48 protein-coding genes and 3 tRNA genes (2 of these 51 running past the window's edge) are annotated in these 57,671 nt (G+C 33.7%); 21 read left to right on the top strand and 30 right to left on the bottom strand.

Going from position 1 to position 57,671, the window contains the following annotated elements; all coding sequences use genetic code 11:
- Positions 1 to 368 carry the 5' end (the start) of a YifB family Mg chelatase-like AAA ATPase gene (locus tag EMN46_RS01735; RefSeq protein WP_154198941.1) on the bottom strand. The gene continues 502 nt to the left of window position 1, outside the view, so 368 of the gene's 870 nt are visible here — the first part of the coding sequence; it begins with the start codon at positions 366 to 368; its stop codon lies off the left edge, out of view.
- Between the two features lie 254 nt (positions 369 to 622).
- Between EMN46_RS01735 and EMN46_RS01740 the strand changes: the two genes are divergently transcribed.
- Both EMN46_RS01740 and EMN46_RS01745 read left to right on the top strand, forming a co-directional pair.
- Positions 623 to 1,417 carry a thymidylate synthase gene (locus EMN46_RS01740; protein WP_154198942.1) on the top strand — a complete coding sequence of 265 codons (795 nt, stop codon included), beginning with the start codon at positions 623 to 625 and terminating at the stop codon, positions 1,415 to 1,417.
- A 45-nt stretch (positions 1,418 to 1,462) separates the two neighbouring features.
- The gene (locus EMN46_RS01745) at positions 1,463 to 1,948 is read left to right on the top strand and encodes a dihydrofolate reductase (RefSeq protein WP_154198943.1); all 486 of its coding nucleotides are present in this window, start codon (positions 1,463 to 1,465) and stop codon (positions 1,946 to 1,948) included.
- Between the two features lie 70 nt (positions 1,949 to 2,018).
- On the opposite strand, the gene clpX is transcribed toward EMN46_RS01745, so the two are convergent.
- From clpX to EMN46_RS01785, 8 genes are all read right to left on the bottom strand, one after another.
- Positions 2,019 to 3,233 (bottom strand): ATP-dependent Clp protease ATP-binding subunit ClpX, encoded by a 1,215-nt coding sequence (clpX, locus tag EMN46_RS01750; protein WP_154198944.1) that lies wholly within the window; start codon positions 3,231 to 3,233, stop codon positions 2,019 to 2,021.
- Between the two features lie 177 nt (positions 3,234 to 3,410).
- Positions 3,411 to 4,091, bottom strand: a complete 681-nt coding sequence (gene clpP, locus EMN46_RS01755) for an ATP-dependent Clp endopeptidase proteolytic subunit ClpP (RefSeq protein ID WP_154198945.1) — start codon at positions 4,089 to 4,091, stop codon at positions 3,411 to 3,413.
- A gap of 202 nt (positions 4,092 to 4,293) precedes the next feature.
- Complete coding sequence (tig, locus tag EMN46_RS01760; RefSeq protein WP_154198946.1) at positions 4,294 to 5,643, bottom strand: trigger factor; 1,350 nt, start codon at positions 5,641 to 5,643, stop codon at positions 4,294 to 4,296.
- A 103-nt stretch (positions 5,644 to 5,746) separates the two neighbouring features.
- Positions 5,747 to 5,828: transfer RNA gene (locus EMN46_RS01765), tRNA-Leu, on the bottom strand.
- 210 nt (positions 5,829 to 6,038) lie between these two features.
- A complete protein-coding gene (lptB, locus tag EMN46_RS01770) occupies positions 6,039 to 6,770 on the bottom strand; it encodes an LPS export ABC transporter ATP-binding protein (RefSeq protein WP_154198947.1) in 732 nt (243 codons plus the stop codon).
- 105 nt (positions 6,771 to 6,875) lie between these two features.
- Positions 6,876 to 9,383 carry a DUF5686 and carboxypeptidase-like regulatory domain-containing protein gene (locus EMN46_RS01775; protein WP_154198948.1) on the bottom strand — a complete coding sequence of 836 codons (2,508 nt, stop codon included), beginning with the start codon at positions 9,381 to 9,383 and terminating at the stop codon, positions 6,876 to 6,878.
- Between the two features lie 101 nt (positions 9,384 to 9,484).
- On the bottom strand, positions 9,485 to 10,294 hold the full coding sequence (tatC, locus tag EMN46_RS01780) for a twin-arginine translocase subunit TatC (protein WP_154198949.1): 810 nt from the start codon (positions 10,292 to 10,294) through the stop codon (positions 9,485 to 9,487).
- A gap of 54 nt (positions 10,295 to 10,348) precedes the next feature.
- Positions 10,349 to 11,317 carry an SIS domain-containing protein gene (locus EMN46_RS01785; protein WP_154198950.1) on the bottom strand — a complete coding sequence of 323 codons (969 nt, stop codon included), beginning with the start codon at positions 11,315 to 11,317 and terminating at the stop codon, positions 10,349 to 10,351.
- A gap of 353 nt (positions 11,318 to 11,670) precedes the next feature.
- Between EMN46_RS01785 and recQ the strand changes: the two genes are divergently transcribed.
- Positions 11,671 to 13,848 carry a DNA helicase RecQ gene (gene recQ, locus EMN46_RS01790; RefSeq protein ID WP_154198951.1) on the top strand — a complete coding sequence of 726 codons (2,178 nt, stop codon included), beginning with the start codon at positions 11,671 to 11,673 and terminating at the stop codon, positions 13,846 to 13,848.
- A 66-nt stretch (positions 13,849 to 13,914) separates the two neighbouring features.
- On the opposite strand, the gene EMN46_RS01795 is transcribed toward recQ, so the two are convergent.
- Both EMN46_RS01795 and EMN46_RS01800 read right to left on the bottom strand, forming a co-directional pair.
- Complete coding sequence (locus tag EMN46_RS01795) at positions 13,915 to 15,096, bottom strand: hypothetical protein (protein WP_154198952.1); 1,182 nt, start codon at positions 15,094 to 15,096, stop codon at positions 13,915 to 13,917.
- Positions 15,097 to 15,114: 18 nt separating this feature from the next.
- Positions 15,115 to 16,119 carry a lysylphosphatidylglycerol synthase transmembrane domain-containing protein gene (locus EMN46_RS01800; RefSeq protein ID WP_154198953.1) on the bottom strand — a complete coding sequence of 335 codons (1,005 nt, stop codon included), beginning with the start codon at positions 16,117 to 16,119 and terminating at the stop codon, positions 15,115 to 15,117.
- Positions 16,120 to 16,442: 323 nt separating this feature from the next.
- On the opposite strand from EMN46_RS01800, the gene rsmA reads away from it, so the two are divergent.
- The 8 genes from rsmA (at position 16,443) to rodA (ending at position 26,622) form a co-directional block, all read left to right on the top strand.
- Entirely contained in the window at positions 16,443 to 17,222 is a 780-nt protein-coding gene (gene rsmA, locus EMN46_RS01805; RefSeq protein WP_154198954.1) for a 16S rRNA (adenine(1518)-N(6)/adenine(1519)-N(6))-dimethyltransferase RsmA, read from the top strand.
- A 238-nt stretch (positions 17,223 to 17,460) separates the two neighbouring features.
- A complete protein-coding gene (gene mgtE / locus EMN46_RS01810) occupies positions 17,461 to 18,819 on the top strand; it encodes a magnesium transporter (protein WP_154198955.1) in 1,359 nt (452 codons plus the stop codon).
- A gap of 370 nt (positions 18,820 to 19,189) precedes the next feature.
- The gene (gene purH, locus EMN46_RS01815; protein WP_154198956.1) at positions 19,190 to 20,722 is read left to right on the top strand and encodes a bifunctional phosphoribosylaminoimidazolecarboxamide formyltransferase/IMP cyclohydrolase; all 1,533 of its coding nucleotides are present in this window, start codon (positions 19,190 to 19,192) and stop codon (positions 20,720 to 20,722) included.
- Positions 20,723 to 20,851: 129 nt separating this feature from the next.
- Entirely contained in the window at positions 20,852 to 21,874 is a 1,023-nt protein-coding gene (locus tag EMN46_RS01820; RefSeq protein WP_154198957.1) for a rod shape-determining protein, read from the top strand.
- 111 nt (positions 21,875 to 21,985) lie between these two features.
- Positions 21,986 to 22,813, top strand: a complete 828-nt coding sequence (gene mreC / locus EMN46_RS01825; protein ID WP_154198958.1) for a rod shape-determining protein MreC — start codon at positions 21,986 to 21,988, stop codon at positions 22,811 to 22,813.
- Positions 22,810 to 23,313, top strand: a complete 504-nt coding sequence (gene mreD, locus EMN46_RS01830) for a rod shape-determining protein MreD (RefSeq protein ID WP_154198959.1) — start codon at positions 22,810 to 22,812, stop codon at positions 23,311 to 23,313. Before mreC ends, mreD begins: the two co-directional genes overlap by 4 nt.
- A 16-nt stretch (positions 23,314 to 23,329) precedes the next feature.
- Positions 23,330 to 25,180: a penicillin-binding protein 2 gene (gene mrdA / locus EMN46_RS01835; protein ID WP_154198960.1), complete on the top strand. Its 1,851-nt coding sequence runs from the start codon at positions 23,330 to 23,332 to the stop codon at positions 25,178 to 25,180.
- A 17-nt stretch (positions 25,181 to 25,197) separates the two neighbouring features.
- On the top strand, positions 25,198 to 26,622 hold the full coding sequence (gene rodA, locus EMN46_RS01840; protein ID WP_154198961.1) for a rod shape-determining protein RodA: 1,425 nt from the start codon (positions 25,198 to 25,200) through the stop codon (positions 26,620 to 26,622).
- A gap of 714 nt (positions 26,623 to 27,336) precedes the next feature.
- Here the strand turns inward: rodA and rpsT are convergent.
- The 4 genes from rpsT to EMN46_RS01860 form a co-directional block, all read right to left on the bottom strand.
- A complete protein-coding gene (gene rpsT / locus EMN46_RS01845) occupies positions 27,337 to 27,588 on the bottom strand; it encodes a 30S ribosomal protein S20 (protein ID WP_154198962.1) in 252 nt (83 codons plus the stop codon).
- 32 nt (positions 27,589 to 27,620) lie between these two features.
- Positions 27,621 to 27,692: transfer RNA gene (locus tag EMN46_RS01850), tRNA-Glu, on the bottom strand.
- Positions 27,693 to 27,735: 43 nt separating this feature from the next.
- Positions 27,736 to 27,807, bottom strand: a tRNA-Glu gene (locus EMN46_RS01855).
- Positions 27,808 to 28,028: 221 nt separating this feature from the next.
- Positions 28,029 to 28,970, bottom strand: a complete 942-nt coding sequence (locus tag EMN46_RS01860) for a hydrogen peroxide-inducible genes activator (protein ID WP_154198963.1) — start codon at positions 28,968 to 28,970, stop codon at positions 28,029 to 28,031.
- A 502-nt stretch (positions 28,971 to 29,472) separates the two neighbouring features.
- Here EMN46_RS01860 and EMN46_RS01865 point away from each other — a divergent pair.
- Complete coding sequence (locus EMN46_RS01865; protein ID WP_154198964.1) at positions 29,473 to 30,789, top strand: acetyl-CoA hydrolase/transferase family protein; 1,317 nt, start codon at positions 29,473 to 29,475, stop codon at positions 30,787 to 30,789.
- Between the two features lie 74 nt (positions 30,790 to 30,863).
- Here EMN46_RS01865 and EMN46_RS01870 read toward each other — a convergent pair whose 3' ends face one another.
- The gene (locus tag EMN46_RS01870; protein ID WP_154198965.1) at positions 30,864 to 31,661 is read right to left on the bottom strand and encodes a BtpA/SgcQ family protein; all 798 of its coding nucleotides are present in this window, start codon (positions 31,659 to 31,661) and stop codon (positions 30,864 to 30,866) included.
- Between the two features lie 20 nt (positions 31,662 to 31,681).
- Positions 31,682 to 32,686 (bottom strand): OmpA family protein, encoded by a 1,005-nt coding sequence (locus EMN46_RS01875; protein WP_154198966.1) that lies wholly within the window; start codon positions 32,684 to 32,686, stop codon positions 31,682 to 31,684.
- 289 nt (positions 32,687 to 32,975) lie between these two features.
- Between EMN46_RS01875 and dxs the strand changes: the two genes are divergently transcribed.
- On the top strand, positions 32,976 to 34,877 hold the full coding sequence (dxs, locus tag EMN46_RS01880) for a 1-deoxy-D-xylulose-5-phosphate synthase (RefSeq protein ID WP_154198967.1): 1,902 nt from the start codon (positions 32,976 to 32,978) through the stop codon (positions 34,875 to 34,877).
- A gap of 76 nt (positions 34,878 to 34,953) precedes the next feature.
- Here dxs and EMN46_RS01885 read toward each other — a convergent pair whose 3' ends face one another.
- Complete coding sequence (locus EMN46_RS01885; protein ID WP_154198968.1) at positions 34,954 to 35,421, bottom strand: Dps family protein; 468 nt, start codon at positions 35,419 to 35,421, stop codon at positions 34,954 to 34,956.
- Between the two features lie 371 nt (positions 35,422 to 35,792).
- Between EMN46_RS01885 and EMN46_RS01890 the strand changes: the two genes are divergently transcribed.
- A complete protein-coding gene (locus tag EMN46_RS01890; protein WP_154198969.1) occupies positions 35,793 to 37,403 on the top strand; it encodes a SulP family inorganic anion transporter in 1,611 nt (536 codons plus the stop codon).
- Positions 37,404 to 37,485: 82 nt separating this feature from the next.
- Here EMN46_RS01890 and EMN46_RS01895 read toward each other — a convergent pair whose 3' ends face one another.
- The 3 genes from EMN46_RS01895 to EMN46_RS01905 form a co-directional block, all read right to left on the bottom strand.
- Positions 37,486 to 38,124, bottom strand: coding sequence for a MarC family protein (locus tag EMN46_RS01895; protein ID WP_154198970.1), 639 nt, complete (start codon positions 38,122 to 38,124; stop codon positions 37,486 to 37,488).
- Between the two features lie 18 nt (positions 38,125 to 38,142).
- Positions 38,143 to 39,333, bottom strand: coding sequence for an aminopeptidase C (locus tag EMN46_RS01900; protein WP_154198971.1), 1,191 nt, complete (start codon positions 39,331 to 39,333; stop codon positions 38,143 to 38,145).
- A gap of 247 nt (positions 39,334 to 39,580) precedes the next feature.
- Positions 39,581 to 40,015, bottom strand: coding sequence for a globin (locus EMN46_RS01905; RefSeq protein ID WP_154198972.1), 435 nt, complete (start codon positions 40,013 to 40,015; stop codon positions 39,581 to 39,583).
- Positions 40,016 to 40,233: 218 nt separating this feature from the next.
- On the opposite strand from EMN46_RS01905, the gene EMN46_RS01910 reads away from it, so the two are divergent.
- Together EMN46_RS01910 and EMN46_RS20345 are read left to right on the top strand one after the other, a co-directional pair.
- Positions 40,234 to 40,587: a TM2 domain-containing protein gene (locus EMN46_RS01910; RefSeq protein WP_154198973.1), complete on the top strand. Its 354-nt coding sequence runs from the start codon at positions 40,234 to 40,236 to the stop codon at positions 40,585 to 40,587.
- The gene (locus EMN46_RS20345; RefSeq protein ID WP_154198974.1) at positions 40,580 to 40,996 is read left to right on the top strand and encodes a DUF2752 domain-containing protein; all 417 of its coding nucleotides are present in this window, start codon (positions 40,580 to 40,582) and stop codon (positions 40,994 to 40,996) included. The genes EMN46_RS01910 and EMN46_RS20345 overlap by 8 nt, the downstream gene beginning before the upstream one ends.
- Here EMN46_RS20345 and EMN46_RS01920 read toward each other — a convergent pair.
- Complete coding sequence (locus EMN46_RS01920) at positions 40,986 to 41,930, bottom strand: NAD(P)-dependent oxidoreductase (RefSeq protein WP_154198975.1); 945 nt, start codon at positions 41,928 to 41,930, stop codon at positions 40,986 to 40,988. The two genes, EMN46_RS20345 and EMN46_RS01920, sit on opposite strands and share 11 nt — an antisense overlap.
- A gap of 107 nt (positions 41,931 to 42,037) precedes the next feature.
- Here EMN46_RS01920 and EMN46_RS01925 point away from each other — a divergent pair, with 107 nt between their 5' ends.
- From EMN46_RS01925 to EMN46_RS01935, 3 genes are all read left to right on the top strand, one after another.
- Positions 42,038 to 42,895 (top strand): DUF6398 domain-containing protein, encoded by an 858-nt coding sequence (locus EMN46_RS01925; RefSeq protein WP_154198976.1) that lies wholly within the window; start codon positions 42,038 to 42,040, stop codon positions 42,893 to 42,895.
- A 129-nt stretch (positions 42,896 to 43,024) separates the two neighbouring features.
- The gene (locus EMN46_RS01930) at positions 43,025 to 44,299 is read left to right on the top strand and encodes a double-cubane-cluster-containing anaerobic reductase (RefSeq protein ID WP_154198977.1); all 1,275 of its coding nucleotides are present in this window, start codon (positions 43,025 to 43,027) and stop codon (positions 44,297 to 44,299) included.
- Between the two features lie 89 nt (positions 44,300 to 44,388).
- Positions 44,389 to 45,135 (top strand): acyl-CoA dehydratase activase, encoded by a 747-nt coding sequence (locus tag EMN46_RS01935; protein WP_154198978.1) that lies wholly within the window; start codon positions 44,389 to 44,391, stop codon positions 45,133 to 45,135.
- A gap of 90 nt (positions 45,136 to 45,225) precedes the next feature.
- On the opposite strand, the gene EMN46_RS01940 is transcribed toward EMN46_RS01935, so the two are convergent.
- The 3 genes from EMN46_RS01940 to EMN46_RS01950 form a co-directional block, all read right to left on the bottom strand.
- Positions 45,226 to 45,987, bottom strand: a complete 762-nt coding sequence (locus EMN46_RS01940; protein WP_154198979.1) for an NYN domain-containing protein — start codon at positions 45,985 to 45,987, stop codon at positions 45,226 to 45,228.
- Positions 45,988 to 46,083: 96 nt separating this feature from the next.
- Positions 46,084 to 47,790, bottom strand: a complete 1,707-nt coding sequence (locus EMN46_RS01945) for a patatin-like phospholipase family protein (RefSeq protein ID WP_154198980.1) — start codon at positions 47,788 to 47,790, stop codon at positions 46,084 to 46,086.
- Positions 47,791 to 47,941: 151 nt separating this feature from the next.
- A complete protein-coding gene (locus EMN46_RS01950; protein WP_154198981.1) occupies positions 47,942 to 48,832 on the bottom strand; it encodes a DMT family transporter in 891 nt (296 codons plus the stop codon).
- A 159-nt stretch (positions 48,833 to 48,991) separates the two neighbouring features.
- On the opposite strand from EMN46_RS01950, the gene EMN46_RS01955 reads away from it, so the two are divergent.
- The gene (locus tag EMN46_RS01955) at positions 48,992 to 49,624 is read left to right on the top strand and encodes a MarC family protein (protein WP_154198982.1); all 633 of its coding nucleotides are present in this window, start codon (positions 48,992 to 48,994) and stop codon (positions 49,622 to 49,624) included.
- A gap of 113 nt (positions 49,625 to 49,737) precedes the next feature.
- On the opposite strand, the gene EMN46_RS20350 is transcribed toward EMN46_RS01955, so the two are convergent.
- From EMN46_RS20350 to EMN46_RS01980, 5 genes are all read right to left on the bottom strand, one after another.
- Positions 49,738 to 51,927 (bottom strand): radical SAM protein, encoded by a 2,190-nt coding sequence (locus EMN46_RS20350; protein WP_368667481.1) that lies wholly within the window; start codon positions 51,925 to 51,927, stop codon positions 49,738 to 49,740.
- Positions 51,928 to 52,116: 189 nt separating this feature from the next.
- A complete protein-coding gene (locus tag EMN46_RS01965) occupies positions 52,117 to 52,740 on the bottom strand; it encodes a hypothetical protein (protein ID WP_154198983.1) in 624 nt (207 codons plus the stop codon).
- Between the two features lie 661 nt (positions 52,741 to 53,401).
- The gene (locus tag EMN46_RS01970) at positions 53,402 to 55,231 is read right to left on the bottom strand and encodes a sensor histidine kinase (RefSeq protein WP_195715158.1); all 1,830 of its coding nucleotides are present in this window, start codon (positions 55,229 to 55,231) and stop codon (positions 53,402 to 53,404) included.
- A 202-nt stretch (positions 55,232 to 55,433) separates the two neighbouring features.
- On the bottom strand, positions 55,434 to 56,363 hold the full coding sequence (locus EMN46_RS01975) for a magnesium transporter CorA family protein (RefSeq protein ID WP_154198985.1): 930 nt from the start codon (positions 56,361 to 56,363) through the stop codon (positions 55,434 to 55,436).
- Between the two features lie 377 nt (positions 56,364 to 56,740).
- The gene (locus EMN46_RS01980) at positions 56,741 to 57,199 is read right to left on the bottom strand and encodes an Lrp/AsnC family transcriptional regulator (RefSeq protein WP_154198986.1); all 459 of its coding nucleotides are present in this window, start codon (positions 57,197 to 57,199) and stop codon (positions 56,741 to 56,743) included.
- A gap of 198 nt (positions 57,200 to 57,397) precedes the next feature.
- On the opposite strand from EMN46_RS01980, the gene EMN46_RS01985 reads away from it, so the two are divergent.
- Positions 57,398 to 57,671: the beginning of a 2-oxoacid:acceptor oxidoreductase family protein gene (locus tag EMN46_RS01985; protein ID WP_154198987.1), read on the top strand. Its footprint extends 281 nt past the window's final position; only the first 274 of its 555 coding nucleotides appear in the window; it begins with the start codon at positions 57,398 to 57,400; the stop codon falls past the right edge of the window.

The raw sequence follows: 57,671 nt of genomic DNA on the forward strand, positions 1-57,671 counted from the left end.
ATTGGCAACACACCTTTTATGGGTACTAAACTCCCATCGAGCGAAAGCTCGCCCATAATCACATAGTTTTGTAAATCAGGACATTTAATTTGTTCGGTAGCCGTTAAAATTCCAACTGCCAATGGTAAATCATACGCCGATCCTTCCTTTCGAATATCAGCAGGAGCCATATTGATGATGATCTTTTTGCCAGGAATTTTGTATCCAACTTCTCGCAATGCAGAATCAATCCTTTGCTGACTTTCCTTAACTGCATTATCTGGCAATCCAACCAAGCTGAAACGAACTCCATTAAAGACATTAACCTCGATAGTAATTGTTGTTGCATGTATGCCATACACAGCACTTCCGTATGTTTTGATAAGCATTAGCCTTATTTTTAGTGTATTAAACTTTACAACTGCATACTAAAGTTATGCGATTTATGTTGAATTTAATAAGTAATTTACGAAAAATTCACCTTCTTTAAAAAAACTAATTGTGTACTCCAGTTAATTTTCAAGGAGTTTTCAACAAGCATGTTAACAAGTTCTACCCCGAAATACTTCTATTTGTGAATCATTATTTGATTGAAAAGTGTATCTTCAAGCTAATTTTATCTTAAAATTAATTTGAACTATATATGCGCCAATATCTCGAATTACTAAAAAAAGTAAGCCAAGAAGGCATGCAAAAAGGAGACCGCACCGGAACTGGGACTATCAGTATTTTTGGACATCAAATGCGATTCGACTTATCAGAAGGATTTCCTGCTCTAACAACTAAAAAATTGCACTTAAAGTCCATTATTCATGAACTTTTATGGTTTTTGAATGGTGATACCAATGTAAAGTATCTTCAAGATAATGGCGTGAGAATTTGGAATGAATGGGCCGACGAAAAGGGCGACTTAGGTCACGTTTACGGTTACCAATGGCGTTCATGGCCTAAGGCTAATGGAGAACATATTGATCAGATATCTAAATTAATAAATGATATTAAAACCAATCCTAACTCTCGTCGCTTAATCGTGAGTGCTTGGAATGTAGCCGATATTGAAAATATGGCTTTACCTCCTTGTCATGCTTTATTCCAATTTTATGTGGCCAATGGCAAATTATCTTGCCAGCTATACCAACGAAGTGCCGATATCTTTTTAGGTGTTCCTTTTAATATTGCCTCATACGCTTTACTTACAATGATGATTGCTCAAGTTTGTGATCTAGAACCAGGTGATTTTATTCACACATTGGGCGATGCACATATCTACAACAATCATATTGAACAAGTTGAATTACAATTGACTCGTGAGCTTAAAAAACTTCCTCAAATGAAAATTAATCCTGAGGTAAAAAGCATTTTTGATTTTAAATATGAAGATTTCAGCCTAGAAAATTACGACGCTGCTCCTAATATTAAAGGTGCTATATCAGTTTAAGAAAACACGACTCAAGCCATATATATTCACTAAAATATATTTATCATGCCTATATCAATTATCGTAGCCGCTTCTCAGAACAATGTTATTGGAAAAGACAATCAACTGATTTGGCGTTTATCTGACGACCTAAAAAGATTCAAGGCTCTAACAACAGGTCACCATATTATTATGGGCCGTAAAACATTCGATTCAATTGGGAAACCATTACCTAATCGCACGTCTATCATTATAACCCGTCAAGCGGATTATAAAGCAGAAGGTTGCATAGTTGTTAACTCATTGGATGAAGCACTTGAAAAAGTACCCGCAGACCAAGAATCATTTATCGTTGGTGGTGGCACAATCTATAAAGAAGTTATGGATAAAGCTGATAAGCTATATCTAACACTTGTTCACAATAAATTTGATGGCGATACATTCTTCCCTAAAATTGATGACAAAATATGGAAAAGTGTAAAACGCGAAGACCATATGCCAAATGAAAAGAATAAATATGCTTATTCTTTTATCGACTATGTGAGAAAATAAGGTGAGAATACTCTAAAACAAAAAAGGCAGGTTAATAACCAGCCTTTTTTGTTTTGATATGAAATATGACTTAAGCTATTCTCAAATGCTTAATATTTGCTTTCTCTAGTTTACTTGCTGCATATTTAGCGTCAATCAATACTGATTTTTCACCAGATGTTGGCAATTCAAACATGGCATCCATCATTATAGCCTCACAAATTGAACGCAATCCACGTGCACCTAATTTGTATTCCAAAGCCTTATCAACGATATATTCTAAAGCAGTTTCTTCAAAAGTCAATTCGATATCATCAATACTAAACAATTTATTGTATTGCTTAATAATAGAGTTTTTAGGCTCTGTAAGAATACTTCTAAGAGCTGCTCTATCAAGAGGCTCTAAATATGTTAAGACTGGTAAACGACCAATAATCTCAGGGATTAAACCAAATGATTTTAAATCCTGTGGAGCTATATATTGCAAGAAGTTTTCTTGATCAACTTTCTCAGCAACTTTACTCGCATTAAAACCAACAACAGCAGTATTTAAACGCTGAGCGATTTTACGTTGAATTCCATCAAAAGCACCTCCACAAATGAAAAGTACATTCTTAGTATTTACTGGAATCATTTTTTGATCAGGATGCTTACGTCCGCCTTGTGGTGGTACGTTAATAATAGATCCTTCAAGTAATTTCAACAAACCTTGTTGAACTCCTTCACCAGAAACATCACGTGTTATTGATGGGTTATCACTCTTGCGAGCAATTTTATCAATTTCATCGATAAAGACAATTCCTTTTTCTGCAGCCTCAACATCGTAATCCGAAGCTTGCAATAATCTTGTAAGAATCGACTCAATATCTTCACCAACGTAACCTGCTTCCGTTAGTACTGTTGCATCAACAATAGTAAATGGTACATGTAACATTTTAGCAATTGTTTTTGCCAAAAGTGTCTTACCTGTTCCTGTTTCTCCAACTAAGATGATATTCGATTTTTCAATTTCAATCTCTTCTTCATCGTCTTCTTGAAGCAATCTTTTATAGTGGTTATAAACGGCAACCGAAAGGTATTTCTTAGCAGCATCTTGCCCAATTACATATTGATCCAAAAATGCTTTAATCTCCATTGGCTTCAACAAAGTAAGCTCATGAAGATCAAGATTTGAATTAATCTTAGATTCTTCTTGAACAATAGCATAAGCCTGTTCAATACAACTATCACAGATATGACCACTAATTCCTGCAATTAAAAGATTGGTATCTTTTTTATCTCGCCCACAAAATGAACACTTATCCATAATAAAATATAGTCTTTTGGTTTGCCGACGTCAGTTCATAACATCATTAAACCATTTGTTTTACAATTAAATCAGTCTTTGTATTTTCAAATACAAAACCTCTTATATTAAGAATGCAAAGTTAAGAATTTTCGACATAACTTTGCATTACTCAACTCTTTATAATTTTTTCAGCTTTTATTTTTTTGGTTCTCGAAGTAAAACCTCATCGATCATACCATATTCTTTGGCCTCTTGAGCAGTCATCCAATAATCACGATCAGAATTTTTCTCTACCGTTTTGTAAGGCATACCTGAGTGATCCGAAATAATAGTATAAAGTTCTTTCTTTAACTTCATAATCTCACGAGCTGTAATTTCAATATCAGAAGCCTGCCCTTGTGCACCACCCATTGGTTGGTGAATCATCACACGAGAGTGTTTTAATGCTGATCGCTTACCTTTTGCACCAGCTGTTAATAAAACAGCACCCATTGAAGCAGCCATACCTGTACAAATTGTAGCAATGTCACAATTAATGTATTGCATGGTATCGTAAATACCTAAACCGGCATAAACAGATCCGCCTGGGGTATTAAAATAAATTTGAATATCCTTTGAAGCGTCAGTTGACTCAAGAAATAAAAGTTGAGCCATAATAATATTAGCTACATAATCATCGATAGGTACACCTAAAAAGATGATTCTATCCATCATCAAACGAGAAAACACGTCCATAGAAGCAACGTTTAATTGACGTTCCTCAATAATTGTAGGAGAAATATATGCGTTACTAGCAGCTGCATATTTATCGAATGATAAACTACTTATTCCTCTATGCTGAGTTGCAAACTTCTTAAATTCGTCTTGTGGTATCATAGGATGAAAATATTTTATTTAAGAATTGGAAGGGTAAAGCCCACCAAAACAAAAGACTGTTATTTAATATTCTAGTTTAATATTTACGTTTAGCTAAAATAACTAAAATATTGCTGTTATTATCATCAGTAAACAAAATGCTGAAAAAAAAACAACCACGCCCTTTAGAACGTGGTTGCAAATGTATTTATTAAATAAATGTTTATTCAAACATTTTATTAAAATCTTCAGTAGAAACCTCTTTCTCTTCGATCTTGATTGTATTTTTAAGGTATTCAACAACTTTGTCGTCTAATTTACGATCCCAAATCTTTCTAGCTTCGTCCTTGTTTTCTAACATTTGCTTAGCATAGTTAGTCAAGTACTCTTCTGGAACGTCCATCATACCGTACTGTTGGAATTGCATTAAAGCTTGTTTTTTAGCAAATTCAACAACCTCTTCTTCGTTAACTTTAAGGTCATTTTCTTTTACTAACTTTTCTTTAATCAACTGCCATCTGATATCATCAGAATATTTATCAAAATCGCTTTCGATTTGCTCAGCAGTCATTTCTTTGTTTGTTGCAAGAATCCAACGTTTCAAAAATGCCTCAGGAAGTTTAATCTTAGCTTTCTTAACTAATTTTTCTTTTGCGTCGATAAGGAATTTATAATCGCTATCATTAACCAATTGAGCTTCAATATCAGCTTTAATTTGGTTTTTGAATTCGTCCTCGTTAGCAACTTTACCTTCACCAAAAACTTTATCGAATAACTCCTGATTCATTTCAGCAGGAATAAACTTAGAAATGTTAGTGATTGTATATTGGAAATCAGACTCTAAAGTTTCAGCCATTTCTTGAGCAATACCCAACATAGAAGCTAAATCTGATCTATTAGGGAATGCCTTAGCAGGATTGAAAGTGATTATCTGATTTACGTTAGCACCTACAAATTTAGCTTTAGACTCTTCGTCTTTCATATATTCCAATGAAATAGCTACATCTTCGTTTGCGATACCACCTTCTACGATGTTACCTTCAGCATCAAGTTGAGCAAAGTTTCCTTTAAGAATTTCTTTGTCTTCTACAACTTCAGCTTCTTCGTTAGAACCAAAACGACGAGCATGCATATCAACACCATTCTGAATCATTTTCTCATCAACTGCAATTTTAAAGAAGTTGATTTTATCTCTTTTGCTTAGGTTAAGAGTGTACTCAGGAGCAATAGCAAGGTCGAATACAAATTCGAACTCAGTATCTTTTTCCCAGTCAATACTCTTTTGTTCTGTATCACTTGGAAGAGGCTCTCCTAAAATTTGAATCTTATTTTCCTCTATGTACTTATATAGTTCTTGACCAAGAATTTTATTTACTTCGTCAGCTAAAACTGGAGTACCATACATTTTTTTGATTAAACCCATTGGTACTTTCCCTGGACGGAAACCATCAATACTTGCTTTTTTACGGTGTTCCTTAAGCACAGAGTCAACTTGACTCACATAATCTTCCTTTACTAACTGTAATTTAATTACAGTATTCAAATCATCTGTGTTGGTTCTTGTGATATTCATTTTTTAGCTATTAGAATGATAAGACCTTTAAAATTGCAAAAAACCGCCACAAGCATGATGTCTATAACATCTTCAGCAGGGCGGTTTAGGGTTATTTTCTATGTGCGGATGAAGGGACTCGAACCCCCACGCCTCTCGGCACTAGATCCTAAGTCTAGCGCGGCTACCAATTACGCCACATCCGCAGGTTAATTGCGGTGCAAATATAAACGTCTTTTTTTATTTGTGCAATAGTAAAATTGAAAAAAGATGATTTTTTTTTATCTTTTTTATTTTCACATTTTTTCAACTCAAAACAAAAGGGTATTCCCAATCAACAAACACGTTTTAAACACGTCAATTTCAACAACCTAAACAAAGCCTAAATTTATATTGAATTAATATAACAATGGAATTTATTTTGCGCGTCTCAACTCAAAATTCTTTCCTAAGTACACTCGACGCACATCTTCATCAGAAGCGAGCTCTTCGGCTGTTCCCGATTTAAGAATACTACCTTCAAATAATAGATACGCTCTTTCGGTAATCGAGAGCGTTTCTTGTACATTGTGGTCGGTAATCAAAATACCAATATTCTTATCTTTAAGTTTACGAACGATATCTTGAATATCTTCAACCGCAATAGGGTCTACCCCAGCAAATGGTTCATCTAAAAGAATAAACTTTGGTTTAATTGATAAAGCTCTTGCTATCTCAGTTCTTCTACGCTCACCACCCGAAAGCTGAATTCCCAAGCTCTTACGTATCTTCTGTAAGCTAAACTCATCCAACATTTCTTCTAAACGCTGCTTCTGATACTCCTTCGAAAAATCAGACATTTGAAGAACAGCCGTAATATTATCCTCAACACTAAGCTTACGAAACACAGATGCTTCTTGAGCCAAATAGCCTACTCCCATTTGTGCTCTTTTATACACAGGCTCTTTCGTTATTTCTCTATCATCAAGATAAATTCGTCCACCATTGGGCTGAATCAACCCAACAATCATATAAAACGATGTTGTTTTACCCGCTCCATTAGGGCCAAGCAATCCAACAATTTCACCTTGCTTAACTTCTACCGAAACGCCTTTAACAACTGTACGGCTTTTGTATTTCTTGACTAAATTTTCAGCTCTTAAAATCATAAAAATGCTTTAGGTTTTCTCCCTGAGTAGTGCAAATATATAAAACTGTTAGGAATAGTGTTTAGACTGATATGTTAATATATCTTTCTAAGATAGATTTAAAGTCTAGAATGTGAACTGAAACATAGCTCGAATTCCAAATTCTTCAAAATCTTGATTTGGATTAGGCTCTAAATGATTAAGTCTCCACATCGCATCAACACGAAAGAATTTAAAGATATTCTCAATACCAACACTCGCTTCGAAATAGGGATCTGTTACATCGGAAAGTCCATCAGGAAACCTCATAACTGCGTTCGTAACGTCCAATCCCCCATCATTTTTATCCGATAAAGTTCCCCATAAGCCTTTAGCTGAAACAACAGAACGCCACTTTAACTTTTTAAACAACGGAATTCGATTCATAATAAAACCATTGAAATGATGCTCTAAAGAAAGACTAAGGTACTGATCACTGGCAAACTCATAATAATTCATCATATTAAAAGCATAAGGATCGAAAGCATAAGTCTCGTTTCCCTCGTGCAACGATAACAAAGGATAGGGCACCTTACCCCATAATTTTGAAGCTGTAACTAGATATCGCAACTTTCCAAATGGTGGTAAATCTACAGTATGATCAACACTTAAATCAGTCTTATAATATTCATAATCGGATCCAAATAAGCCCTTAACTCCCATCGTCATATAAAGACTTACAATTGGAACAGGACCTCCTAAAGAAACCCTCTCAAACTCACCCATTATGACTCTTTCATTCTTTGTCCAACGAGTTTTTAATTCAATTTCAGACGATTTAATCGCAGAAATCGATGTTCCATCAGACTTTTCAAAAGGAACAATCGATGTTGGTGAAATATCTCTATATCGGAACTTAACTGTATTCATAAAACCCCTAAACCACTCTTTTTCGTAATGAGCTTCAAACTGATCCATCATGGTCAACTTGTTATTAGGATTCCTTTCCAACAACGAAGCTAAAATATTTCCTTCAGTAAAAGCATTCGGACTCTTTCCCAACTGATAAATGTCGTGTTTATATTGCATACCAAAACTCTCCCTAGGTAGCTTATCAATCATATACAAAAAGCCCAAACCATACTTAATTCGTTTATCCTTATCGCCATAAGCAACATGAGCGTTGTACATGACTTTAGTACTGAATTCATTCGAAGTACGACCTCCAAACATAAAACGATTCCCTTCAATTTCATTAAAAGAATAGAGCTTATAGTAGGGACCATATTCGAACAAACCTTTAGCGTAATATCCGGTTACAAAAGTTTGAATAATATCAATAATATTTCTGTATAATGGCACATTTTTAATAGAATCAACCATCGAATAAATACCAGATTCACGCTTAGAGAGTTTAAAAGGTCGTGCATCGTCCCAGTAAGCCGTTTCCTTACTTAAGGCATCATCGTTTACAATAACATTATTATCAAGTTTTACGATTTCTTCTCTTATAGGAGCATTTAGCTTAACATTTTTGTAGGAAATAGATTTCCTTCCAAAGAATCCCATCTGACTTGTAGTGTCCCTATTTGTCAACATAAAGTCAACAAATAAATCCTGTTTTTTTAAAAACCAAGTCGAGTCATTTAGCTTTTGAAATTGGTTTGTGCTTACTACATCCGTCACCCAATTTAGATTAACATCTTTGCTGATACGCATTTTCATATTATCAATAGCAAAACTTGTATCTGCAACCCAAAAATCGCCAATAAAACAGGGATCTAATTTTCTTTTGGGTTTAAAGGACATATGATAACACCAATTCCCATCTCTATAAGCACTATCCGTTAGGTAGTATCTATAATAATTCAGTCCTCCATCAGCTATAGGACTCACAAAACCCTTATCAAAAAGATCAATAAAGTTATCGTAGATATTAACATTCTGGTGCAATTGTCCTGTAAACTGAGCAATACTAGCATTATCTTTTATCCCCGACATTTTTGATGCCTTAATTACTTCTCTCTCAAGTTTTGGGCTTTTACGATAATAGTAATCAGATATTGATTCTGTAATAAAAACAGGCAAATAGCTTTTACCTGTTACGACAGAGGTATCAACATAATCAAAAACAAATTGAAACTGTCGCATGATTTTCTTATTCTTAAAATCATCGCCAATATTATTCAGGTCCATTTCCATCTTAGTATAACCTTCGTACTGATAGGATTCCAATCGAGATGGATTATTTTTTTTCTTACGTGCAATTATTTTACGTAAAACAATATGAGCAGGATTTTCTCCAGGAATAACTTTAATCTCATTAAGAGCTACCATTTCAGAATGCAACTCAACATCTAAGGTTTGAAAAACATCTTTCTTAATTTTAAAAACTTTCTCTTTGTAACCTACAAAAGAAATATATAAAGAATCAGAAGGTGTTCTAGTTTCTAAGAAATAATTTCCATCAAAATCGGTTGTTGTTCCTATTGTAGTTCCTTTAAATGCAATATTTACAAAAGGTAAAGGCTCTTTAGTTTCAGCATCGACTATTTTACCTCTAAGTTTGGTAACCTGAGTATATGCAGATTGACTCATACCTATTCCAATTAGAATAAACAAAGACAATACGAATCCTTTAAATAATTTAAACATGTATAAATTTAATAAATGAACATGATAGGATCGTCTTATAATTTTAGACAATCAAACAGGATAGAAACACAAATCGAAACACTATTCTTTGTCTCAAAATACTATTCAAATTCTTTAGCTTGCTGTTTTTGAACTCGCTTAGAAATACTAATCCCTACTTCATACAAAATCAATAATGGCAAACAAACCAATACCTGAGAAAAAATATCTGGTGGTGTAATGATGGCAGATAAAACTAGCATCAACACAACAGCATGCTTTCTATATTTTTTCAAGAACTCAGGACTAATTAAGCCAATTTTACTCAAGAAAAAAATCAATATAGGTAATTCAAAAATAACACCACTTGCCAAAACAATAGATGTAACAGTTGAAATATATGAGCTTAAATTAATCTGATTAAGCACTTGAGAAGACACGTTATACGAGCCTAAAAAATGAACGGACAATGGCGTAATTAAGTAATAACCAAATAAGACGCCAAGGGCAAAAAGAAAACTTGTATAAAAAATAGAACCTCTTGCATGCTTCTTTTCATTTGAATAAAGAGCTGGTCGAACGAAACGCCAAAATTCAAAAAATAAATAGGGAAAACCTACTATTAAACCAATTACCAATGAAACTGTAATATGAGTAGCAAACTGCCCCGCCATATTTATATTTATCAATTGAAATGGCTGAGTATTAATCTTTAAAGATTCAACACCAATTAAATCAGCAAATTGAGCGAACATCCTATTGGTGAAGAAATCAGCATTCTTAGGTGCTAAAATAATATCATCAAAAACGACGTCGTAAAACACAAAGGCTAAAATTGCAAATACCAAAACGGCTAAAACAGCACGAATTAAATGCCATCGTAATTCTTCTAAGTGTTCTAGGAAACTCATTCCTTCTTCTTTCTCTGACATATAAAATTAATTACAATTAAAAACCTGCAAATCTCTATATAAAGAACAAAAGAATTACATAATTCCTTCTTTTAAAATATCATGTAAATGAACTAGTCCAATATATCTTTCACCGTCGCAAACGACTAATTGAGTAATACTATTATTCTCCATCATGTGAAAAGCATTGATAGCTAATTCTTCTTCGCCAATTATTTTAGGTGACACAGACATAATATCACGTGCTTTTAGAGGCTTAACATCCTCGTATTGCTGCATCATTCGACGTAAATCACCATCTGTTATAATCCCTAAAAGTTCATTATCGTCGCCAATAACTGCTGCTGCTCCCATTCGTTTCGATGAAATCTCTAAAATAACAGTACGAATATCGTCATTGGGATTTACTTGAGGTGCTATTTGACTAAGTAAAAGATCACTTACTCGTAAATATAATTTTTTGCCTAAAGCGCCGCCAGGATGAAATTTCGCAAAATCCTGAGATGAGAATTGACGCATTTGAAGTAAAGATACAGCCAATGCATCACCAATTACTAATTGTGCAGTTGTTGAATTTGTAGGAGCTAAATTATTTGGATCAGCCTCTTTATCAGATACTGCTTTTAGCACATAATCCGACTGCTTTGCTAAAAACGAATCCAAACCAGCTACCATTCCAACTAATGTATTTCCAATATTTTTGATCAAAGGTGCCAAAACTTTAATTTCTGGCGTATTTCCACTCTTAGATATACAAATTATAATATCATCTGGCATAATCATACCAAGGTCACCATGAATAGCATCAGCAGCATGCATAAACATTGATGGTGTTCCCGTAGAATTTAAAGTGGCTACAATTTTAGTCGCAATATTCGCACTTTTACCAATTCCGGTAACAACAACACGTCCCTTACTCTTTAAAATTAGTTCAACAACTTTCGCAAAATCATCATCTATATAATCAACTAGTTGATTAATAGTTCTAGCCTCATCTAATATTGTATTTTTTGCAATTTCTTTTATTCTATCTATTGAATTCAAAACTTATCAGTATTAACTTGTTAATGTTCTATTGACCTTTAATGACCACATTAGCATAAGGGAATATTAAAATCGACTAAATCATTTCAAGGTTTTGTTTATATCAAATCTTTATCTAAATTTAAATACAAAAGTATTCATTTATTGAATAAAAAAGGCTGACCGAAGGTAAAAATCACACCTTTAAAAACGAAATCCGCAAAACATTTTATTAATTTAGCGCATTCTCAGCTTTACGAAAAAAAACAACAAATAATTTAAGGTTATTTTTTTTTACAATTAGCTCGAAGTTTTCTTCGGCAAATCGAAAAAAAAAATCTAACACAAATTTCAGTGACAACAATTTATATAAAATGGGAAAAAAGTTTGACCTAGTTAGTCATTTAAAGAAAAATTTTGGCTTTGACACTTTCAAAGGTAGTCAAGAAGAAGTTATAAATAACGTCCTTAATGGTAACGATTCATTTGTATTAATGCCAACTGGTGGAGGTAAATCATTGTGTTATCAATTACCAGCCATGATGCTTGAAGGTACCGCTATAATCATATCGCCCCTTATTGCACTGATGAAGAATCAGGTTGATGCCATGAGAAATTTTAGTGAAGATGATAGTGTTGCTCATTTTATGAATTCTTCTCTTTCAAAATCAGCTACATTAAAAGTTAAAGAAGACGTTATTGAAGGTAGAACAAAACTTTTATATGTTGCCCCGGAATCGCTCACAAAAGAAAGTAATATTCAATTTCTTAAGAATATTAAAATTTCTTTTTATGCCGTAGACGAAGCTCACTGTATCTCAGAATGGGGACACGATTTTCGCCCTGAATATCGTAAAATTAGACCTATTGTTGAAGAAATTGGGAAAGCTCCAATAATTGCCTTAACAGCAACAGCAACGCCTAAGGTTCAGCATGATATTCAAAAAAACCTTGGTATGTTAACCGCCAAAGTTTATAAATCCTCTTTTAATCGTCCCAACCTATATTATGAAGTAAAGCCCAAAACTAATGCCACTAAAGAAATAATTAAATTCATTCGAAAGAATGAAGGAAAATCTGGTATTATATACTGTTTAAGCAGAAAAAAAGTTGAAGAGCTTGCTGAAACTTTACAAGTAAATGGAATTAATGCTATTCCTTACCATGCTGGCATGGACTCTGCAACACGATCAGGAAACCAAGACAAATTTCTGATGGAAGATGTAGACGTTGTAGTAGCAACAATAGCCTTTGGAATGGGTATTGACAAACCAGATGTTCGTTTTGTAATTCACTATGATATTCCCAAAAGTTTAGAAGGTTACTATCAAGAAACGGGACGAGCAGGTAGAGATGGTGGCGAAGGTCATTGCCTAACTTTTTATAGCTACAAAGACATTCAGAAACTTGAGAAATTTATGCAAGGCAAACCAATTGCTGAGCAAGAAATTGGCAAACAACTCTTACTTGAGACAGTATCTTACGCCGAATCTGCGGTATGTCGTCGAGCAATACTTCTACACTACTTTGGAGAGAATCACACCGTAACAAATTGCGGAAACTGTGACAACTGCTTACATCCTAAAAAAGAATTCCAAGGAGAAAATTTCGTTATTAAAGCACTTAATGTTGTTAAAGCTGTAAAAGAACGATTCAAAATAGATCACCTTGTAAACATCCTTACAGGAGAAGAAAACTCTTCAATTAAATCATATAAGCACGACGAGCTCGAGCTTTTTGGTTGCGGTAAAGATAAAGATCAACACTTTTGGAATATGGTATATCGCCGTGCTCTTATTAATTTATTTATTGAAAAGGACATAGAGCAATATGGAACCATTAAAATAAAGCCTAAAGGTCATGAATTCCTTGCCAACCCAACACCTTTTATGCTTACCGATGATCATTCGTTTAATGAAACAGATACTGAATCACCAAAATCATCTAGCACAGCAGTGGTTGATACTGTTCTTTTAAAAATACTAAAAGATTTACGTAAGAAAATATCCAAAATTAAAAACACACCACCTTACGTTATATTCCAAGATCCATCTCTTGAGGATATGGCTATTAATTATCCTATAACCATTGAAGAAATGTCACATATTCAAGGTGTAGGTGCTGGTAAAGCAAAACGTTTTGGGAAAGAGTTCGCGGCATTAATAGCCAAACATGTTGAAGAGAACGATATTGAACGTGCACAAGATATGGTCGTAAAATCTATTGCAAACAAATCTAAGTTCAAGGTTTATATTATTCAATGTGTTGATAGAAAAATGGATCTTAATGATATTGCTGATGCAAAAGGTATGGATTTCCCAACTCTCCTTAAAGAGATGGATGCCATAGTGTATTCAGGAACAAAACTCAACATTGATTATTATATCGACGAAATTATTGATGAAGATAAACAAGACGAAGTAATGGAATACTTCAACGAAGCTGAAACAGATGACATAGAAGAAGCTTTAGACGAACTAGGAGAAGAAGATTATTCGGAAGAAGATATTCACCTACTCAGAATAAAATTTCATACTGAAAATGGACTTTAAACATTATAAAGTCCATTTTAAAGGGATAAATTCCCACTTATACTAAAAGATACAGAATAAAGACTCCTATTGAACAATAGGAGAACGCTTAAATTCTTTATTCTCATCAAATAGTTTTCTATAGGTGATATGTGTTTTATATATTGATGCGCCAATGTGTTCCATCATATGCATCATGCGAGGATTAAAATCTCCAATCCAATTCATTTCAAGCGTTTTGAAAGGAAATTTTGAATTAAATCCCTCCTTCGAAAATTGATAAATCATTGCCGCATCGATCCCTTTTGATTGAAATGCTGGAATAACACCAAATATAAGGCCCATCGCATTTTTATTCTTTTTAAGATATTTGTATTGCAAGAATTTAATTTTCTCTAACAACCCAAATTTTCCCTTAGAATTCGACAAAATTTCATTTAGATCAGGGGTCATAATAAAAAAGCCGATTGGCTCATTCTTATGGTAGGCAAACCATAATAATCTTTCATCCAACACAGACTCCATAGTATTAAACGTCTCCGTAGCATGGTTCTCTGTCATAGAATCAACACCAGGAATGGTAGAAACCCAAGCTTCATTGTAGATATGAACAAAATCTTTAATAAAATTTGTTCTATTGTTCTTTCTAAAATGTACGATTGAATAATCAGGATTAGCTAAAACTCGTTTAGCTTTCCAGGTAATAATTTCACTCAAGCTATCGGTAGAAAAAAGTGTTTTATAGGTATATTGTTTAAAATAGGTCTTAAAACCATATGTTTCAAACAAATTTCGATAATAAGGCAAAGAATAAGGCATACCGTAAAGAGGTCTATGAAAGCCATCAACCAATAATCCCCACCATTGATGACGCTCACCAAAATTTATTGGTCCATCCATTGCTTCAACACCTTGCCCTTTTAACCAATCTACACAACGATCAAAAAGTATAAAAGCAGCTTCTTTATCGTCAATACATTCAAAAAAACCCATTCCTCCGGTAGACTGTTCACTTAAATCTTTAGTTTTATTATCAACAAAAGCAGCAACTCTACCAATTACATGTCCCTCTGAATTTTTCAATATCCAACGACAGCAGGCTCCATGTCGAAACATCTTATTTTTTTCAGAATCAAAAATAGCCTCTATTTCGCTATCAAGAGGGCAAACCCAATTCGGCTCACCTTTGTACAATTCCATTGGGAGCTCCAAAAAATTTTGTCTTGACAAATTATTTTCAACCTCTTCTATTTGAAACCTTACACTCATAATATTATATATCAACTTCTATTTTATGATGTTTTTTCGATTTACAAAAGGAAGAATGATTACGGAAAGTGCACCTAAAATAATAATCATTGCTGTTTGTGACCCATGGACAACTAATGCAAAACTTCGAGAAAGTTTCTCAATATTTGGTGTATCTGGAAGATATATTAAAAGTGTAGCAATAACCATAAAATGCCAAGCTCCAATTCCTCCTTGCACAGGAGCAACCATTCCAAAACTCCCCATAACAAAGACAGTTAAACCTGCTAAAGCCGGCAAATTTGAAGTAAAGCCAAAACTAAAAAAGCAAATATAAGTCATCATATAATACATCACCCATATAAACACGGTATGAAATACAAATAATAATTTGTTGTCAAGTTTACGAATTGCTCTAAAACCATCCATAAAATTAGCTAGAACAAACGTAATCTTTTTGTAGAATGCGGTATGTTTAAATTTCTTTACAAAAATGAACAAGAGTAAAACGATACCTGCTAAAACATACATCGTAGTTGAAGATGCAAAAACCGTTGACAAGCCAGAACTAACTTCGGGGTTTCTTGTTATAAAATCTGACAAGACATCAAATTGCGTCACCAAAGCAATTAGCAAAAACAACAATAACATAAGAATATCTAAAGCTCTTTCCAGAACAACAGTACCAATTAACTTTGAGAAGGAAACATCTTCATACTTACTAATGACACCACATCGCGAAATTTCCCCCATTCTTGGTAAAGCTAAATTTGCAAAATAGCCAACCATAACAGCCAAAAATGTATTTATAAAACGTGGCTTTTTACCTAAAGATTCAATTAGCATATTCCATCTAATTGTCCGACTAACATGACTTAACAGTCCAAATGTAAGTGAGATAAATATCCAAAAATAATTCACATCATTTTTCAAAACTTTAAGAATCTCAGATGTATTCTGCCCTCTATATATTAACCAAAATAAAAAAGCACTTATAGAAAGGAAAAACAGAAATTTGATGCTTTGGCTTAATGTTTTTTTCAATGTGTTAAGTTTATGTACAACGTGTCTACTTAAATACCCAAGTTTACTTAGTTATTATTGAACAAAAGAATTTTCAATTAAATTATAAATAATCAAATTGAATTATATACAGTAGAAGTTCCTAAAGCAAACGATTCTAAATTTACTTGTCAATGAATTTTAAAATTTCAACAAGGAAATCCTGTTCTTATGGTATTTAGTTCTAAATTTGTCGTGACTATGTGACAAGTTAAGTGCAAAAATAGTGAAATGTTTGTAAAATACTTTCGTTTTTCAGCCTAAGAATTGAAACGACTGTTAAAAAAAGTATAGAAGACCAGAGTATGGGACAAGTTAGAGCAAAGAAAAGTTTAGGTCAACATTTCTTAAAAGATTTAAATATCGCAAGAAAAATTGTTGACAGTCTAAATGGCGAACAAATAAATAAGGTATTGGAAATAGGCCCAGGAATGGGTGTTTTAACTCAATACCTTTTACCTAATAAAAGTTTCGAGACTCATGTCGTTGAGATTGATAAAGAATCGGTAGCCTACTTAAAGGAAAACTATCCACAACTTGATGGTCGAATTATCAGTGAAGATTTTCTAAAATATGATTTATCAAAATTATTTGATGAACCATTTTCCATTATAGGCAATTTCCCATACAATATTTCATCTCAAATTTTCTTTAGAGTTCTTGATTATAGAGATCATATACCTGAAGTCGTGTGTATGATTCAAAAAGAAGTAGCCGAACGCATGAGTGCAAAACCTAGCTGTAAAGCCTACGGTATTTTAAGTGTATTGATGCAAGCTTTCTACAATATTGATTATCTTTTCACGGTTGGTCCTGAGGTTTTCAATCCACCGCCAAAAGTTAATTCTGGTGTTATTCGTATGAGTCGCAACACCACTACACATTTAGAATGTAGTGAACCCCTATTTATCAGAATTGTTAAAACTGGCTTTAACCAGCGCCGTAAAACACTCCGAAACTCTCTTAAAAGTATTCTCGGCGATAAAAAATTGGAGGATAGCATTATGGGACAAAGACCCGAACAACTTACCGTTAATGAATTTGTAGAATTAACTAATAAAATAGAAGCACTTTTAGCTGAATAAATACTTTATTCCATAAAACACTTCTCCTAAAAATAAAATTCTATTACCTTACCTTCTATTTAGTCATATTTCGATTTTAAGGTAAATAGTCATCAGATCTTAAATTATATTAAAACCTATTTTCATATAATCAATACAAATAGTCTGCATAAGCTTTTCTATATAGTTATTCATACGTATGTTAATAATCAGATCTATGCCTTAAGAGAATTCGTCAAACACTCAAAAATAAGATGTTATGCAATTTGAATTAACACGCGAATACATCGATGATCTTAAAAATCTAATAGATCAGGAAAATAAGTCCCAAGCAAGAGCTAAGATTGAAGATCTACACGCTGCTGATATTGCTGATATTTTAGACGAATTAAACACCGAGGAAGCCATATACGTATTCCTCCTTCTTGATGGCGACACTGGCGCTGACGTTCTTGCCGAAATAGAAGAAGATGATAGAAAACGCTTTATCAAAGTTCTTCCTATAGAGGTGATTGCAAAAAAATTCATCGACCATATGAGTTCTGATGATGCAGCCGATCTTATTGGTGGACTCCCTGATGAAAAACGAGAAGAAATTCTTTCACATATTGAAGATGTTGAGGCTGCTGGACATATTTTGGATCTTCTTCATTACGATGAAAATACTGCCGGTGGTTTAATGGGAAAAGAACTGGTCGTTGTCAATGAAAATTGGACCGTTCTAACTTGCCTTCGTGAACTTAGCCGTCAGGCTGAAGACATTGATGAAATATACTACGTTTATGTTGTTGACGATGATAGAAAATTAATTGGGACACTTTCACTAAAAAAAATGATCCTAAGTCCTACATCTGCGAAAATCGTTAACATTTACGAACCTGATGTCATGTCAGTTCATACCGATCAATCTGCCGAAGAAGTATCCCTTATCATGGAGAAATATGACCTGGTAGCTCTTCCGGTAATTGATAGCATTAGTCGATTGGTAGGACGAATCACTATTGATGATGTTGTTGATGTTATTCGTGACGAAGCCGAGAAAGATTACCAAATGGCATCAGGTATCTCAGAAGATATTGAAGCAAACGACTCTATTTTACTCCAAACAAGAGCGCGTTTACCTTGGTTACTTATTGGTTTAGTTGGTGGCGTTCTTTCGGCATTTGTTATTTCTATTCACGGAGAAGGACTTAAACTAACTCCCGCTCTTGCTTTCTTCATTCCACTTATTACAGCAATGGGTGGAAACGTAGGTGTACAATCATCAGCTATTATTGTACAAGGTATTGCCAGCAATTCCTTAGGTTTCGAAAGCACCTTTAGCCGTTTGATGCGTGAACTTGGCGGAGCACTAATTAATGCAACTACCTGCTCTTCTATATTGTTTTTATGGAATTATTTTTTCGAAGATTCTTTAGCATTAACCATGTCTGTATCAGCAGCCCTATTTTCTGTTATTATCTTCGCCGCAATTACCGGCACCCTAATTCCTTTAATGCTGCACAAAGCAAAAGTAGATCCTGCCTTAGCTACAGGCCCATTTATCACAACATTAAATGACATTATTGGGCTATTTATTTACCTTTCAATCGGCGCTTACTTTTACAGTATTTTCTAAAATGATTACGACAGACATTAATACCTCATCTTCTTTAAAATGAATCACTAATGTCTATATTGTTTTAAACCACATTAAAAATAACAACGATCATCTGCCTTAAGACCCAATCAAAACGGAAACAAAAAATCATCTATTTTTCACTACAAACCTCTCATAAAAGGGAGAAAGGTAATTTTTATAAAATTGCTCTAAAAAAGCTCTGTTTATAAGACTTATTTTTTAGGCTTTTTCTTAACTTTGCATGATACTAATTCAATTTTCTTAAAACGTTATAACACAGCGCTTTAAGATAGACAGAATAGTCTTAAAAATATTTTGCTGTAAAGATAATTCTCTACACACTAAAATTACCCCAAAAAAAAGAATCATGAAAAGAGCTCTAATCAGTGTTTTTGATAAAACAAATGTTGTTGAATTTGCTAGAGAACTAGACAAACTAGGATGGGAAATTATCTCTACTGGTGGTACTTCTGCAACATTTAAGGCTGAAGGAATTCCAGTTATGGATATTTCGGATTTAACTCAATTCCCAGAATGTTTTGATGGTAGAGTAAAAACACTACATCCAAATGTTGAAGGTGGAATTTTAGCTATTCGTGATAACGAAATGCATCAAAAGCAAATGAAAGAACTAGGTATTGAAGCTATAGACATTGTTGTTTGTAACTTATACCCTTTTAAACAAACTGTATTAAATCCCAAAGCAGGTCACGAAGAAATTATCGAAAATATCGATATAGGAGGACCAACTATGCTAAGAGCTGCTGCAAAAAATTATAAATTCGTTTCAGTTATTACTGATCCTAAAGACTACGATACAATTATTGCAGAACTTAAAGATAGCGGTGATACAAGTTTTGAAACTAAAGAATTATTGGCAGCTAAAGTATTTCAACATACAGCTCACTACGATGCTTTAATCTCAGACTATTTCAATACAAAACTGGATATTAAATCTCCAGACACAATTACTTTAACTTACGAAAAGAAACAAGATCTTAGATATGGAGAGAACCCACATCAACAAGCAAGTTTCTATACTCAAATTAAAGGAACAGAAGGAACACTTACCGCTGCAAATAAAATTCATGGTAAAGAGCTTTCTTATAATAACATTGGCGATACTGATGGTGCTTTAGAAACATTGAAAGAATTCGAAGAACCAACAATTGTAGCTGCTAAGCATGCCAACCCTTGTGGAATTGGTTCTGCACCAACTATTGCCGAAGCATTTAAAAAAGCATATGATGCAGATCCCGTTTCAATTTTTGGTGGTATTATTGCTTCAAACCGCGAAATTGATGCAGCTACAGCTAAAATAATGAGTACAATTTTCCTTGAGGTTATTGTAGCTCCATCATTCAGCGCTGAGGCTCTTGAAATATTAACTAAGAAGAAAAATGTAAGATTACTGGAACTTCCAGAAATCTCAAAAACTGGATATACAACCTTCAAAGCACGAACTGTTTTAGGTGGATTATTAATTCAGGAGCAAGATCAAAAATTAATAAACGACGAACTAAAAGTTGTAACAAAACGTCAACCATCTGAAAAAGAGATGGAAGATTTAATGTTCGCTTGGAAAACTGTAAAACATACTAAATCGAATGGTATAGCAATTGCCAAAGATAAGACAACAACTGGTGTTGGACCAGGACAAGTTAGTCGTATTTGGGCTTTAGAAAATGCAATTCGTCAAGGTGGCAAAAACGTTAAAGGAAGTGCATTAGCATCTGATGCTTTTTTCCCTTTTGGTGATTGCGTTGAAGCTGCAAACGAAGCAGGAATAACAGCTATCATCCAACCAGGAGGCTCAATTAGAGATAAAGAATCTATTGATTTAGCTAACAAATATGGTATTGCAATGGTATTTACAGGGATGCGTCATTTTAAACATTAAAATTAATTCAAATTCTTTGTTTCTAGCACGGTATTAATCCTAATAAACTTATTAACTTAGGATGCTTCTATGCTCTAAAACAGAGCTTTGAAAAAACATAATAGATAAAACCAAGACACACACGACTATATGGGATTTTTTTCATTCATGACACAGGAAATTGCCATCGACTTGGGAACGGCAAACACAATCATTATTCATAATGATAAGATTGTAGTTGACGAACCTTCGATTGTTGCAATTGACCGACGCACCGAGAAAATGGTTGCTATTGGCGAGAAAGCGCGTCAAATGCAGGGTAAAACTCACGACAACCTTCGTACTATCCGTCCTTTGCGTGATGGTGTAATTGCAGACTTTAATGCTGCTGAGCAAATGATTCGTGGAATGATCAAAATGATCAATAAAAAGCCACGTCTATTTCCTCCTTCATTAAGAATGGTAATCTGTATCCCATCGGGAAGTACCGAAGTTGAACTTCGAGCAGTTCGTGACTCTTCGGAACACGCTGGAGGTAGAGATGTTTATATGATTTATGAACCAATGGCTGCTGCTATTGGTATTGGAATTGATGTTGAAGCCCCCGAAGGAAATATGGTCGTGGATATAGGAGGTGGTACAACTGAAATTGCAGTGATCTCTCTTGGAGGTATCGTTACAAATAAGTCTATTCGAATTGCTGGTGATGATTTAACTGCCGATATTCAAGAATACATGCGTCATCAACACAATATCAAAATTGGAGAACGTACAGCTGAAGATATCAAAATTCATGTTGGATCTGCACTTTCTGAATTAGAAGAACCACCAACTGATTTCCGTGTTCAAGGACCAAATCAGATGACAGCTCTTCCAATCGAGATACCTGTTTCGTATCAGGAAATTGCTCATTGCCTTGAAAAATCAATTTCAAAAATCGAAATTGCAATTCTAAGTGCTTTAGAACAAACGCCTCCAGAATTATATGCTGATATTGTAAATCATGGTATTTATCTTGCAGGCGGCGGTGCATTACTTCGAGGTTTAGATAAACGTTTAATGAATAAATTAAACATTCCATTCCATATTGCTGAAGATCCATTGAGAGCCGTTGCAAGAGGAACAGGTGTCGCACTTAAAAACGTGAATAATTTCTCATTTTTAATGAGATAATCACATAACAAACAGTCAAATTTTATATTGTTTGCAAATTATAGTTTGTTGATTGGCTTTAAAACCAATCAACAAACATAAATTTAAAACCGTATACCCTTTTATTCTTGAATGAAGAATCTAATACAAATCATTATCAGATTTCATTTCACAATTCTATTCTTCATAATAGAATTGGTATGTTTTTTACTTATTGTAAGCAACAATAACTATCACAAAACGGTTTTTCTGAACTCAAATAATGCCCTTACTGGTGGTATTTACAACAAAGTCTCTACTTTTTCTGACTACATTAGACTTTCCAAAATTAATGATGAATTAAGCAGTGAAAACACAGCACTTCACAACATACTATTAGAAAATTACAAGTCAACTATTGACTCCTTTTCTTTGTACAAAGACACAATCTTCAAACAGCAGTACATTTATCGCTCAGCTAAAGTGATAAACAACTCAATTAACAAACAACGAAACTACATCACCCTAAATAAGGGTAGACTTCAAGGAATAAGACCAGAAATGGGTGTCATAGCCAACAATAGTGTTGTTGGTATTGTAAAATCAGTATCTGACAATTACGCCACAGTTATTTCACTATTAAATAGTAGGTTAAAGATTTCAGCTCGAATTAAAAAGAATAATCACCACGGTTCATTATATTGGGATGGTAAAGATTACCGAAGAGCTAGACTAATTGAAATACCATCTCATGTTGATATAAAAATAGGTGATACCATAACAACTAGTAGTTATTCTTCAATTTTTCCAGAAGGTTTATTGCTAGGTGTTGCTGATGAAATACTACCAGCAACAGGAGGTAATTTTCGAGAGGTAATTGTCTTAATTAGTAATGACTTTAACCAGCTTTCCTATGTTGATGTTATTGGGAACTTACTAAAAAATGAACAAGTAGAATTAGAGAAAGAAGTAGAGAAATGAATATTATACTTAAAAATATCATCCGATTTATAGTTTTAATACTACTTCAAGTAACTGTTTTTAACAACATTCAGTTAAGTGGTTTTATAAATCCTTACCTCTATATTCTATTTATCCTACTACTTCCATTTGAAACACCACCTTGGCTATTACTCGTTTTAGCCTTTTTTACTGGGCTTAGTATCGATATTTTCTCGAATACAATTGGGATACATGCATCAGCCTGTGTTTTTATGGCATTCTTAAGACCATTTGTTTTAAACATTGTTTCTGTTCGAGACAACTACGATTGTAATATTGAACAAGGTTTATCCGTTTATGGATTTTCGTGGTTTTTTAAATATGCTCTTATACTAACTCTTGCACATCATAGTTTCTTATTTATAGTGGAAGTTTTTTCTTTCAATAATTTTGGAGATACATTAATTCGAATTATTCTAAGTACTATATTCACTTTAGTCCTTGTCATTACAAGTCAGTTTATAATTTCTAAAAAATAAAATAGTCTGAACAGATATGAATAACTATTCTAACCGAAGATTTATTATTGGGGGCATCTTTGCCTTTGTTATTCTAATATTCCTAATCAGACTCGTCAACCTCCAAATAGTTGACGATCAATACAAATTATCAGCAGAGAGTAACTCGCAACGCAGGGTAACTCAATATGCTGCACGTGGTTTAATTTACGACCGAAATGGTAAACTGTTAGTTTACAATCAAGCAGCCTATGATTTAATGATTATACCTCGTCAGGTTAAAACATTCGATACACTTGATTTTTGCAAACTTCTTGATATTGAAAAAGATGACGTGATACAAAGAATCAAAAAAGCCAAGAAACATTCTCGTTATAGATCTTCCATTTTCATGAAGCAAATTTCCTCTGAGAGATATGCCGTTTTACAGGAAAAACTATATAAATTTCAAGGATTTTTTGTACAAACGCGTACTCTTCGAAAATACCCCTATCACAACGCAGCCCACACATTAGGCTATTTGGGTGAGGTAAATGATAGACATATAAAGAAAGACAACTATTATACTCAAGGTGATTATATTGGAAAAAGTGGCATTGAAAGTACTTACGAATCTGTTTTACGAGGTGCAAAAGGACTAAAGGTTTATTGGGTTGATGTATACAATCGAATTAAAGGCTCTTTTCACAATGGAAGACTAGACAAAAATGCTATTGAAGGGAAAAATATAACTACAACATTAGACATTAAACTGCAAGAGTATGGAGAGGAACTCATGCAAAATAAAAAAGGTGGGATTGTTGCTATTGAACCTAAAACTGGTGAAATATTAGTTAAACTATCTAGCCCTGGATACGACCCCGAAATGTTTGTTGGTAGAGCCATGTCTGAGAATTATCGCAAACTTGCCAACAATGATACATTAAGACCACTTTTTGACCGATCTATGATGGCCACATATCCTCCAGGGTCTATTTTTAAACTTATTAATGCTCTTGTCGGATTGCAAGAAGGCATTATTACACCTCAAACAAAATTTCAATGCCACGATGGCTATCACGCTGGACGTTTTACAATGGGTTGTCATCATCACAAATCGCCTCTTGATTTAAAAGAATCAATACAACAATCTTGCAATTCATACTATGCAAACACATTCCGAAACATTTTAGATGCACCTAAATTTGGTTCGGTTAGTGAAAGTTATACAAACTGGAGAAGACATGTTACTTCGTTTGGATTTGGATCGAGACTTGGTACAGATCTACCAAGTGAATTAACTGGTTTTATACCCAAAGCTAGCTATCATGCAAAACAACTTAGAACAAAAAACTGGAAATCACTCAATATTGTCTCAATGGCTATTGGGCAAGGACCTCTTTTAATAACGCCTTTACAAATGGCTAATATGGTTTCGTGTATTGCAAACCGTGGCTATTATCACATACCACACATTGTAAAATCTATAGGTGAAAATAACAAAATAGATTCTAGTTTTATAAAGAAAAATTACACAACTATCGATCCCAAATACTTTGATCCAGTGATTGAAGGTATGGATCTAGTCATAAATGGTGGAGAAGGTAGTACAGGACGATCTGCAGCAATAAAAGACATCGAAGTTTGCGGAAAAACAGGAACTGTTGAAAACCCACATGGAGACGATCATTCTGTTTTTGTAGCCTTTGCTCCGAAAGACAATCCTAAAATTGCCTTAGTGGTGTATGTAGAGAATGGTGTGTGGGGATCGAGATACGCTGCACCAATTGCGGGTCTAATGATTGAAAAATATCTTAAAGGCGAGATTTCAAAAAACAAAAAGTATTTAGAAAAAAGAATGCTTGATGCAGACTTGATCCATACAAAGAAAATCAAAAAAGACGAATAAAATAAAGAGTAGCAATTATGAACCGAAGAGGAAGCCTAATTAAAAACCTAGACTGGATAACCATCATGCTTTATGTTATTCTAGTATTTTTAGGCTGGATAAATATATACGCTGCTGTTTACAATGAAGATCATCAAAGTATTTTAGATGCAACACAGCGTTATGGAAAACAATTAATATGGATTGGAGCGGCATTTTTTATAGCAATAATCATCCTAACTATTGATAGTAAATTTTATTCCGCATTTGCTTACCCCACTCTCATTATCATGATATGCCTCCTCTTAGCAGTCTTAATGTTTGGTGTAGAAGTAAATGGAGCACGCTCATGGTTTCAACTTGGATCAATTAGATTTCAACCTGCTGAATTCGCCAAATTTGCAACATGCCTTGCCATAGCGAGATACCTGAGTCAATACAATTTTAAAATTCATAAAATCAAATCCCTTTTTATTACGGGACTCATCTTATTTACTCCTGCAGTATTAATATTAATGCAAAATGATACAGGATCCGCATTGGTATATTCTGTTTTTATACTTGTGCTTTACAGAGAAGGCTTATCAGGATTTATATTACTTCTTGTGCTTTTGGCAGCTCTACTATTTGTATTTACACTTATTTACTCCAGTTTCACCGTATCCATTCTAATAATAGCTATGGCTGCAGTAAGTTTTAAAATAATAAACGTACCAATAAAACAAATTGCAATAGCTCTGGCAACTCTAACAGGGAGTTTTGGTACCCTTTGGCTAATTAATAAGGGAGCAAATTTGGAATTTAGCAACTTTTCTCTTGTGGTTATTTCAACCATTCTTAATGCTGTCCCATTTTTAATATATATCTATCGACAAAAAATCACAAAAGCTGCTCTCATTTTATTAATACTAATAGGAAGTTTGTTTTACACATTCTCGGTAAGCTATATTTTCAACCAAATTTTGGAACCTCACCAACAAGAGCGTATCAATGAATTGTTAGGTATTCAATCCGACCCATATGGAGCTGGATACAATGTTAATCAATCAAAAATTGCAATTGGTTCTGGTGGATTTTCTGGAAAAGGCTTCTTAAATGGAACCCAAACAAAATTCAATTTTGTTCCCGAACAAAGCACTGATTTTATTTTCTGTACTGTTGGTGAAGAATGGGGATTCTTGGGATCTGGACTTGTACTTCTTTTACACCTCGGATTAATCTTAAGATTATTATTCTTAGCAGAAAAACAACGATCTAGCTTCAGTCGAATTTACGGCTATGGTGTTGCCTCCATTCTATTTTTCCATTTAGCAATTAATGTCGGTATGACAATTGGTTTAGCACCTGTGATTGGAATTCCTCTACCATTTTTTAGCTATGGAGGTTCTTCTTTATGGTCTTTCACCATTCTGCTCTTTATCTTCATAAGACTTGACGCAAACAGATTAGAATTACTAAGATAAAGATGACTCAAATCATTTTAAAACTTCAAAATCATCTTAAAATAAGATCGATTCGTATCTCAACATATTAATCTTATTAGGATATCAAAATTCTATTACATCACAAAAGATAAGTTTCAAGGCTACACTCTTCTCTAAATAATCCACTTTTACAAAATTTTGTAGAAACACTAGAAAATTGCACCCATTTTAGTGTATGAATGCTCCCTATTCAAAATAATCTGGATTAAACTTTTTTATGAATCAATCATAAATAGTGAAAACAAGACTACTTTATGAAATATTACGAATATTAAAATTGAATATAATTTATTTGATGAGCTACGAAAAATATGCAATACTAATCGACCTAAATTAGTTGTTAGTTTGATCAAATAGAAAAAGCCAACTTGAATCTAAGTTTCAATTAAAAGAACTTTCCAAATACATCACATCCAAACTGTCAATTGTTACATCAATAGAACAAGCAACGCTTTTACTGAACCGCAAAGGACTAATTCTATTATCATTCATCACCAAACCCAGAGGCTTTAGAGCTTCACTTAGAGGTGCTAGAGATATTAACTTTTCCCTAGTTTATAGAATCGAAAAATTTAAGCATAAATCAAATCAGTCACCATAAATTCAACTTGATCCATAATTAGACTAAAATAAACTAACATAGAAAAGCCCACTAATTAATTAGTGGGCTTTCATATAAGAGTTTATTGAGTCTTATAACGCGTTAACGTGTGTAGCTAATTTCGATTTCAAGTTAGAAGCTTTGTTTTTATGGATTACGTTGATTTTAGCCAACTTATCCAACATTGCAGTAACTTTAGGTAGCAACTCAGAAGCAGCTTCCTTATCAGTAATCGCACGTAAATCTCTTACGGCATTTCTCGTAGTTTTAGCATAGTACTTATTATGCACTCTTCTAGCCTCAGACTGACGAATTCTTTTAATTGCGGATTGATGATTTGCCATCTCTTTATTGTATAATAATTATTTAAAAATTGTAGTCCGTAGGGGAATCGAACCCCTGTTACTAGGATGAAAACCTAGCGTCCTAACCCCTAGACGAACGGACCAAAAAAAAATTCCAAAAAGCAATTAAAGAATTGCAAAACTACGTAGTCCGTAGGGGAATCGAACCCCTGTTACTAGGATGAAAACCTAGCGTCCTAACCCCTAGACGAACGGACCATATTAATTTGGAACTGCAAAGGTAATCGAACTTTTCAATAAGACAAACACTTTGAAGCTTTTTTTTACATCAGAAATATTATTGAGAACGTGTCCCTTTTTCTCTCTTTTGCGATGCAAAGTAAATTATAATTATTCAATCACACAAGAGGGAAATGCAAAAAAATCAAGTTTTTTTCAACAAAAAAGCTAACACCTTATTTCTGAGCACCATTAATTTATTAATTCCACTCAACAATTGATCCTCTATCCTTATTTAAGTAGGCTACAGGTATCATTTTGCGAATATGGTCGCCTAATAAATTCAATAATTTATTTTTGGTGTAGTGTCTAGAATAAACCAAACTCACCTCCCGAAGAGGGTGTAAATTTGTAAAAGACCGCACTTGCTTCAATTTTTCAGTCGACATGTACTGAGTTGCCAATTCAGGAATTAATGTAAATCCACCTTCTTTATCTATAATTTTCATGAGTGTCTCCAAAGAATTACTTTCAAATTCGAAAGGCAACTCTTGATGTTGAATATTTCTCATCTCACAAAGATTGATTACTTGACTACGGAAACAGTGTCCATCACCCAGCATCCAAATTTCGGATGTTGCAATATCTTTTACTTCAACAATCTCCTTTTTAAGAATTTCATGATCTTTGTGTGCATAAATCATCATTTCTTCATAAAACAAGGGTTGCTCCTGAATCTTATCATCTCTCAACGGTGTTACAAAAACACCAACATCAAGCAAATCCTTTTTAAGTGCTTCCACAATATCATCAGATACCATTTCCTCAACTTCCACCTTTACATCCGGATAAGCTCTAATATAATCACCAATAAACATAGGAAGTAAAAAAGGAGCCAAAGTAGGAATAATACCAATTTTCAAACTTCCCTCCACCGTATTCCTATAATTCTTAACTATTTCATCAATCTTTTTCGATTCACTTAGTATAATACGAGCTTGTTCAATAATTGGCACTCCAACATCGGTCGGAATAATAGGTTGTTTACTCCTATCGAATATAATAACATCCAGAAATTCTTCGAGTTTCTTAATTTGCATACTCAATGTAGGCTGAGTAATAAAACAATTATTTGCCGCAGTCGCAAAATGACGATGAGTGTCTACTGCAACGATATATTCTAGTTGAGTTAATGTAACCATATCTAATTATTATTTATTGACTTTGATTCACAAATATAAACAAAATCTATTACTCCATATACATTATTGATTTGATTGATATATTTAACTCACCTATATTTGTAATAAGCTATTAATTAAAACTTAATAAACACAGATTAATAATCTGATTATTAAAAAGTTTAAACAACAAGTTCTATCTCTAAAAAATTAAGAACAGAGGCAATCTCATTCTTAAAATCAGATAAGAAATAGAAGATGTAATAACTGCTTTTATTACATTAATTAAAGTAATATAATAGTTTAATAGTTTTTTTGTTATTTCAGTTTTATTAGATGTTTGGGTAAAAACAGTCAAAAGTTAGATCTTTTGGCTGTTTTTTTTTATTTATAAATAAATTAAAACACACGTTTTCAACATGTTGTTAAGCAATGATGCTAAAGAGCAGATTTCAAGCTTAAAAAAAATATTACTTTTAGCAACGATTTTGAAATTTATAAGCTCAATATAAACTGAATTACAATGCAACAAGGTATTAAAATAGTATCGTTCGAAGAAGCTGCCAAAGTGATTAAGACTGGTGACAGAGTGCATTTGCACTCAGTTGCACTAGCGCCACACAAGTTCATTAAAGCCATGTGTGACAGAGGTCGTAATGGTGAATTTTATGATGTAGCAATACAACATCTTCATACAGAAGGTCCAGCTCCTTATGCTGACACTGAATTTGAAGGTATTTTTAACTTAGAATCTCTATTTGTAGGAGCTAATGTTAGAAAGCAAACACAAGCAGGTTATGCTGATTATATTCCTGTATTTTTGAGTGAAACTCAAAAAATGATCCGTGATGGTGTTCTTGATGTTAATGTAGCTGTTGTACAAGTAAGTCCTCCAGACAAACATGGTTATGTATCTTTAGGAACTTCAATAGATTGTTCATTAGCTGCTGTTGAAACTGCTGACACAGTTGTTGCAATCATCAATAAAAACGTACCTCGTGCTTTTGGTGATGCAATGATTCCAATGAGTATGTGTGATATATTCTGTGAAGACAATTCACCACTTGTTGAACATGGTAGTGCTCCTCTTTCTGATATTGAAATTGCTATTGGTAAAAATGTAGCAGGTATTATTCCTGATGGAGCTTGTCTTCAAATGGGTATTGGTGGTATTCCTAACGCTGTATTAGCTCAGCTAGGTAACCACAAAAATCTTGGTATTCATACTGAAATGTTTGCTGACGGTCTTCTTCCATTGGTTGAAAGCGGTGTTGTAAACGGTATGAACAAAAAACTTGACAAAGGTAAAATCGTTGCTAGTTTCTTAATGGGAACTAAAGAACTTTACGATTTTGTTGATGATAACCCAAGTGTACTTATGATGGATGTTGGATACACTAATGGTGTAGAAATTATCAGACAAAATCCAAAAGTATGTGCTATTAACTCTGCTTTATCAATTGATATTACAGGTCAAGTTTGTGCCGATTCAATAGGAACAAGACATTACTCTGGAGTAGGTGGACAAATTGACTTTACTCGTGGTGCTGCTGCATCAGAAGGTGGTGTGCCAGTTATCGCTATGCCTTCAGTTACAGGTAAAGGTGTTTCTAAAATTGCGCCAACTCTTTTACAAGGATCAGGTGTTGTAACAACTCGTAACAACATGCATTGGTTTGCTACTGAATATGGATGTGTTAACCTTTATGGTAAAACATTACAACAAAGAGCTAAGGCAATCATCTCTATTGCTCATCCAAATTTTAGAGAAGAGTTAGATCAAGCTGCTTTCGAAAGATTCGGTTCTCACTACCACTTCGTAAACAAATTTGGTAAGTAATTCTTTACCAATTTTTTAATATAAAAGCTGCTCAAATCGAGCAGCTTTTTTTTATATCATCAATTTTAAACGGACTACTTAGATCTTAAGAATTCAACCTTTTTCATAAAAACACTTAATCGCTCATCAGAAACAGGATTCATCCAATACCCATTTTCTTTAAAGTGAGACCCCACAATAAAGGCATTAGCAAATGGCCAATATTCTGAAATATTATCAACTGTAATTCCAGAACCAATCAATATAGGTTTGCTAAGCGAATCCTTTAAAGCATCTAACTCTCGAATATCAACGGCTTTTCCTGTAGAAGTACCCGTAATAATGAGACCATCGCTTAAGAAAAACTCAGCTGCATGAGCTGTCTCGACAATATCCACATCCGAAGTAATAGCATGTGAACTATGTTTCTTTTTAATATCGGTAAAAACTTTCACCTTATCAGCCTCTATCATTTTTCGATATCGCATCAGCTCTCCCGCACAAGAATCAATATAACCTTCATCGGCAACATGTCCAAAGACAAAACCCTCTGCTCGTATAAAATCTAAATTGGCAGCCCTTGCAACAGCCAAAGCCTCTTTATTTGCTCCTGCAAGAATCTGAATGCCTAAAGGTAAATCCACAGCATCACGAATTGCTTTAGCCACAATAGTCATTGCAGCTGTTATTTCTGGACCAACATGTTCCTTTAAATAGGGCACATCGTGCATATTCTCAATTATAATAGCATCTAGATTAGCCCGCTCGTACTGTTTAGCTTCTTTTACGGCCAAGGCTGATATTTCACTCAAACCCATTTTATGATTCGGTGTTCCTGGTAAAGCCTGAACATGAATCATTCCTATAATCGATTTTTTATCTGAAAACTGCATTCTCTTTTTTTAATTAAAGATTATTGTCCCAATATTTGGAAAAGTTCATCCAACTTAGGGGTCAAAATAATTTCGGTACGACGATTTTTACTTCTTCCCTCAACTGTTGCATTTGTACCAATTGGTAAATATTTACTTCGCCCTGCAACTGTCATTCTCTGAGGATCAATTCCTTTATTCAAGCTTAAAATACGTACTATTGAAGTTGCACGCTTTACACTCAAATCCCAATTATCTGTCAAATCTCCACTTCCCTTATAAGGTACATTATCGGTATGCCCTTCAATCACAATATTAATATCCTTATTTGTTGATAAAACCTGAGCCAATTGCTTTAAAGCCTGTGCTCCACGAACATCAACAGTATAACTGCCTGATTTGAAAAGTAGCTTTTCATCCATAGACACATACACCTTACCATTTCGGTTAGAAATACTCAATCCTTTATTATCAAATCCAGTTAAAGCATCCATAACCTTATTTTTTAAAGCAATCACAGCTTCATCTTTCTTAGCAAGCGCCCTTTCGAGTTCGAGTAATCGCTTATCCCTACGGCCAATTTCATCTTGTAAATCATCTAAGCTTTTTGCTCTAACTTTCAAGTCCTTTTCAAGGCGCATTACCTCATTTTCACGTAAATTTAAATTATCCTGAGTTTTACGAATCTGATCCAATAGGGTTTTAGATTCCCTTGCACTACCCTTTTGTTGTTTTGCCAACTGTCTAAGCAAATCTTCCTGGTTTTGTTCACACTGCTTCAACTGCTCTTTACTTTTTAGTAAACGTTCAGCATTTTCATTGTATTCTTCCTCTGCTCGTTTATATTTACCTTCTAAAACACCAAATCTTGCCTCAAGCTCAGCATTACTTTCAGTCAATAACCTATTCTCATCTTTAAGCTCTTCGTATTTTTTCTGATTTTCATTTGCTCTTGCTTCTGAACTCTGAAACTGACGTGCCGGTACACATGAAAAAAATAGACTACTAACCGCTAGAACAAACAAAAACTGCTCAACTCTTCTCATAACTTAATTATCAATTAATTACCACAATATTTTATTCAAAATGTATTTTAAATAAATCATAAAAACAAATATAAAAAGAGTAAAACTAGATCACAATATAAATCCACCTTTAGCTTAAAATTATTATACTTGATATTAAATTTAATGATTCTAACAAAAAACGTCTATTTAGAATTTATTCAGAAATAGCTTTGCTTTATGATTGCTCAATTTTTCATACCTTCGTCCCCTAAACCATTTTTATAATCAGCAAAATACAAACAACAATATACTATAAACTGAGTAACAAATGACAAAGTCTGAAAAACCATTATTGGATCAAATCAACTTTCCATCCGACCTAAAAAAGGTTTCTGAAGATGATTTAATTCAAGTTTGCGCAGAACTTCGTCAGGAGATTATTGAACAAGTTTCCTGTAACCCCGGGCATTTTGGAGCAAGCCTTGGTGTTGTTGAACTAAGTGTTGCATTACATTACGTTCTAGATACACCTTACGATAATCTCATATGGGATGTTGGTCATCAGGCCTATGGTCATAAAATTTTAACTGGTCGAAAAGATCTATTTTACACAAACAGAAAACTTAACGGGATTAGTGGATTTCCTAACCGTGCCGAGAGTGAATATGATGCTTTTACCGTAGGCCATTCATCGACCTCCATTTCAGCAGCGCTCGGTATGGCTGTTTCAGCACAACTAAGTGGTGAGAAAGACCGAAAAACTGTTGCTGTAATTGGTGATGGATCGATGACAGCAGGTTTGGCTTTTGAAGGATTGAACAACGCCGCCACAAACAATGCCGATTTATTGGTGATATTGAATGACAACAATATGGCCATAGACCCTAATGTGGGTGGAATGAGTGAATATTTATTAGACATTACAAGCTCGCAAACATATAATAAGGTAAAGGATGATATTTGGCGTATTCTTGGAAAATTTAACCGAGTTAATCCTAATACTCAAAAACTTTTTCAAAAAGTAGAACAAGGCGTTAAAGCTATTCTATTAAAACAGAGTAATTTATTCGAGGCTTTAAATTTCAGATATTTTGGACCTGTAGATGGACACAATGTAAATCATCTCGTCAAAGTTTTAAATGATTTACATAAAATACCTGGACCAAAAATTCTTCATTGCATCACTAAAAAAGGTAAAGGTTTTAAACCTGCAGAGTTAAATCAAACATACTGGCATGCTCCAGCTAAATTTGATGCAAAAACAGGTGAGATTTTAAAGAAGAAATCAAATTTACCCCAAATTCCAAAATTCCAACAAGTATTCGGGAATACCCTTGTAGAATTAGCAGAAAAAAACGAGAAAATTGTAGGTATAACACCTGCTATGCCTACGGGTTCATCAATGAATATAATGATGGAAAAAATGCCCGACAGAGCTTTTGATGTAGGAATTGCAGAACAACATGCTGTTACTTTCTCAGGCGGATTAGCTGCAAAAGGAAAAATTCCTTTTTGTGCTATCTATTCATCATTTTTGCAACGAGCCTACGATCAAGTTATACATGATGTTGCTTTGCAAAATGTAGATGTCGTTTTCTGTATAGACAGAGCTGGTTTAGTTGGTGCTGATGGTGCAACACATCATGGTATATTCGATATGGCTTTCTTACGCTGTGTTCCAAACATGACAATTTCATCTCCACTTAATGAAGAAGATTTACGTAACTTAATGTACACTGCTCAACTGGGTGGTAAAGGTGCTTTTTCTATTCGATATCCCCGTGGTACTGGTCGTGAGTTAAATTGGCAAACACCTTTCAAAGAACTTGAGATTGGTAAAGGTCAAAAATTGCAAGATGGTAAAGATCTTGCTATTCTTTCAATAGGACCAATAGGACTGAAAGCCAGTGACGCCATAGAAGATCTTGAAAAAGAGGGACACTCTATTGCACATTATGACATGCGTTTTCTTAAACCTATCGATGAAGATATGCTTCACGAGGTCTTTAAAAATCATAAGAAGATCATCACACTTGAAGATGGTTCAATCATTGGTGGATTAGGATCAGCAACCATAGAGTTTATGAGTGAAAATGGCTATAATGCTAAAATTAAACGACTAGGCGTTCCTGACAGGTGGGTTGAACATGGTACCCAAGAAGAACTTTATAAAGAATGTGGATTTGATAAGGAAGGTATTATAAAAGCCTGTTCAGACCTACTTAACTAAGACACTTTAATCCAAAAATAAAAAACACCACATATTAAATGTGGTGCTTTTGTTTTATCTCTTAAATCGTAGTTATCTAGCGTAAATAAGAATTCAACATCCAAAGTGTTTTTTCTGTTTCTGAGATATAATCACTCATTAAGCTAACTGTACCTTCATCTTCAGCATCGCCAGCTAGGCTTAAAATTTCGCGCTCTTTAAGAATTAGCAATGAAAAGTTCTTCACAACAACTTCTACACCCTCTACACCATTTGTAATTCCTTTAACTTCTTTCAATTCTGCCACCTTTAAGTAATCAGTGAAGGTATGCAATGGTTCACCTTCTAGAGTTAAGATTCGTTCTGCAATCTCATCCACTTTTATTACAGCATCATTATAAAACTCTTCGAACTTTAGGTGTAACTCAAAAAACTCACGGCCTTTAATATTCCAATGTAAACCACGCAAATTCTGATAAAACATCTGGTAGTTTGCTAGTAAATTATTCAATTTATCACTTAATACAACTGCTTTTTCTTGATCTATTCCTATTAAATTTTTCATTTTATTTTTTTTATAATTAAAGGTAAAAGTCTAATTTTGTTTACCTTATCTTTGTTTATTCGACAATACAAAGGTGCAAATAAAAACAACATAGAACAAATCGATTGTTTTTATATATTCATAGCTTTAAACTATACGCAATCTAAAACAGCTATAATCCCTATTATTTGTATTGGCTAAACGATATGAATTTTGTTTTTTTTTAAATTGAAGATGAACAGCAAAAGGTAATTTACATGACAGCTACACAATATGGAGCGTCATCGATTCCGCTCAAACAATAATCATTTAAGTGAACGTGAATAACTTATATGTGATAAAATTCGTTACTTTTGCGCCCTTTAAAAACCAAATTTTGACACAATTTAAGTATGGTAGAATTTTTCAAACAGAAAGCTGCTAATTCAAAAGATGATATTCTTTCAGGTTTAACAGTAGCCTTAGCACTTGTTCCAGAAGCCGTGGCATTTGCCTTTGTTGCAGGTGTTGATCCATTAGTTGGTCTTTACGCAGCATTCATGATTGGGTTAATCACATCTATTTTTGGTGGTCGCCCTGGTATGATTTCAGGAGCAACCGGTGCATTAGCTGTTGTTATGGTAAGTCTTGTAAAAGATGGCAACCAAATGGGACTTGATATGGTAGAACCAATTCAAAACATGGGTTTAAATTACCTATTTGCGACTGTTGTTCTAGCTGGAGTACTTCAATTTTTAGCAGGTGTATTCAAGTTTGGTAAATTCGTCAGACTAATTCCTCATCCCGTAATGATGGGTTTTGTGAATGGTTTAGCCATTGTAATTTTCATGTCACAACTAGGCATGTTTACACAGAAAATAGATGGTGAATCCGTATGGTTAGTAGGTAGTGCACTATTTACAATGATTGGCTTAGTGGTATTAACCATGGGAATTATGTACCTACTACCTAAGTTAACAACTAAAATTCCTGCAGCTTTAGCAGCGATTGTTGCTGTTTCAGCCATTGCAATTTTTGGTGGATTAGATGTGAGCACAGTTGGCTCATTTATACGCGATGGTGGTGGTGCTGGTCTTAAGGGTGGTTTACCAACATTTCAAACTCAACTATTCTCAATGGTTCCTCTAAACCTAGAGACAATCAAATTTATTTTACCATACGCTTCAATTATTGCCGCTATTGGCTTAATTGAATCTCTTATGACTATGAATCTTCTTGATGAAATTACAGAAACCCGTGGAAATGGTAACCGCGAATGTATGGCACAAGGAGCAGCAAATATTGTAACTGGTTTCTTCGGAGGTATGGGTGGATGTGCCATGATTGGTCAATCACTTATCAACGTAAAGTCTGGTGGACGTGGTCGTTTATCAGGTATAATTGCAGCACTAACCTTGTTAGCATTTATTCTTTTTGCTTCTCCTCTTATAGAGCAAGTACCTATAGCTGCTTTGGTTGGTGTTATGTTTATGGTTGTAATAGGAACATTTGCTTGGGCTACTTTCGGAATCATCAATAAAATTCCTCGTACCGATGCCTTCGTTATTTTACTCGTAACAGGCTTAACGGTTATGTTCGATCTCGCAATAGCTGTATTGGCTGGTGTTATTGTATCTGCCTTGGTATTTGCATGGAAAGATGCTAAACTCATTCGTGCTAGAAAATCAATTAAAGATGATGGTACTAAAGTATATGAAATTTGGGGTCCATTATTCTTCGGCTCAATCTCAACATTTAACTCAAAATTCGATGTGCATGAAGATCCTCAAAGCATTGAAATTGATTTTATAGAATCTAGAGTTGCTGATCACTCAGGCATTGAGGCCATCAGTAATTTGATAGCTAAATATGAAAATGTTGGCAAAAGTATTAAACTGAAGCACCTTAGTGATGACTGTATTACTTTACTACAGCGAGCAGATTCTCGTTTTAGTGCTGTAATTATTCGAGATATTGACGATCCACGTTACTATGTTGTAACAGACAAAGTGAAGATTGAGTAAAGACTTTTTTTCTCTGGGGTGAAAGTCGCAGAGTTTTTTTCACCTCTCCAACACTTGTTGGAGAGGTGTTTTTGTTTTATGATTATTGGATTTTAAGTATTTCTCGAACTATTGGACGTAAGCCGCTAAAGAAAAATTCAACAGCAATTACCATCACAATTAAACCCATCAAACGCATTAGAATCTTATTCCCTGTATCTCCTAAAAAATTGATTATACGACTCGAGCTCCATAGAATAATATAGGTCAGAAAACAGGTTAAAAGAATGGCTCCAACTAAGATCATTTTAGATTCTATACTCCCCGCTTCTTCCATCAAAACAATTCCATTTGTAATGGCTCCAGGACCACAAATCATTGGAATAGCCAAAGGCGTAATCGATACATCATTCACATATTCGTTAATTTCACTATCGCTTACCTTAATTTTACTCAGTCGTGCCTGAAGCATATCTTGCCCCATGATAAAAAAGATGACCCCTCCTACTATTTTAAGGCTATTAACCGATATTCCAAAAAATTGAAATAACACATGTCCTGAAAAGGCAAATGCAACCAGTGTAAAAAAAGATACGATAGTTGCTTTTCTAGCCGTTTTCTTTCTTTGCTCAGCATTCAAATCACCAGTAATCGTCATGAAAATTGGCATTACGCCAAGTGGGTTGATTAAAGTAAAAAATGAGGTGACGGCTAAAAGCCCAAAAGTCCAATATTCATTCATCTTATTATTGTCAAAATATTATAAACCTAATTTCTTCGCTATCTCAGCAGGAATAGCTTCTTTGTGTATCAATATGGATATTGTTTTATATTGCAAAAAAGGCTTAGATGCATAAAAATATCCTCCGTAAGTATTCATATCGGTACCCCAAGAGTTTTTCACTAAATAATACTTACTTCCGTTCTGATCTTTTGCATTTCCTACAATATGCATCATATGATCTTCTGTTGATTCATAATTATCGAACGCTTCCTGACGCATCTCTTGAGTTATTTCTTTTTCTTTTACAGGATAATCTGTTCCATAAGCAGATTTTTGATCACGACTCATATTTTGCCATTTCGAAATCTCCGAATCAGCCATATTTTTAGATTCTGTATCTGGCACAACAGCAACACCTTTTCTATATGCAAAACCTTTTTCGCTCACATCACTTCCCCATGCAATACTGTAACCTTTATCAATAGCATTATCAACAATCTGCATCATCTCATCCATAGGCACATTTAAGACTTCGCCCAAAGACCAATTATCAGCTCCTTCGAATACAAAACTTTTATAGAATGGGTGATGCGTAAATGAAGTAATTGTTACGTAATCGTCCATATTTAATCCCAACTCATCAGCAAATGATTTCGCTGTATATTCTTTACCCTTATATTGGAACGACTCTGGAATTTCCCCCAAATATGCATCAAGAACACCATCAAAGCCTTTGATCCAAACTGGCGTAATTTTTTTATTCTTATTTTTTACAATGGCTTCAACATAAGAATGTAGAACAGCATCCATCTCACCATGAACAGGAAGTGTCTCATCAAAAGTATTCCCAGAATAAGCTTCCTGTGGAACAATTCCGAATTGTTTAATCACATTTAATACATCCCAACCTTCAGCACCAGCCGAAAAACTCTTCATTCCATGAAAACGGACATAATCTATAGCTCTAAGGTGATAATTTTTATTGACCACAAACATTTCTGAAAGATCGAATTCGCCCTTCCCATTACGAATCAATTCAGACTCTAAAAAAGAATTCATACCATAAACCCAACAAGTTCCCGAACGATACTGATCTTTTACATCAGTCGTTTTTATCTGTTTTTCGATAGTAAACTCGTAACTTTTCTTGTCTTCTTTCTTCTTTGCAGATGATGGCATAACTAATCCCATTAACAAAACTGCTGTAATTATAATTTTTGCGTTCATTATAAATAAAAATTTGTGTTATTTAAATATGCTTAAGTATTGATATTACGATTCTTTGCCTATATTTTTGAAATTCTAAAGTACAAAACTAATGATTGTTAAATTGATTACTGACATCATTATTTGATGTTTTAAATAAAACAAAGAATAATCACCTAGACATCATCAATACATGTAAGAAACTCAACATACAAAAGCGGCTACATCTTATGAGTAGCCGCTTTATATATGATATCGATTTTAAATTTTATTCTTTTGTATTCACCATCCAAATTGAAAAAATATTCAAGTAGTTCCAGAATGACATAATAATTTCTTCAGACACATCAAGCTTAGGCAAAATTTCTTTATAAGCATTAAGCCAAATTTCGCGAGCCTTTGGTGTAATTCTAAAGTGAATATGACGACTTACCAACTTCGGACTTCCCTGATTTTGATTAAAGTAATCTGGACCACCTAAAACCTGTATAAAAAAATCAGACGATCGAAGTTTTGCCGCTTCAAATTCCATATCCCAACGAGGGAACATACCACCTATTTCACTAGTTCGTAAAATGGTGTAATGATCATCCACCAATTTTCTAACTCCAGCCTCTCCTATGGCCGCTAACAATCTGACATCAGGACGAGTAACTTCCGGACGACCCACTCCTTCTGGAATAGGTGCTATTTCTAATTTCATGATTTATACCTTTTATATTACAAACTCTATAAGTCCCCAATATTCGCTAAAATATAGTTCGGCTCTTTTATTTATTCTAATTTATTACAAATTAAATACTTTCAAGTCTTAAATTAGCATTTTATGAACAGGATTTTTAATCTGATTAATTTTTCCTAGATTTATATAATACAAAAACTTACAATATAAACCATTCTTTTGGTTTAAAACTGACAAAAATGGATACTACAAAAGTTGATCTTTTCTTGATGACGAATGCCAAATATTTTGAATGTCACCAAATTCCAACAATTAAAAATATGATTCAAGATTTGGATGATGACAAGTTTATCGTACTTCAAACTTTGAATCTAAAAGATCCAACCGTTGCTCTTATTCTTTCACTATTAAATATTATTGCTCCTTTTTCTTTCGATCGCTTTTATATTGGAGATATTGGTTTAGGAATCGTCAAGCTTTTAACCTGTGGTGGTTTCCTTATTTGGATTATTGTCGATTGGTTTATCATTATGGAGCGTACTCGTCAGCTTAACTTCGAAAAATTACAGCAAGCCTTATTGTATAATGCCTAAGCAACGCTTATACCAACTGGTTAGTTTACTTTCAGTCTTAGCATACGGCTGGCTTATCTACAATTATTTCTTTCTTAACACAAGCGAAGAAGGAATTACTCTTTGTTGGTTTAAAACCATAAGTGGATTACCATGTCCTGCTTGTGGTTCAACCTCAGGAATTATTGAAATTTTCAAGGGGAATTTTCACAAAGCATTTTATAATAACCCATTTGCATTTAGTTCTCTTGTGATACTAATTGTATCGTCATTTTGGGTGGCTTACGATTTAATATTGACAAAAGAAGGATTTTATAAGTTCTACATAAAAATCAACAACAAACTAAAAAAAAAGAGAATAATCATTCCGATTATTCTCCTGTTTTTTATTGTTTGGATTTGGAATATATACAAATTCCTTAATTCATAATATTTCTAGGTTTTCCATCCAACCAAAGCTTAATATTCTCCACTACAATATCGATTCGTTTCCCGAATGATTCATGGCTTGCAAAAGCAAAGTGTGGTAACATAATAAGGTTTGGTGCTGTAAATAAAATGTGCTCTTTTTTCAAAGGAGGCTCTTTTTCATAAACATCAACTGCTGCTCCAGCAATTTCACCATTTTTAAGAGCTTTGCAAAGAGCGTCACTATCAACAACAGGACCTCTAGCTGTATTAATCAGAATAGCAGTTTTCTTCATTGCTTTAAATTCCTCTTCACCCATTAAGCCTTTTGTTTCTGGAGTTAAAGGTGTATGTAATGAAACAATATCGGCTTCTTTTAATAGTGTGGCTTTATCAACAAACTCAACACCATCAATCTGTTTTTTTGTTCGACTATATGCCAATACTCTACAATTAAACACCTTTGCTATTTCGGCAACTCTAAGTCCAATGTCTCCTGCACCAATAATTCCTAAACATTTACCATTAAGCTCAGTTCCTAAAAAAGCACCTCGACTACCTTCAGCTCTGGTAATAGCATCACCGCCTACAATTTTCCTATACAAAGATAAAATCATTCCAAGAGTTAATTCAGCAACAGATTCTGTTGAAAATCCTGCCGCATTACTCACCAATATATCTCTTTCGTTACAGGCTTTCATATCAATATGATCAACACCTGTAAATGCTACTGATATCATTGATAAATTTGGACAATTTGCTATAAAATTTGCAGAAAGAGGAATATTACTCACAACGATAGCATCTGCACCATCGGCACGTTTAATTAATTCGGCTTCATTCTCATTTCGATCAGAAAAAAAGACAACTTCATGTCCAAGTTTCTCAAAACTAGATTGTATCTGATTGAATTTGGAAGCATCAATCCCAATGGGTTCTAAAATAGATATTTTCATTTGTAATAGATATAATAATGGTAAAAATCAATTAATTGTTATACTTTAAATATAGTTTATTTGTCACAAACATTTTATATTTTCACAAAAATCTAAATCGAAAAAACATGTTATCAAAAATACAAACAATAAAAAAACTGCTTGACAATTTTTGTAAGGAAATATTAAATAGTGAAGACTATGCTAAAATTTGCAACAAAATTCTCAATGAATTAGAACAACATGCAAGCCAACCTCTAAGTAAAGGGAAAAGCAATATTTGGGCAGCAAGTATAGCTCATGCAGCAGGTAGTATTAACCTACTTTTTTCAGCCTCATCCAATCCACACATAAGCGTTGATGAATTAAACGCCTATTTTGAAACACGACCTACAACTACAAATAAAAAATCGCTAGACTTACGTGACTTACTTCACATATCACCATACAACGATGAATATAAGCCGATTAAGGATAACAATATGTCTACACATGAACTTAAGGAGATTATAACTCAACAATTCGGAATTTCAGAAGAAGATGCTAATACCCTTTTAGATAATATAAACTCTTCCAATATTCCTTTTATTCCTAAAACAGATTATAGTGCAATCACCATTATTCCAAAACAAAAATTCTGGGATTGGGTTGCAACACAAATGGATATAAATGATATAACTCCGGATACGAAAACAGATTTTAATGTTTATCTGGTTTCTGATATCGTACTGGAAACTTCATTCGAAGAAGAGCTACATGAAAACTTCCAAGAAATATTTAGGATTGAACTTTCAAAATATATCAATGAGGACTCTCAATTCCCAAAAGTCAATTATTTAGAATTTTTGCAGTGGTTCGAGATAAAAAGTTCATCTCATGTTATGGATCTTACTGGCGACTTACTGGATGATTTTGATGATGAAGATTTTTTTGACAATGATCTTGATAATGATTTAAACACGCCACCTGACTTTTCCCAAAACTAATTTCATGACATTCTCCCTCTAAAACATAAACTTCTTTAACTCTATGTTTAAGAAATAGTTCAGTTAACTAGGAATGAGTCTAAAAGCTTTCTACTTTTGCAGCCAAAATCATCAAAAACAGATATTATTATGGCAGATTACACGCAAATGTGGACTGAGCTTGGTTTAAACCTAGACAATCACAACGCACTACTAGAAAATCTAGGAGGCGCATACCAATCCATATTCATGACACAAGAAAATCGACCTGAAGGCATGGCCTATTTCGATTTTGTAATGAGTGAAGCTCATGGTTTAAGAATACAGGAATTGCGTGATGAACAAAAAGCTGGTCGCAAAATTATTGGTTCATTTTGTGTCTTTGTTCCAGAAGAAATTATTTTAGCTGCTGGTTGTACTTCTGTAGGCCTATGCGCTGGTGCTGATTTTGCACAAGACGAAGTAGAGAAAGTTCTACCACGTAACACTTGCTCCCTAATCAAATCCTTTTTTGGTTTTGAACTTGGAAAAGTATGTCCTTACATGGAAGCATCCGATTTGATTGTTGGAGAAAATACCTGTGATGGTAAGAAAAAATCATTTGAGATTTTCAAGGAAATGGTTCCTAACTTCTATCAAATGGATTTGCCACAGACCAAAACACCTATGGCTAGACATATGCTTAAGCATGAATTCAAGAGCTTTGTTGAGAAACTTGAAGAAATGACTGGTAAAAGCATTAAGCTTGAAGATCTAAAACAAGGTATAGCTACTGTAAATGCTAAACGACAAGCTTTACGTCGTTTATCAATGCTTCGTGCAGCTGATCCAGCTCCTATTTCAGGTTTAGATGCTCTATTGATCAATCAGATTGCATTTCTTGATAACCCAGCTAGATTCACAGAAAAGGTTAATATCCTTTGTGATGAGCTAGAAATACGTGTTAAAGAAAATAAAGGTGCAAAAGCAACTAACGCTCCTCGAGTGGTAATCTCTGGTTGTCCAATGGCTATTCCTAACTGGAAATTACCTTCTATTATAGAAGCAAAAGGAGCAGTTATTGTAGGTGAAGAATCTTGTATTGGAGAACGTGGTCAACGTAACTTAACAGACGATTCTGCTGACAACTTAGATGGCTTGATGGATTCTATTACAGATCGCTATTTCAAAATTGATTGTGCAGTTTTCACACCAAATCAAGATCGTATTAACCATATCAAAGAAATGAAGCAACAATATAATGCTGATGGTATTATCCATTATGGTCTTCAGTTCTGCCAACCTTATATTATGGAATCTTTCTCCATTGAAAAGCAATTGGAAAAAGAAAACATTTCGGTATTACGACTTGAAACTGATTACAGTCAAGAAGATATGGGACAGTTATCTACCCGTGTAGAAGCTTTTGTCGAAATTATCAAATAATTTACCCTTATTAAAATAATAAGAGTGGGAAACACATCAAGTTTCTCACTCTTTATTTTTAAGTCTTAACAAGAGATAAATAGAAAACTATGAGATTAGCAGGTATTGATATAGGCTCACGAAGTATAGAGCTAATTGTACTGGAAGATGGACAAGTCGTACACAGTAAGCAAGCAGAATCAGGCTATAATCCCATAGAAAGAGTCAAAGAATTAATCGCTGATATATCTTTTGATAAGATAATGGCTACTGGCTATGGTCGAGGTATTGTTGAAGTCGCCTTTAATTTTCCAACCGTTACCGAGATTAAAGCATACGGAGCTGGAGCCACTGGTTTATATCCTGGAGTTAGAAGCGTATTGGATATTGGCGGGCAAGACACCAAAGTTATCTCAATAAATGAGATGGGTAAAGTCACTAAATTTGAGATGAATGACAAATGTGCTGCTGGTACAGGTAAATTTCTCGAGATGATGGCCACCACGTTGGGCTATCAAACTCATCAAATTGGCACCGAAGCTCAAAAGGGAGAAAAAGGTATTGAAATTAATAGCATGTGTGCTGTGTTTGCTGAATCTGAAGTCACTTCACTATTGGCAAAAGGATGTAAAAGGAACGATGTTGCCCTAGCTATTCACCAATCGGTATGTCGACGTGCTGTGGGCATGATTCGTAGACAAAATATAAGCACACCTTTAATGTTTGCTGGTGGAGTTGCCAACAACAGCTGTATGATTGAGCTTTTGGAACAAAGCCTAGGGGAGAATATTATTGTGCCTGAAAAACCTCAATTTGTGGGTGCATATGGAGCTGCTGTGCTAGCAGGTTTATCTTAACTAGATTAGTTATCAAAATCATTAAGCTTTTAAGCTAAAAAAAACCTCCATTCAGAATAGAATGAAGGTTTTCAATTGATAAAAATATCTTTATTTTTTTGCTCTGATATACACATGTTTTATTGTTGCCCTATCTGTATCTCTCTCATCAATATCAAAATGTTTCTTAAGAGATTTAATTAAAGGAGTCAGTTTTTCAAAACCATAATTTCGTGGATCAAAGTCTGTCCTTTTTTTAATCAGAAGGTTTCCTACATCGCCAAGAAATGCCCAGCCATCCTCATCAGCAATATCATTAACACTTGCAGCCACTAGACTAATAAGTTTTTTGTCGGGCTTATAAATAGAACTTTTCTTTCTAGCTGCTCGTTTAGGTTCTTCATCAACTACTGAAGCTTCAGCATGTGTCGAACGTTTTAGAATTTCAATATAGATGAACTTATCACAGGCAGCAATAAATGGTTGTGGTGTTTTTTGTTCCCCAAAGCCAAATACTTTCATTCCCGATTCTCTTAACCTAACTGCCAACCTGGTGAAATCACTATCACTAGACACAATACAAAAGCCATCAACTCTTTCGGTATAAAGAATATCCATGGCATCAATAATCATGGCAGAGTCGGTAGCATTTTTACCTGTAGTATAACCATATTGTTGAATTGGTGTAATAGCATTCTCTAGAAGTACCGATTTCCATCCTGCCAAATTAGGTTTTGTCCAGTCACCATAGATTCGTTTAAATGTGGGTACTCCATATTTCGCAATTTCTTCCATCATAGCCTTCACATCTTTTGAAGACACATTATCGGCATCAATTACAACAGCAAGTTTTAAATCATCTTTTGTTTTCATATTTTTTTATAATAAAGGAGTTATATTGTTTTTATAATTGTGATTTACAGTACAACATACTCTTAGAGTTAAATTTTATAGCTTAAATAAAATTATTTAGCCAACATTTCTGAGCATTTCGTCTTTCATATCGAAATAATCATGTAAATAGTAAGGATCTTTTATAAACTTATTCCAATCGGCTTGAAAAATTTCAATCATTTGATCAAGTAGAGATTGATCAACATTTGCTTCATCTTTCTTTAAATCCATACAATATTTAAGAAGATTATAGCAAGCCGTAAACTGTCCACATGCCACAAGATTTTTAAGTCTTAAAACTTCTCTATCCTCATCAGTAAACCAAAGAGCCGTTTCCATTTCACACGCAATCTTTGCTGCATCAAAAATCAAATTACTCGGTTCATTTATAAGATCTTCTTTTATATCCATCTCTTTCTCATCAGAATCGCCTTTATGATACTGTTTTTCGGTTAATTCATAAATTAGAGTTGTAACACGTCTGTTTTTCAAACTATCATCCTTATAAAGCAAATCATAGTTTAATCGTCTTATTTGTTTCAAGAAAATATCATTTATCATGATTAAAGATGAAGTGCCGCGCTCTTCTATCATTCTCTGGATTAAACGAATCTTTAGGTTTTGAAACCTTTTCAACTTCTCTCGCATGAATTTAGGAACCATTCCCATCATCCACGTCCAAAAAATAATAGATTTTTCTTCCATTTTACTAATAAAATATCTAATAGCAATTGTCAAAATAGCAAACATAGCCATTGCACCTCCTCCTATAAATAAACCTACGGATGGCATATTCATAAATCCTGACACCAGTAAAATAAAACAGATAAAAAGTGGAACCCACAATAACCAACTTAATTTTAATTTTTCAATTAAAAGGTTAAGTAATTGTTTTGGACTCTTTGACCAACCCATTCTAACCATTTCAATTTCTGATGGTTCCCAAGCATTCATACTATAACTTCCCACGTCGCAAACCATGATAAGTCCATAAGGATTTCCCTCATAAACTCGTCTAACTTCGGCATTTATAATACTACCTATTCCCTGATTATCAACAATGCCACCATCCATAATCCCCACCCCATTTTTAAATATTGGATGTGCTTTTATAGATTTATAAACCTCCGATTCATGATCACTAACATAGTCATCGGGCATTAAAATGGGCTCAAATCCAGTCGGGAAACATGAAGAAGAAGCAATTGCATCAGAAATTTTCATATCATCAGCAAGTTGATTTAAATGCTCATTGGAAAGACGGTAATTTCCAAAACGGCCTGTTGTTTGGAATCGAAAAGCTAAACCAAAAGAAAAATCCGTTGCATTAAAACAGATATCCTCAAGATGTGATTTATTTTTCTTTAAGTATTGGAAACTTTCATTGGTAAATAGTTCATCATACGCCAATGCAAAAGCATTAATTAGAGATCTTCTTTTATGTGAAGTCTTCCACAATTCATCAGAATCGAGCTTTTCAAGAGCAATTTCCAATAATTTGTCCTCATCAAGAACTCTATAAAAATAATTATAAAAACTATCAAAGTGTTTCCCTTTTGCAACATAACAAGCATAGGTTGCTCCCAACAGCGTTCCTCCACTCACCGTACTCAAACCTTTAACTTGCTCTAATAATGTATTACCCTTAAAATCAATTTGTTTTAGATATGATAAAACACCTAATCCAAAAGCTGAAGCTCGATAGCCTCCACCACTAAAAGTAATGGCGATATTCTCAAACAAATCAACGTGGGGATTTAGACTCTTATCTTCTTTTTCCATACTACTTTATTGAAAAGAATACGATATAAATTTAGGCTACAAGATACATTTCAACTTATAGACTAAATTTAACAAGAAAAGAGGTGAGATCAATGAATTTAGAAGAAATATCTTAAAGAGAAATCTAATCCAAATTGAATCTTGAAAAGGATTAGATCTTTTTAAGCTTATTTTTCTTATTAGTTAGATATACACCCAGTAGAATAAAGAGCATGCAAGTTAAATGAAGAGGCGTAATATTTTCGCCATCTAATATTCCCCACATAATTGCAAAAATTGGAATAATATAGGTTACCGACGAAGCATAAACTGCGGATGAATAACGAATAAGACTATTCATTAAAACCATAGCTAGTGCAGTTCCTATAATTCCTAAACCTGCCAAAGCAAGTAAATGAACAGGCCATGAAGGATTTTCAAGAGCAGGCGCAAAGTCTGTTGTCAATAAATAAATTAGAGCTACTGGTCCTGTAAAGAAAAAAGCTAACGAAGTAATTTGCATTCCCGTAAGATGAGCTAATCTAGCCTTAACCTCATTAATATTGATGGCATAAAAAAAGGTTGCCAAAACTATAAGTAATGCATATGAGTTGACATGACCTATTTCCAAACCACTACCCGAGGTAATTAAACCAACTGCTCCTAATAAACCTAAAATTAGACCTAAAGCCTGTAATAAAAGAAATTTTGTTCGATGAAAAAGAATACCCACAAGAAGTGTAAATACAGGTGTCATAGAGTTTAGCATTCCTGCCAATGCACTATCAATTTGAGTTTGGGCTTTTGTAAATAAAAAGGCTGGAATAAAACTGCCTATAAATCCTGCTATTAATAAACTCTTTACATCCTTCTTTTTTAGATATTTCAAGTTTTTTATTGAATAAGGCAACAGAACAAGCGATGCTAAAAGCATTCTAATACCCGCAACCTGTTCATTGGTAAAACTCTTTAAACCAATTTTCATCAGAATAAAAGAAGATCCCCACACAAAAGCAAGAAGTAAAAGAATAGAAAATTGAAACCATGGCTTTTTCCAAATCATAGGGCTAAATTTTTAGATCCGCAAGATAGCTTGATTCTCTATTCATTCAACACATTGGGTAAGAATAAATCCCAAAATTACTCACATAAGATTAATGGGAGAATAACATTAGCTTAATCTTTAAAAGCCACCTAATATCTATGTTTGAATAAAAAACAAATGGAATTATTTCTTTTATCATTCGGTGCTTTATTCTCAATTATGAATCCCTTAGGCACGGTACCCATCTTTGTTGGATTAACACAAAACAACTCTAAAAAAGAGCGAGCAAGTATCGCATTCTGGACTTCTTTTAATGTTTTGATTATTCTTTTATTTTCATTTTTCGTGGGAAAATATCTACTCTCATTTTTCGGAATAAGTCTAAATTCTCTAAAAATAGCAGGAGGATTAATTATCGCATCATCAGGTTTTGCACTACTAACAGGTAAATTTACGGAACACAAAGGAATGAAGAAAAGCCGTGTAAAAGATGATATTCACACTCGATCGGATATTTCACTAACCCCTTTAGCAATTCCGATGTTGGCTGGCCCAGGAACTATTTCGTTATTAATAGCCTACAATCAAGAATATACTAATTTTATGGATTGTAGTGTCATATTAACTTCTGTAATAGCTAGTAGTTTAAGCATTTATCTTATTCTTAAGTCTTCACATTATATCGTAAAAATACTTGGCGCATCGGGCATAAATGCTCTATCGAGGATTATCGGGTTTATCGTAATTGCAATTGGTATTGAACTAATCGTTGTAGCCGTTATTAGTATTTTAAAACTAGCCGAATTTTAAAATAATGTAAAATCTTAATTTTTGTACAGAGAACACAACATGAAACAACAAGTGCGCTAAGATTAAAACAAAATTCTTTTCGAACTCTGCGCAAAACGTGATCTTCAATTGAACTAAACCATCAACAAACCATTCTCCCTAAGTGTCATAATAGGTTTAGAGTACCAGAATAATTCGAAGTTTTCAAACTGCTCTTCAAAATTTTCCTTAAGTGAAGCAAAAGTAAAAACCTCTTCTTCATTTATTGAAAGTCGATCTAGAATATCAAGAAGCCATTCGCCATATTCTTTTTCAATACTCACATCTACAACACCTGTTTTATTGTGAAAACTCATCTCAAAAATCTCTCGAATTTGACCTTTCTTCTTTTTCGTGTAGGATGAAACCAAGGGTAAGCCACCTAACCAAATCACTTTAGCCGATGGTTTACTTATAAACGCTTCTTCGGCTTGCAAGCAATTTTCAATAAAGCTTCGCTTCACTGTTGTGTGGGGAATCTTAAAATCAAACCAATCCTGTAAAGGCATATCAAACCCAATATCAAGCATGTAATTGTAAAGCGATTTCTTCAATCCAAAACTGAATTTATCATGCTTAATTCCAGTCTTGTCTTTAAACTGTATATCGTTATTGGCAAAGGTAATTTTATCATAAAGAGGTTTCAACCCATAACCTTCTGGATCGAGACCAATTGGACTATGAGCCGTTAGGGCAAATTGATGCCAAAAAGCAGATTGAACAATTCCAACTTCAAACAGTTGTCTAACCATCTCAAGACTATCAACCGTTTCTTGAACCGTTTCAGTAGGAAAACCATACATCAAATAGGCATGTACCATAATACCTGATTCGGTCAAATTATTTGTTACACGAGCCACTTGCTCAACAGTTGTTCCCTTGTTAATAAGCGCTAACATTCGATCTGAAGCAACTTCTAAACCTCCTGAAACAGCAATACAACCCGAAGCTTTTAATAAAGCACACATATCCTTGGTAAAACTTTTTTCGAAGCGAATATTCGTCCACCAAGTAACACTTAATTTCCGCTTGATAATTTCAATAGCTACAGCTGTCATTAAAGCTGGAGGAGCCCCCTCATCAACAAAATGGAAACCAGTTTCCCCTGTTTGAGCAATCAACTCTTCCATTCGGTTAACCAAAGTAATTGCCTTAAGCGGATCAAAAGTTTTAATGTAATCTAAAGAACCATCACAAAAGGTACATTTTCCCCAGTAACAACCATGGGCCATAGTCAATTTATTCCAACGCCCATCACTCCAAAGGCTGTGCATTGGGTTCGTGATCTCAATAACAGAGATATATTTATCTAACAACAAATCAGAATAATCTGGCGTTCCCAACTCTTCCTGTTTATAATCTTTCAAGATGGATTGATTCTGATATAAAACCTTCCCTCCTTCACAAATATAAGTTCGTTTTAAATCTATATTCTTTGCAGGATCAGAAATATGTTGCCACAATAAGTCTAGAGGTAATTCGCCATCATCCAAGGTAATGAAATCGACAAATTCAAAAACACGAGCATCAGTTAAACTACGAAGTTCCGTATTGGGGAAACCGCCACCCATTACAATTTTAATCTCAGGATAATTTGCCTTTATAAACTGGGCACATCGAAAAGCGGAATACAAATTCCCTGGAAATGGAACGGATAAACAAAAAAGCTTAGGATGCACTTCTTTTAGTCTCTCGTCGAGAATTTGCAAGCTTATTTCATCAATATAAGTTAGTTCTTCTTGAAGTTTAGAATACATCTCATCGAAACTAGCAGCCGATCGTCCCAAACGTTCTGCATAGCGACTAAAACCAAAATCCTCATCAATACATTCGTTTATAAAATCAGAAAGATCTTCTAAATAAAGTGTTGAAACATACCTGGCTTTATCCTGAAATCCCATCATACCAAAAGCCCTATCTAACTCATTAACTTCTTCGAATCGCGAAGCTTGTGGTAAATAATTATCAGTACATATTTGACGGGCTAAACTTTGGTTTTTACCTTGAACAAATGAAACAACAGAATCAATTGTTCGCAAGTAATCAGCCTTTAGGGCATAAATACGTTGCGCATTTTCTGAATTGATACGATCTTGATCAAGAGCTAAGTCAAATATATTTTCTAAGCTTTCTCTATTGAAAAGAGCCAAGATAACTTCTATACCCAAATCCATCTGATAAGATGAAACCCCTTTGGTGTTAAAAAAACCTTTTAAATAAGCAGTAGCTGGATAAGGTGTATTGAGTTGTGTAAAAGGCGGTGTTAATAGAAAAATATCTTTCACGATAGCGATAGGTTAAATAAAATGTCTGACAAAATTACAAGGATATTGAGAAAGATAACATCTTTAATACTATTAATTCTCTTTTTAATCACCCAGCCAACCAAATCAAAATACTTTAAACGAAAAATTCCAGATAAATCCGGAATTTCACAAACATCTAAGATGTTAAGGTTTCAATCTTTAATCGATCTACAAAGATTTATAAACCATTAAAGAAGTATCAGTATATTCTGTTTTTAATTTTCGACTATCTCTTGTTATGTCAAAACTAAATAAATACTCATATCTTACTGATCCAATTTCAATTGGAAGCATTATCCGCACTTTTCCATTACATTCATCAGTAAATAAATTATCAAATGTCCAACGCCCACTTACAGGTGTTATAAGCCATTTTAAATTTTCTATTGGAACAATATTATCTTTAATTTTACTCTTCTTCACAACAATTGTAGATAATTGTACTGCATCAATATCATCAATCATTCTGCTGGTATGCATTGTTCTTTGAGAAAAACTATTCTGATCTATATAGGTCACATCGTCCCATATAATCTTGATATTTCTATCTGATTCATTCGCTAGATTCATAGCTAAATGTGTCGGTTCTAAAGTCCACTCCACATTAATCAAACTATCTGAAAAAAGTGCATTTATTAAATCAAGTTGATTATTATTATTATCAATAGACCCGCGTAACTCATTATTAAGTTCAACACTTGTAAGTTTAATTTTGTATGCATGAACCCTTTTCCCAAATATATTAAAACTAACAAATAGAATTAAAACTCCCACAACTAATAATCTTTTCATCCCTTTAATTCTTAATTACAATTAAATATCATTTTATACAAATCACATCTTGTTATTATACTTCAATTACTAACAAAAAAACACTTGCAATTTAATTAATGTCATAATCAGTTTTGTTAATAGAATAATTTAAGTACTAATTCCAAGAAGCTTGCAAAAGTAAATAAATCAGAACAAACTCATCCATTCAAACATGCATACTTTAATACATTACACTAAACTATCGTAATTTATGACGAGGAACTATTGACATTACACTAAATAAGTGTAATCATAATATAAACAACGGTAGACTAGATGATAACAATTAAAAATCAAAGGAAATTATTCACCTAGATTTTCATCAAACGAATCACATTTATGAGGAAATTTGGCACATACCATTAATGATAACAAACAGAATTCAATATATCTGATTGCACCATATTATGAATCAAAAAAAATAGGATTGCAAATTACAAATATAATCCTATGTAAAACAGATAAGCATAAGATATAAGCTTTATAAAAAGGCACTAATGATAGATAAAAGGCTAGAATAAGACAAAACTAAAATAAGAAACACATCATATTTCCTTACTCAACAGATCAATTATGACTTATAAACTACCGCTCATCTAATTAGTTTTAAGAAGAGATTAAGGCTTCAAAACATTCACTATCACTCAGGTAATATCAATTTAAACTGACTACCCTTACCGACTTCACTTTCTACATAAATTTCGCCACCTTGTTTTTCAATAAACTCTTTACAAAGGATCAAACCTAATCCAGAACCTTTTTCTGCATCAGTTCCAAGAGTGGAGATATTTTTATCTAATAAGAACAGATTATCAATTATATTCGCAGGTATACCAATACCTGTATCCATTACTGAAATTTTAACAAACCCTTTTTTTGTTGATCGTTCTGATGATATAATAACTTTACCATTAGATTCAGTAAACTTCATAGCATTAGTTATTAAATTTCTCAAAACCGTACTCAGCATATTTTTATCTGCATATACAAACTGATTATCTTCTGTATTATCAACTAAGTCGATGTGTTTTTTATCTGCAGTTGATTTAGACAACAAAATAATTTCTTGTACAAGATCCTTTATTTCTATCTTTTGAGGTGCAAATTTAATACTGCCAGTTTGAGAACTAGACCAACTTAATAAATTCTCTAGCAACAAATATGTCGTTTTTGAACTAGCATTTAACGTTTCAATAATAGACATTCGTTCTTCGTCACTAAATGTGTCATAATTTTTAATTAACATATCGGTAAAACCCAATAATGAATTGAATGGACTTCGAAGGTCATGCGAGATTATGGAGAAAAACTTATCTTTAGTGTCGTTACTTATTTTAAGTGATTTTAGTGCTTCTCTTCGGTAATGTTGAGCCTTTGCCAACCTATAAGAAACTGCTAATAGACTTACAAATAAAAATGTCATTAATAAGCCAAAATATTTACGAGTTCTATCTCTCTTTAGATACAATTCATCCAGAGGTGTATAAGAAACAATCTTCCAATTATAATGACTTGACACCAACTTTTTATCGCTTGATACAAGTGAAGAACTATGTTTCTTTTGTTTTATCTGTACGCCTTTTAAAGGATAAATCGTTTTAAAAGTGAATAATCCTTTTTCATTTATAAATTGTGAAGCATCTTCGTTTTGAATTTTCAACCACTCTGCGGGATAACGATTTTGAAAGGTGAGCTCCTTTTTATTTTCATACATAAAGCCCCATTCGTCTTCAGGTGAAGAGCCCTTTAACCAATAGCCATCTGAATTTAACAACATCATCGTTTTATCAACCTGATCGAGAATTGTTTGCCCTAAATAATTAAATAAAATTACACCTCGCTTAACTCCTTTGCTATCAAAAACAGGAGTAGCAAATCGAATAACAGGTTTCAAAGGCGCTTCAATCTTACCTTCCTCAATATTTAAGTCAATGGGAGATACAAAAACATCATTTTTATCAAGTTTAAAAGCATCCTTAAAGTAATATCTATCCTTTTTATTTTGCAATTCCGATTCAGGAACCGCTGAAGATTGACCATTAATGAAATTAATTCGGATTAGTTCATCGCCATTCTCATTAATCAATCGTATTTGATCGTAAAATTTATAATAAGCAGATAGATTTTTAAAATCGTCTGCCAGTAATTTAACTGCAAGACTACTATCCCCATCTTCTAATACTTTTACCACCCCTTTATTAAGAGAAAGTATCAACAGATTATCAATTACATGATCAATTTCTGTTTCAATATTATCTAACTTATTATTTACTTGACTTTCTTTGGCACTCAAAAGCACCCTCAGTTCCATTCTTTCTTGAACAAGTAAAATGCTTAAACTACCAATAAACATCAAAATAAAAATTGGAAGAAAAACGAGAAGTGTTCTAGATAAAATTCTACGAAAAGGACTCTTCGTTCCTTTATTAGATTGATTTATAATATTTCGAATCATATTATTCTTTTTCATTAAAGCAGTATTTGAAACCTCATCCATATATAATGATGATGAAATGTTAAACTAAACTACAATGATTCCTAAATTTATAGGATTCTCAATAAAGAGATTATTGCATAGAGTAGACTAATATAACTAAATAATTAGATATACTCACTCAAAATAATATGTTTATATTCTTGAATTGCTTCTGATTCTTTCTACCTCTCAACAATTACATCCACTGTCGTTTACGAAAAACGAAAACACCAATGATAGATAATAAAATAGAACTAATAATAATGGCTGGCATTGCTAAAGATGAATTTTCAAATGAGTTTGGCACATTCATACCAAACACGCTTGCTATAAGAGTTGGAATCATGAGAATAATTGATATTAGAGTCAATTGTTTCATCACCACATTTAGATTATTTGATATCACAGATGCAAAAACATCCATCATGCCACTTTGTATATCTGAATAAATTTGAGCCGTTTCCAAAGCTTGCTTATTTTCAATAACCGCATCGTCTAATAAATCCTGATTAATCTCACTACTCATTTTTTTTGAGTTTCGAAGCTTAGCCAATACAATCTCATTGGCCTTTATCGAAGTAATAAAATACACCAAACACTTCTCCATTTTAAGAAGTTTATTTAGCTCTCTATTCTTAATAGATTTCTCTAAATCTTGTTCTATAAGTGCCGTTTGCTGGTTAATTTGCTTTAGATATCTTAGGTAGATATTACCCGAACGCAAAAAAAGTCGTAAGATAAAGTTATATACATCAGAAACAGCACTATACTGCTCTCTAAAAGGTAAATATTGCTCAATAGGTAAAACCTCATTATTATGCAAACACAAGGTTAATGTGAAATTTTTACAAACATAAATTCCCAAAGGTATGGTATGAAAAGGAGTTCCTTTATTTGAACTTAAAACAGGTACACGCATAATTACCAAAGACCAATCGTCATCAAATTCGACACGCGATCGTTCGTCAGTATCTAAAATATCTTGAATAATATCAGCAGGTAGCTTAAACTCGTGGTTGAGTCGCTGAATTTCTTCGGCAGTAGGTTGAGTTACATTTATCCAACAGCCTTGTTCAGCTTCGGGAATTTCAATATAAACCCCAAATGTTTTAAAAATATTAATCATTTTATTTCCCTAGAATACGAACCACAGGGAAACAAGACTTGCCCCCTTATAGATCAGTTAATATACTTATTTTACTATGATACGGGCCTTCGTCCATGACATTATTTGTTTTAAATCGTTCACAAAAGTAATCAATTATTTAACTCGATATTCCCAGACGCCCTCTTTTATATAACCGATTAAATAATTAGAATGTTAAGATGAGCTTTAAGTTGTCACAGATTAGGACATTTTTCGCTCTTTTCTGATATCTAATCATCTCTCAAAAAGCATTACTTGAAAAATCCTCAAAATGACATAATTTCTAGAATAGACCTTTTAAAAAATCACATCTTTGGAAACTCGAGAACTGTCGTAATTCATAATTCGTAATTAAATTACAAATCATACCCAATCTTTTCAGAAGAAGAAATTACAAAGGTGCTATTGAAACGCGTTAAACATTCAAAAGTTGAGAGCTTCTCCTGGATAAAATATTGAAAGGCATTCATATCCTTAACCATAATCTTCAGCATCGCATCAAAATTACCAGAGGTAATATAAAACTCCATAACTTCGGGCAAAGCCAAGACCTCTCTTTCAAATTTTTCAACAACATCTCGTGTGTGCTTTGTCAACGAAATAGAAATAAAAACGACCATACTTCGATCAATTTTCTCAGGATCGAGAACCGCCACGTAGTTTTTGATTATACCACAACGCTCAAGCTTCTTAACACGTTCATAAACAGGAGTATTGCTCAAGTGTAGCTTTTCTGCTAATTCTTTAATTGTGATTCGACAATCCTGCTGAAGCAGTTGTAATATCTTTCTATCGGTACGATCTAAGTTTTCCATAAAAGAATATTTTTCTATTGATTTGGCAATAACTAGGTCCTACAAAGATATTAATTCTAGGATAGCATCAATTTACTAGAACAGTTTTCTGTATTTAAACAATATACTAGTAAACAATTAGGTATTAAAGTAAATTTACAAGAGTTTTTACCCAGAACATCTATTAAACTATAAACAACAAACAAAATATAAATACAAATGAAAGAAATTAGATGGCACGGAAGAGGTGGACAAGGTGGTTTTACCGCTTCTCGTCTTTTAGGAATTGCAGCTAGTATTCACGGTGGTAAGCATGCTTTAGCATTTCCATCATTTGGACCTGAACGTAGAGGTGCACCTGTTTTAGCCTTCACCAAAATTGACGACACTAAGATTCACGATCGCAGTGAAGTTCAACATAGTGACTACGTTGTGGTGATGGATGAAACTTTAATTGTAGCTGGTTTTGAGAATGGTATCAAATCAGGAGCTA

The sequence above is a fragment of the Ancylomarina sp. 16SWW S1-10-2 genome, assembly GCF_009669305.1.
Lineage (GTDB): Bacteria > Bacteroidota > Bacteroidia > Bacteroidales > Marinifilaceae > Ancylomarina.

Coding starts and splice junctions, on each gene's coding strand:
- EMN46_RS01740 (WP_154198942.1), top strand. CDS start 623: ATGCGCCAATATCTCGAATTACTAAAAAAAGTAAGCCAAGAAGGCATG.
- EMN46_RS01745 (WP_154198943.1), top strand. CDS start 1,463: ATGCCTATATCAATTATCGTAGCCGCTTCTCAGAACAATGTTATTGGA.
- clpX (WP_154198944.1), bottom strand. CDS start 3,233: ATGGATAAGTGTTCATTTTGTGGGCGAGATAAAAAAGATACCAATCTT.
- clpP (WP_154198945.1), bottom strand. CDS start 4,091: ATGATACCACAAGACGAATTTAAGAAGTTTGCAACTCAGCATAGAGGA.
- tig (WP_154198946.1), bottom strand. CDS start 5,643: ATGAATATCACAAGAACCAACACAGATGATTTGAATACTGTAATTAAA.
- lptB (WP_154198947.1), bottom strand. CDS start 6,770: ATGATTTTAAGAGCTGAAAATTTAGTCAAGAAATACAAAAGCCGTACA.
- EMN46_RS01775 (WP_154198948.1), bottom strand. CDS start 9,383: ATGTTTAAATTATTTAAAGGATTCGTATTGTCTTTGTTTATTCTAATT.
- tatC (WP_154198949.1), bottom strand. CDS start 10,294: ATGTCAGAGAAAGAAGAAGGAATGAGTTTCCTAGAACACTTAGAAGAA.
- recQ (WP_154198951.1), top strand. CDS start 11,671: ATGGGAAAAAAGTTTGACCTAGTTAGTCATTTAAAGAAAAATTTTGGC.
- EMN46_RS01795 (WP_154198952.1), bottom strand. CDS start 15,096: ATGAGTGTAAGGTTTCAAATAGAAGAGGTTGAAAATAATTTGTCAAGA.
- rsmA (WP_154198954.1), top strand. CDS start 16,443: ATGGGACAAGTTAGAGCAAAGAAAAGTTTAGGTCAACATTTCTTAAAA.
- mgtE (WP_154198955.1), top strand. CDS start 17,461: ATGCAATTTGAATTAACACGCGAATACATCGATGATCTTAAAAATCTA.
- purH (WP_154198956.1), top strand. CDS start 19,190: ATGAAAAGAGCTCTAATCAGTGTTTTTGATAAAACAAATGTTGTTGAA.
- EMN46_RS01820 (WP_154198957.1), top strand. CDS start 20,852: ATGGGATTTTTTTCATTCATGACACAGGAAATTGCCATCGACTTGGGA.
- mreC (WP_154198958.1), top strand. CDS start 21,986: ATGAAGAATCTAATACAAATCATTATCAGATTTCATTTCACAATTCTA.
- mreD (WP_154198959.1), top strand. CDS start 22,810: ATGAATATTATACTTAAAAATATCATCCGATTTATAGTTTTAATACTA.
- mrdA (WP_154198960.1), top strand. CDS start 23,330: ATGAATAACTATTCTAACCGAAGATTTATTATTGGGGGCATCTTTGCC.
- rodA (WP_154198961.1), top strand. CDS start 25,198: ATGAACCGAAGAGGAAGCCTAATTAAAAACCTAGACTGGATAACCATC.
- rpsT (WP_154198962.1), bottom strand. CDS start 27,588: ATGGCAAATCATCAATCCGCAATTAAAAGAATTCGTCAGTCTGAGGCT.
- EMN46_RS01860 (WP_154198963.1), bottom strand. CDS start 28,970: ATGGTTACATTAACTCAACTAGAATATATCGTTGCAGTAGACACTCAT.
- EMN46_RS01865 (WP_154198964.1), top strand. CDS start 29,473: ATGCAACAAGGTATTAAAATAGTATCGTTCGAAGAAGCTGCCAAAGTG.
- EMN46_RS01870 (WP_154198965.1), bottom strand. CDS start 31,661: ATGCAGTTTTCAGATAAAAAATCGATTATAGGAATGATTCATGTTCAG.
- EMN46_RS01875 (WP_154198966.1), bottom strand. CDS start 32,686: ATGAGAAGAGTTGAGCAGTTTTTGTTTGTTCTAGCGGTTAGTAGTCTA.
- dxs (WP_154198967.1), top strand. CDS start 32,976: ATGACAAAGTCTGAAAAACCATTATTGGATCAAATCAACTTTCCATCC.
- EMN46_RS01885 (WP_154198968.1), bottom strand. CDS start 35,421: ATGAAAAATTTAATAGGAATAGATCAAGAAAAAGCAGTTGTATTAAGT.
- EMN46_RS01890 (WP_154198969.1), top strand. CDS start 35,793: ATGGTAGAATTTTTCAAACAGAAAGCTGCTAATTCAAAAGATGATATT.
- EMN46_RS01895 (WP_154198970.1), bottom strand. CDS start 38,124: ATGAATGAATATTGGACTTTTGGGCTTTTAGCCGTCACCTCATTTTTT.
- EMN46_RS01900 (WP_154198971.1), bottom strand. CDS start 39,333: ATGAACGCAAAAATTATAATTACAGCAGTTTTGTTAATGGGATTAGTT.
- EMN46_RS01905 (WP_154198972.1), bottom strand. CDS start 40,015: ATGAAATTAGAAATAGCACCTATTCCAGAAGGAGTGGGTCGTCCGGAA.
- EMN46_RS01910 (WP_154198973.1), top strand. CDS start 40,234: ATGGATACTACAAAAGTTGATCTTTTCTTGATGACGAATGCCAAATAT.
- EMN46_RS20345 (WP_154198974.1), top strand. CDS start 40,580: ATGCCTAAGCAACGCTTATACCAACTGGTTAGTTTACTTTCAGTCTTA.
- EMN46_RS01920 (WP_154198975.1), bottom strand. CDS start 41,930: ATGAAAATATCTATTTTAGAACCCATTGGGATTGATGCTTCCAAATTC.
- EMN46_RS01925 (WP_154198976.1), top strand. CDS start 42,038: ATGTTATCAAAAATACAAACAATAAAAAAACTGCTTGACAATTTTTGT.
- EMN46_RS01930 (WP_154198977.1), top strand. CDS start 43,025: ATGGCAGATTACACGCAAATGTGGACTGAGCTTGGTTTAAACCTAGAC.
- EMN46_RS01935 (WP_154198978.1), top strand. CDS start 44,389: ATGAGATTAGCAGGTATTGATATAGGCTCACGAAGTATAGAGCTAATT.
- EMN46_RS01940 (WP_154198979.1), bottom strand. CDS start 45,987: ATGAAAACAAAAGATGATTTAAAACTTGCTGTTGTAATTGATGCCGAT.
- EMN46_RS01945 (WP_154198980.1), bottom strand. CDS start 47,790: ATGGAAAAAGAAGATAAGAGTCTAAATCCCCACGTTGATTTGTTTGAG.
- EMN46_RS01950 (WP_154198981.1), bottom strand. CDS start 48,832: ATGATTTGGAAAAAGCCATGGTTTCAATTTTCTATTCTTTTACTTCTT.
- EMN46_RS01955 (WP_154198982.1), top strand. CDS start 48,992: ATGGAATTATTTCTTTTATCATTCGGTGCTTTATTCTCAATTATGAAT.
- EMN46_RS01965 (WP_154198983.1), bottom strand. CDS start 52,740: ATGAAAAGATTATTAGTTGTGGGAGTTTTAATTCTATTTGTTAGTTTT.
- EMN46_RS01970 (WP_195715158.1), bottom strand. CDS start 55,231: ATGAAAAAGAATAATATGATTCGAAATATTATAAATCAATCTAATAAA.
- EMN46_RS01975 (WP_154198985.1), bottom strand. CDS start 56,363: ATGATTAATATTTTTAAAACATTTGGGGTTTATATTGAAATTCCCGAA.
- EMN46_RS01980 (WP_154198986.1), bottom strand. CDS start 57,199: ATGGAAAACTTAGATCGTACCGATAGAAAGATATTACAACTGCTTCAG.